The sequence below is a fragment of the Streptomyces sp. NPDC014891 genome (assembly GCF_043081085.1).
GTDB lineage: Bacteria > Actinomycetota > Actinomycetes > Streptomycetales > Streptomycetaceae > Streptomyces.
The window spans coordinates 53,500-111,044 of the sequence record NZ_JBIBWF010000010.1 but is presented as its reverse complement, the minus strand read 5'-3'; the positions used below and the strand labels follow the sequence as shown (position 1 = coordinate 111,044).

General features: G+C 73.9%; 44 protein-coding genes (2 of these 44 only partly in view). 18 read left to right on the top strand and 26 right to left on the bottom strand.

All coding sequences use genetic code 11. From position 1 onward, the window contains the following. The 5 genes from sucC to ACF09E_RS27010 all read right to left on the bottom strand — a co-directional run. Positions 1-767, bottom strand: partial view of an ADP-forming succinate--CoA ligase subunit beta gene (sucC, locus tag ACF09E_RS27030; RefSeq protein ID WP_033210588.1) — the 5' portion only. The gene continues 412 nt to the left of window position 1, outside the view; only the first 767 of its 1,179 coding nucleotides appear in the window; it begins with the start codon at positions 765-767; its stop codon lies off the left edge, out of view. 464 nt (positions 768-1,231) lie between these two features. After that, positions 1,232-2,461 carry a VWA domain-containing protein gene (locus tag ACF09E_RS27025; protein ID WP_392207745.1) on the bottom strand — a complete coding sequence of 410 codons (1,230 nt, stop codon included), beginning with the start codon at positions 2,459-2,461 and terminating at the stop codon, positions 1,232-1,234. Beyond that, complete coding sequence (locus tag ACF09E_RS27020) at positions 2,458-4,869, bottom strand: DUF5682 family protein (protein ID WP_392207743.1); 2,412 nt, start codon at positions 4,867-4,869, stop codon at positions 2,458-2,460. Before ACF09E_RS27020 ends, ACF09E_RS27025 begins: the two co-directional genes overlap by 4 nt. After that, positions 4,866-6,023, bottom strand: coding sequence for an AAA family ATPase (locus ACF09E_RS27015; protein WP_392207741.1), 1,158 nt, complete (start codon positions 6,021-6,023; stop codon positions 4,866-4,868). The genes ACF09E_RS27020 and ACF09E_RS27015 overlap by 4 nt, the downstream gene beginning before the upstream one ends. A 139-nt stretch (positions 6,024-6,162) precedes the next feature. Further along, positions 6,163-6,576, bottom strand: a complete 414-nt coding sequence (locus ACF09E_RS27010) for a hypothetical protein (RefSeq protein ID WP_392207739.1) — start codon at positions 6,574-6,576, stop codon at positions 6,163-6,165. Positions 6,577-6,724: 148 nt separating this feature from the next. Between ACF09E_RS27010 and ACF09E_RS27005 the strand changes: the two genes are divergently transcribed. Both ACF09E_RS27005 and ACF09E_RS27000 read left to right on the top strand, forming a co-directional pair. Beyond that, complete coding sequence (locus ACF09E_RS27005; protein WP_392207737.1) at positions 6,725-8,068, top strand: SWIM zinc finger family protein; 1,344 nt, start codon at positions 6,725-6,727, stop codon at positions 8,066-8,068. Between the two features lie 50 nt (positions 8,069-8,118). After that, positions 8,119-9,843 carry a DUF5691 domain-containing protein gene (locus ACF09E_RS27000; RefSeq protein ID WP_392207735.1) on the top strand — a complete coding sequence of 575 codons (1,725 nt, stop codon included), beginning with the start codon at positions 8,119-8,121 and terminating at the stop codon, positions 9,841-9,843. Positions 9,844-10,012: 169 nt separating this feature from the next. Here ACF09E_RS27000 and ACF09E_RS26995 read toward each other — a convergent pair whose 3' ends face one another. Continuing rightward, complete coding sequence (locus ACF09E_RS26995) at positions 10,013-10,420, bottom strand: cobalamin B12-binding domain-containing protein (protein WP_030318509.1); 408 nt, start codon at positions 10,418-10,420, stop codon at positions 10,013-10,015. Between the two features lie 330 nt (positions 10,421-10,750). Here ACF09E_RS26995 and ACF09E_RS26990 point away from each other — a divergent pair, with 330 nt between their 5' ends. Together ACF09E_RS26990 and ACF09E_RS26985 are read left to right on the top strand one after the other, a co-directional pair. Continuing rightward, positions 10,751-11,512, top strand: coding sequence for a lipase family alpha/beta hydrolase (locus ACF09E_RS26990; protein WP_392208112.1), 762 nt, complete (start codon positions 10,751-10,753; stop codon positions 11,510-11,512). A 220-nt stretch (positions 11,513-11,732) separates the two neighbouring features. After that, positions 11,733-13,469, top strand: a complete 1,737-nt coding sequence (locus tag ACF09E_RS26985; RefSeq protein ID WP_392207733.1) for a M23 family metallopeptidase — start codon at positions 11,733-11,735, stop codon at positions 13,467-13,469. A 70-nt stretch (positions 13,470-13,539) separates the two neighbouring features. Here the strand turns inward: ACF09E_RS26985 and pcrA are convergent, their stop codons facing one another. Both pcrA and ACF09E_RS26975 read right to left on the bottom strand, forming a co-directional pair. After that, positions 13,540-15,990 (bottom strand): DNA helicase PcrA, encoded by a 2,451-nt coding sequence (gene pcrA, locus ACF09E_RS26980; RefSeq protein ID WP_392207731.1) that lies wholly within the window; start codon positions 15,988-15,990, stop codon positions 13,540-13,542. Between the two features lie 135 nt (positions 15,991-16,125). Next, positions 16,126-16,479, bottom strand: coding sequence for a hypothetical protein (locus ACF09E_RS26975; protein WP_361855117.1), 354 nt, complete (start codon positions 16,477-16,479; stop codon positions 16,126-16,128). Between the two features lie 340 nt (positions 16,480-16,819). Between ACF09E_RS26975 and ACF09E_RS26970 the strand changes: the two genes are divergently transcribed. After that, positions 16,820-17,944 (top strand): NlpC/P60 family protein, encoded by a 1,125-nt coding sequence (locus ACF09E_RS26970; protein WP_392207729.1) that lies wholly within the window; start codon positions 16,820-16,822, stop codon positions 17,942-17,944. Positions 17,945-17,972: 28 nt separating this feature from the next. On the opposite strand, the gene ACF09E_RS26965 is transcribed toward ACF09E_RS26970, so the two are convergent. Both ACF09E_RS26965 and ACF09E_RS26960 read right to left on the bottom strand, forming a co-directional pair. Then, complete coding sequence (locus ACF09E_RS26965) at positions 17,973-18,689, bottom strand: response regulator transcription factor (RefSeq protein ID WP_148005820.1); 717 nt, start codon at positions 18,687-18,689, stop codon at positions 17,973-17,975. Beyond that, positions 18,686-19,948: a PspC domain-containing protein gene (locus ACF09E_RS26960; protein WP_392207727.1), complete on the bottom strand. Its 1,263-nt coding sequence runs from the start codon at positions 19,946-19,948 to the stop codon at positions 18,686-18,688. The genes ACF09E_RS26965 and ACF09E_RS26960 overlap by 4 nt, the downstream gene beginning before the upstream one ends. 156 nt (positions 19,949-20,104) lie before the next feature. Between ACF09E_RS26960 and ACF09E_RS26955 the strand changes: the two genes are divergently transcribed. After that, positions 20,105-21,451, top strand: a complete 1,347-nt coding sequence (locus ACF09E_RS26955) for a PspC domain-containing protein (protein ID WP_392207725.1) — start codon at positions 20,105-20,107, stop codon at positions 21,449-21,451. After that, positions 21,438-21,698 carry a hypothetical protein gene (locus ACF09E_RS26950; RefSeq protein WP_073910442.1) on the top strand — a complete coding sequence of 87 codons (261 nt, stop codon included), beginning with the start codon at positions 21,438-21,440 and terminating at the stop codon, positions 21,696-21,698. Before ACF09E_RS26955 ends, ACF09E_RS26950 begins: the two co-directional genes overlap by 14 nt. On the opposite strand, the gene ACF09E_RS26945 is transcribed toward ACF09E_RS26950, so the two are convergent. From ACF09E_RS26945 to guaA, 4 genes are all read right to left on the bottom strand, one after another. After that, positions 21,608-22,168 (bottom strand): DoxX family protein, encoded by a 561-nt coding sequence (locus ACF09E_RS26945; RefSeq protein ID WP_392207723.1) that lies wholly within the window; start codon positions 22,166-22,168, stop codon positions 21,608-21,610. The two genes, ACF09E_RS26950 and ACF09E_RS26945, sit on opposite strands and share 91 nt — an antisense overlap. 93 nt (positions 22,169-22,261) lie before the next feature. Next, complete coding sequence (locus ACF09E_RS26940) at positions 22,262-23,494, bottom strand: hypothetical protein (RefSeq protein ID WP_392207721.1); 1,233 nt, start codon at positions 23,492-23,494, stop codon at positions 22,262-22,264. A 177-nt stretch (positions 23,495-23,671) separates the two neighbouring features. Then, the gene (locus ACF09E_RS26935; protein ID WP_361855100.1) at positions 23,672-24,460 is read right to left on the bottom strand and encodes a class II aldolase/adducin family protein; all 789 of its coding nucleotides are present in this window, start codon (positions 24,458-24,460) and stop codon (positions 23,672-23,674) included. Positions 24,461-24,597: 137 nt separating this feature from the next. Continuing rightward, positions 24,598-26,190, bottom strand: a complete 1,593-nt coding sequence (guaA, locus tag ACF09E_RS26930; protein ID WP_392207719.1) for a glutamine-hydrolyzing GMP synthase — start codon at positions 26,188-26,190, stop codon at positions 24,598-24,600. Positions 26,191-26,512: 322 nt separating this feature from the next. Between guaA and ACF09E_RS26925 the strand changes: the two genes are divergently transcribed. Next, positions 26,513-26,806 carry a chorismate mutase gene (locus tag ACF09E_RS26925; protein WP_392207717.1) on the top strand — a complete coding sequence of 98 codons (294 nt, stop codon included), beginning with the start codon at positions 26,513-26,515 and terminating at the stop codon, positions 26,804-26,806. Positions 26,807-27,485: 679 nt separating this feature from the next. Here ACF09E_RS26925 and ACF09E_RS26920 read toward each other — a convergent pair. The 6 genes from ACF09E_RS26920 to ACF09E_RS26895 form a co-directional block, all read right to left on the bottom strand. Beyond that, on the bottom strand, positions 27,486-29,297 hold the full coding sequence (locus ACF09E_RS26920; protein ID WP_392207715.1) for a GMC oxidoreductase: 1,812 nt from the start codon (positions 29,295-29,297) through the stop codon (positions 27,486-27,488). Positions 29,298-29,349: 52 nt separating this feature from the next. Continuing rightward, positions 29,350-31,014, bottom strand: a complete 1,665-nt coding sequence (locus ACF09E_RS26915) for a succinic semialdehyde dehydrogenase (RefSeq protein ID WP_392207713.1) — start codon at positions 31,012-31,014, stop codon at positions 29,350-29,352. A gap of 153 nt (positions 31,015-31,167) precedes the next feature. Further along, positions 31,168-32,973 carry a protein kinase gene (locus tag ACF09E_RS26910; protein WP_392207711.1) on the bottom strand — a complete coding sequence of 602 codons (1,806 nt, stop codon included), beginning with the start codon at positions 32,971-32,973 and terminating at the stop codon, positions 31,168-31,170. 135 nt (positions 32,974-33,108) lie between these two features. After that, positions 33,109-36,432, bottom strand: a complete 3,324-nt coding sequence (locus tag ACF09E_RS26905; protein ID WP_392207709.1) for a protein kinase — start codon at positions 36,430-36,432, stop codon at positions 33,109-33,111. Between the two features lie 157 nt (positions 36,433-36,589). After that, entirely contained in the window at positions 36,590-39,085 is a 2,496-nt protein-coding gene (locus ACF09E_RS26900; RefSeq protein ID WP_392207707.1) for a protein kinase, read from the bottom strand. Positions 39,086-39,316: 231 nt separating this feature from the next. Beyond that, complete coding sequence (locus tag ACF09E_RS26895; protein WP_361852123.1) at positions 39,317-41,023, bottom strand: glycerol-3-phosphate dehydrogenase/oxidase; 1,707 nt, start codon at positions 41,021-41,023, stop codon at positions 39,317-39,319. Positions 41,024-41,295: 272 nt separating this feature from the next. Between ACF09E_RS26895 and ACF09E_RS26890 the strand changes: the two genes are divergently transcribed. Both ACF09E_RS26890 and ACF09E_RS26885 read left to right on the top strand, forming a co-directional pair. Further along, the gene (locus ACF09E_RS26890; RefSeq protein WP_361852120.1) at positions 41,296-42,537 is read left to right on the top strand and encodes a nucleotide sugar dehydrogenase; all 1,242 of its coding nucleotides are present in this window, start codon (positions 41,296-41,298) and stop codon (positions 42,535-42,537) included. A 106-nt stretch (positions 42,538-42,643) separates the two neighbouring features. Next, on the top strand, positions 42,644-43,177 hold the full coding sequence (locus ACF09E_RS26885) for a hypothetical protein (protein ID WP_392207705.1): 534 nt from the start codon (positions 42,644-42,646) through the stop codon (positions 43,175-43,177). Positions 43,178-43,256: 79 nt separating this feature from the next. Here ACF09E_RS26885 and ACF09E_RS26880 read toward each other — a convergent pair whose 3' ends face one another. The 4 genes from ACF09E_RS26880 to ACF09E_RS26865 form a co-directional block, all read right to left on the bottom strand. Next, a complete protein-coding gene (locus ACF09E_RS26880) occupies positions 43,257-44,381 on the bottom strand; it encodes a GuaB3 family IMP dehydrogenase-related protein (RefSeq protein ID WP_361852114.1) in 1,125 nt (374 codons plus the stop codon). A 106-nt stretch (positions 44,382-44,487) separates the two neighbouring features. Beyond that, positions 44,488-45,990: an IMP dehydrogenase gene (gene guaB, locus ACF09E_RS26875; protein WP_392207703.1), complete on the bottom strand. Its 1,503-nt coding sequence runs from the start codon at positions 45,988-45,990 to the stop codon at positions 44,488-44,490. 171 nt (positions 45,991-46,161) lie between these two features. After that, positions 46,162-46,764: a sigma-70 family RNA polymerase sigma factor gene (locus ACF09E_RS26870; protein ID WP_030318557.1), complete on the bottom strand. Its 603-nt coding sequence runs from the start codon at positions 46,762-46,764 to the stop codon at positions 46,162-46,164. A 243-nt stretch (positions 46,765-47,007) separates the two neighbouring features. After that, the gene (locus ACF09E_RS26865) at positions 47,008-47,619 is read right to left on the bottom strand and encodes a response regulator transcription factor (protein ID WP_003948568.1); all 612 of its coding nucleotides are present in this window, start codon (positions 47,617-47,619) and stop codon (positions 47,008-47,010) included. A gap of 429 nt (positions 47,620-48,048) precedes the next feature. Between ACF09E_RS26865 and ACF09E_RS26860 the strand changes: the two genes are divergently transcribed. Next, positions 48,049-48,438 (top strand): WhiB family transcriptional regulator, encoded by a 390-nt coding sequence (locus ACF09E_RS26860; protein WP_361852108.1) that lies wholly within the window; start codon positions 48,049-48,051, stop codon positions 48,436-48,438. A gap of 71 nt (positions 48,439-48,509) precedes the next feature. Here the strand turns inward: ACF09E_RS26860 and ACF09E_RS26855 are convergent, their stop codons facing one another. Beyond that, complete coding sequence (locus ACF09E_RS26855; protein WP_392207700.1) at positions 48,510-49,427, bottom strand: LysR family transcriptional regulator; 918 nt, start codon at positions 49,425-49,427, stop codon at positions 48,510-48,512. Positions 49,428-49,508: 81 nt separating this feature from the next. Here ACF09E_RS26855 and ACF09E_RS26850 point away from each other — a divergent pair, with 81 nt between their 5' ends. Together ACF09E_RS26850 and ACF09E_RS26845 are read left to right on the top strand one after the other, a co-directional pair. Beyond that, positions 49,509-50,183 (top strand): MOSC domain-containing protein, encoded by a 675-nt coding sequence (locus ACF09E_RS26850; protein ID WP_392207698.1) that lies wholly within the window; start codon positions 49,509-49,511, stop codon positions 50,181-50,183. Between the two features lie 50 nt (positions 50,184-50,233). After that, positions 50,234-51,007 carry an SDR family NAD(P)-dependent oxidoreductase gene (locus tag ACF09E_RS26845; protein WP_388792763.1) on the top strand — a complete coding sequence of 258 codons (774 nt, stop codon included), beginning with the start codon at positions 50,234-50,236 and terminating at the stop codon, positions 51,005-51,007. Between the two features lie 18 nt (positions 51,008-51,025). Here the strand turns inward: ACF09E_RS26845 and ACF09E_RS26840 are convergent, their stop codons facing one another. Next, a complete protein-coding gene (locus ACF09E_RS26840) occupies positions 51,026-52,840 on the bottom strand; it encodes a DUF2264 domain-containing protein (protein WP_392207696.1) in 1,815 nt (604 codons plus the stop codon). Positions 52,841-53,049: 209 nt separating this feature from the next. Here ACF09E_RS26840 and ACF09E_RS26835 point away from each other — a divergent pair, with 209 nt between their 5' ends. From ACF09E_RS26835 to ACF09E_RS26815, 5 genes are all read left to right on the top strand, one after another. Further along, positions 53,050-54,147 carry a substrate-binding domain-containing protein gene (locus tag ACF09E_RS26835; RefSeq protein WP_392207694.1) on the top strand — a complete coding sequence of 366 codons (1,098 nt, stop codon included), beginning with the start codon at positions 53,050-53,052 and terminating at the stop codon, positions 54,145-54,147. Between the two features lie 121 nt (positions 54,148-54,268). Next, positions 54,269-55,597 carry an ABC transporter substrate-binding protein gene (locus ACF09E_RS26830; protein WP_392207692.1) on the top strand — a complete coding sequence of 443 codons (1,329 nt, stop codon included), beginning with the start codon at positions 54,269-54,271 and terminating at the stop codon, positions 55,595-55,597. A 4-nt stretch (positions 55,598-55,601) separates the two neighbouring features. Further along, positions 55,602-56,501, top strand: a complete 900-nt coding sequence (locus ACF09E_RS26825) for a carbohydrate ABC transporter permease (RefSeq protein WP_392207690.1) — start codon at positions 55,602-55,604, stop codon at positions 56,499-56,501. Further along, a complete protein-coding gene (locus ACF09E_RS26820; RefSeq protein ID WP_392207688.1) occupies positions 56,498-57,355 on the top strand; it encodes a carbohydrate ABC transporter permease in 858 nt (285 codons plus the stop codon). Before ACF09E_RS26825 ends, ACF09E_RS26820 begins: the two co-directional genes overlap by 4 nt. 17 nt (positions 57,356-57,372) lie before the next feature. Then, positions 57,373-57,545, top strand: the beginning of a protein-coding gene (locus ACF09E_RS26815) for a hydroxyacid dehydrogenase (protein ID WP_392207686.1). 850 nt of this gene lie beyond the right edge of the window; 173 of the gene's 1,023 nt are visible here — the first part of the coding sequence; its start codon is at positions 57,373-57,375; its stop codon lies beyond the right edge, outside the window.

The window sequence follows — 57,545 nt, the reverse complement described above, 5'->3', positions numbered from 1 at the left end:
CCGATGATGCCGACCTCGCCCTCGAGCTTGACGTAGTTGAGGTTCTTGGCCTTGGCGGCAGCCTCGAGCGGGTTGGCTGCGGCCTTGTCCTCGAGCGCCTCGTGGTCGGGCTGGCGGAAGTCGGCGTTCTCGTCGAGAGACACCTTGCCGTCCAGGGCGAGGATGCGGCCGTCCTTGGTCTTGACCAGCGGGTTGACCTCGACGAGGAGCGCGTCCTCGGCGACGAAGGTCTTCCACAGGGTCACCAGGGCCTCGGCGACGCCCTCGGCCACGTCGGCCGGGAACTTCGCCAGGGCCACGATCTCGCGGGCCTTCTCGATGTCGACGCCGTCCACGGCGTTGACCGGGACCTTCGCGAGGGCCTCGGGGGTCTTCTCCGCGACCTCCTCGATGTCCATGCCGCCCTGCACCGACGCCATCGCGAGGAAGGTGCGGTTGGTGCGGTCGAGGAGGTACGAGACGTAGTACTCGGCCTCGATCTCCGGGGACAGCTCGGCGATCATCACCTTGTGGACCGTGTGGCCCTTGATGTCCATGCCGAGGATGTCCGTCGCGCGGGCGACGGCCTCGTCCGGGTTCGCCGCCAGCTTCACGCCGCCGGCCTTGCCGCGGCCACCGACCTTCACCTGCGCCTTGACGACCGACTTGCCGCCAAGACGCTCGGTGGCCTCGCGCGCCGCCTCAGGCGTGTCGATGACTTCACCGGCCAGCACCGGTACACCGTGCTTGGCGAAGAGGTCCCTCGCCTGGTACTCGAACAGGTCCACGCGCGTCCGTCCCTTTTCTGATGATCGCGGTTCGTTGTCTGCGTGGGCGTGCCGCGGAGGGCAACGTGACTGCACTGTCACAAGGGAGGCGTACACGGTGTCCGTGGACGCGGCATGTCCGTCTCGCAGGTTATCGCCGAGGGCCGTGGGTCCCTAAATCGCAGATCACAACGGAGCGGTGATACGGGTCACAGGGTGTAGGGGCCACGGGGTCGCCGGCGGGGGCCGCGGAGGGCTGCCGCGCGGCCTCCGCGGCAGGCGGGGCCTGGCCTCCCGGCCCCTCACGACGCGCCGGGAGCACGGGTGAGGGCCGCCTGGAGACCTCTGTGATATGGGACTCAATGAGGCGTGGAACACCCGAGCGGGTGGTCCGGCGACGACGGATTCCGCATCCGCCGCCCCGGAGGCCTCCGGACGCCCACGGGACGGACGGGGCGGCGGATGGGGCGGGCGTGCCGGGGCCGTCAGACCGCGGGTATCGGCAGCGGGCGCTTCTCCAGGGCGGCGGCCATGATCTCCGGGAACAGGTCGGGCGTGCAGGCGAAGGCGGGGGCGCCGAGCGCGGCGAGCGCCGCCGCGTGGTCGCGGTCGTAGGCCGGGGCGCCCTCGTCGGAGAGCGCGAGCAGGGCGATGAACTGGACGCCCGAGGCCTTCATCGCCGCGACCCGCTTCAGCATCTCGTCGCGGATGCCCCCTTCGTACAGGTCGCTGATGAGGACGACGACCGTGTCGGCGGGCCGGGTGATCTTCGACTGGCAGTGGGCGAGGGCGCGGTTGATGTCGGTGCCGCCGCCGAGCTGGGTGCCGAAGAGGACGTCGACGGGGTCGTCGAGCCGGTCGGTCAGGTCGACGACGGCGGTGTCGAAGACGACGAGCCGGGTGGCGATCGACCGCATGGAGGCGAGCACGGCGCCGAAGACGGAGGCGTGGACGACGGAGGCGGCCATGGAGCCGGACTGGTCGACGCAGAGCACGACCTCCTTCCGGATCGCCTGCGAGGCACGCCCGTGGCCGATCAACCGCTCGGGGACGACGGTGCGGTGGTCGGGCAGGTAGTGGGCCAGGTTGGCGCGGATCGTCCGGTCCCAGTCGATGTCCCGGTGGCGCGGGCGGCTGATCCGGGCGGAGCGGTCGAGCGCGCCGGTGAGGGTCGCGCGGGTGCGGGCGGCGAGGCGCTTCTCCAGGTCGTCGACGACCTTGCGGACGACGGCCCGCGCGGTCTCCCTGGTCGTCTCGGGCATGGCCTTGTGGAGGGAGAGCAGCGTGCCGACGAGGTGGACGTCCGCCTCGACGGCCTCCAGCATCTCCGGCTCCAGGAGCAGGGTGGCGAGCCCGAGCCGGTCGATCGCGTCGCGCTGCATGACCTGGACGACGGACCGGGGGAAGTACGTGCGGATGTCGCCGAGCCAGCGGGCGACGGAGGGCGCCGAGGCCCCCAGTCCGGCCGAGCGCTCCCGCCCGGCGCGCTCGCCCGGTCCCTTGGCGCCGTAGAGCGCGGTCAGGGCGCCGTCCATGGCGGCGTCGGTGCCGGTCAGCGCGCGGCCGGTGCCGTCGGCCTCCCCGCCGCCGAGGACGAGCCGCCAGCGGCGCAGCCGCTCGTCGTCCGCGGTCCCCGCCCGCGGTCCGGCGAGGGGTCCGGCGAGCGGTCCCGTGGTGCCGCCCGGGGTGGTGCCGGTGGTCGTGCCGGTGCTCATACGAGGACCTCCGTGCCGAGGACGAGATGGAGGACGGGCAGTACGGCGTCCGCCCGGGCCGGGTCGGGGTCGGCCGCGAAGCCGGGGACGCCCGGCAGGGCGTGGCCGGGCCCGCCGGTCCCCGGGCCGCGGGCGACCAGTTCCCCGAGCGTGCGGCGCACCCCGGGCTCGTACCCGGCGAAGGTGCGCCGCAGCAGCGGCAGGACGTCGCCGAAGGCCTCCGCCGGGACGCCCGTGAGCCAGGCGTCGACCAGTCCGAGGAGCCGTTCGTCGTGGACCAGGAGCAGCCCGCCGCCGGAGGCCCCGCCGGCGAATCCGTCGATCCAGGCGGCGGCGTCGGGCGGCGGGGTGCCGGGCGAGAGGGCGCGGCTCATGAGGACGGCGGCCTCGTCGACGGCGATCCGGCCCTCGTCGAGCAGCAGCCGGGCGGCCCGGCCACGGAGGACGCCCGGGATCCGGTCGCGGTCGGCGAGGCGGCGAAGGACGCCGGCCCAGCGGTCGGCGAGCCCGGCCGCCCCGGGCAGCAGGGCGAGGGCCCGGTGCACCTCGTCGATCCGCTCGCGCATGGCGGCGGCCGCGTCGGGGTCGAGCCCCGCGCAGGCTGGCGGCAGGCCGACGCAGATCCGTTCGGCGAGGCCGGCGGCGACCTCGGCGAGGGCCTCCGTCCGGGTGCCCCGGACGTCGCCGTAGCGCAGGGCGCGGGCGAGCGCGGGAAGGGCCTGGGCGAGATGGGAGACGTCGGTGTCGAGCGCCGCCCGGTCGGCGAGCGTCCGCATGACGACGGGCAGGGCGTCGCCGAGTCCGGCGAGGAGGCACTGCTCGGCGAGGGTGGTGATGTCGGCGAGGGTCGCCGCCCCCGTCGCCCGGGACCGCGCCCGGGCGGTGGCGGCGGCCTCGACGGTGGTGCCCCAGACGCCGGCCTCGGCGACCCGGACGTGCAGTTCGGGCTCCCAGCGCAGCCGCCAGCCCTCCCGGAAGGTGCCGGTGCCGGAGCGGCCGGTGGACGGCTCGCCCCAGCCGACACCGAGGAGCCGCAGCCGGTGCAGGAGCCGGCTGCGCTCCCCGTCCGTGTCCTTGCGGAGGTCGAGGTCGAGGTCGCGCTCGGCGGCCTCCGGCTTGAGGCGCAGGGTGCGCTGACGGCGGGCCAGGTCGCGCTGGAGGGGGACGGCAGGGGCGCCGGCCGGGACCTCGCCGAGGACGTCGCCGACGACGAGGCGGTCCCGGACGAGGTCGAGGGGCACGTCGGAGCCCTCGCAGAGCACGGCGCGGACGGCGTCGGTCGTCTCGTCGAGGCCGGGGCGCGGGCGGCCGCGGAGGGCGGCGAGGCCTTCGGCGAGCCGGACGGCCTCGATCACGTGCGCGGGCGAGACCGGGTGGTCCTCGGCCCTGAGGAGTCCGGCGACCCGGGTCATCCACCGCTCGACGGGCCGGTCGGGGGCGGCGAAGAGGTGGGCGTACCAGCCGGGTGAGGCGATCCCCGCGCCGTATCCGGAGCGGCGGGCGAGCCTGCGGTGGGTCCAGGGGACCCAGGTCGTCTCGGTCTTCACCTTGGGCAGGCCCTTGAGCAGGGCCCGGTCGGCGGCGACGGTCGTCCTCCGGGTGAGGGCGGGGACGTGCCAGGCGCCGCACACGACGGCGACGGCGTCGTCGCCGAACTCCTTGCGGGCCGCGCGCAGCCGGATGCGCATGTGGGCCTCGCGGACGAGGTCGCGGGGGTGTCCGCCGTGCCCGTGGGCCTCGCGGAGGGCTCCCATCGCCTCGGCGAGCGCCTCGAAGGGGGCGGTGGGGTCCTCGCCGCCGCGCAGTTCGACGGCGTCCTCCCACCAGCGCTCGGCGTCCTCGTATCCGGCGGCCGCGGCGAGTTCGGCGACGGGGTCGACCGGTGGGCCGCTCCCGGAGGCCCCCTCCTCCCCGTCGTCGCCGTCGTCCCAGGTGGGGTCGGCGGCCAGGGTGTGCGCGGCCGGCAGGTCGACGAACCGCACGGCGGCGCCCCGGTCGAGGGCCCAGCGGAGGGCGACCCACTCGGGTGAGAACGCGGCCATCGGCCAGAAGGCGGCCCGGCCGGGGTCGTCCACGGCGTGGGCGAGGAGGGCGACGGGCGGCCGCATGGCGGGGTCGGCGGCGAGGGCGACGAGGGCGTCGGCCTCGGTGGGGCCCTCGATGAGGACGACGGCGGGCTCCGCCGCGTCGAGCGCGGCCCGCACTCCCCGCGCGGACCCGGGCCCGTGGTGCCGCACCCCGAGCAGGAGCGGGCCGCCGCCGGGGGCGGCCCCGGCGCGCACCGCGGACGCGCGCGCGGGAGCGGCCGGCGAGGGGAGGGCGGGCGTGGGGGTGAGGGTGGAGGTGGTACGGGAGTCGGCCGTGGACGCGGACGCGGGCTCCGGGCGGCCCGTGGGCGCGGACGTCATCCGCTCACCTCGCGGCAGGCGCGGTAGAAGTCCTTCCAGCCGTCCCGCTCTCTGACCACGGTCTCCAGGTACTCCTGCCAGACGACCCGGTCGGCCGCGGGGTCGCGGACCACCGCGCCGAGGATGCCCGCCGCGATGTCCCCGGGGCGCAGGACCCCGTCGCCGAAGTGGGCGGCGAGCGCGAGTCCGCCGGTGACGACCGAGATGGCCTCGGCCGTGGAGAGCGTCCCCGAGGGGGACTTGACCCGCGTCCGGCCGTCGGCGGTGACCCCGTCGCGCAGTTCGCGGAAGACGGTGACGACCCGGCGGATCTCGTCGACGCCGTCCGGTACGGCCGGCAGCGCGAGGGAACGACCGAGCTGCTCGACCCGGCGGGCGACGATGTCGACCTCCGCCTCGGGGGTCGCGGGCAGCGGCAGGACCACCGTGTTGAAGCGGCGGCGCAGCGCGCTGGAGAGCTCGTTGACGCCCCGGTCCCGGTCGTTGGCCGTGGCGATCAGGTTGAATCCGGGGACCGCCTGGACCTCCTCGCCGAGCTCGGGCAGGGGCAGGGTCTTCTCGGACAGGATCGTGATGAGCGTGTCCTGCACGTCGGCGGGGATGCGGGTGAGCTCCTCCACGCGCGCGGTCATGCCCCGGGCCATCGCCCGCATGACGGGGCTCGGCACGAGGGCGTCCCTGCTGGGGCCGTGGGCCAGCAGTCGGGCGTAGTTCCAGCCGTACCGCACGGCCTCCTCGGGGGTGCCGGCGGTGCCCTGGACGAGGAGGGTCGAGTCCCCGCTGACGGCGGCGGCGAGGTGCTCGGAGACCCAGGTCTTGGCGGTGCCGGGGACTCCGAGCAGGAGCAGCGCCCGGTCGGTGGCCAGGGTGGTGACGGCGACCTCGACGATGCGGCGCGGGCCCACGTACTTGGGGGTGATCACCGTCCCGTCGGGGAGGGTGCCGCCGAGGAGGTAGGTGGCGACGGCCCACGGCGAGAGGCGCCAGCGGGCGGGGCGGGGACGGTCGTCGGCCGCGGCGAGCGCGGCGAGTTCGTCGGCGAAGGCGTGCTCCGCGTGCGGCCGCAGGACCTCGGTCGCGGCCTGCGGCCCGCCCGGTCCGGTGTCCGTCTCGGCACCGGACCGGGGCTGCGCGATGGTTTCGGGCACGGTCATGGATCCCCCTCCAGATCGTTCGATCTGCTGTGGGATCCACCGTGCACCATGCCACTGACAATCGGAGTCACCGCTGGTCAGGGGCTGTTGGGGAGGTGAGGGGAAGTCAGTCCGCGAGGGCCGCTCCAGGGCGCTCGGGTCAGCCCACGACCGGGGAGACGGCGACGCAGCCGCCGGCCATGGCCGCCTCGGCCTTGGCCTCCTTGATGACCTTGCCCTGGTAGATGACCTTGCAGGTGAGGTCGGCCGGGGTCAGCGAGACCGGAATGACGGCCGGCGGCATGATGCCCTTCAGCGTCACCGTCTTCTTCCACGGCGTGGTCGGCTTCTTCTCCGACTCGGTCTTCGGCTCCATCGCGGTGCCCCCGCCCGCGTGGTAGTCGATGGACTCGATGCCCTGGCCGCTGACCTCGTAGGTGACCTCGTAGGACTCGGTCACGGACTTGTCGACCTGGTCGACGGCCTTCTCCGCGGCCTCGGAACAGGCGCCGAGACCGAGGGCGAGGCCGGCGACGGCGAGGGCCGAGACGGCGGTGCGGGCGGTGCGCTTCATACGGGTTCCCCCTGGGTGGTTCGCGCGGGTCGGTTGATCCCGCCCGACGATAGTAAAGGAAGGGTAAAGCGATCTTCGCCGGGGTCTCCGGAGGGGCCAGGCCGCCGGGCCGCCGGCGTTGTCAGTGGCGGCCTCTACCGTCGGAGACATGAATGCCATGGGGGTGCGCTGGACGTCCGAACAGGTGCTGGCACTGGCTCCTGACGACGCCTCGCGCAGAGCGGGAGGCAGACTCGGGACGGCCGGACCGTGGTCGGGGCGGGGCAGCGGTGACGGCGCGGTCTGGGGCCTGTGCAAGGGGAGCGGCCGCGTGCCGTACCGGACGGTCGTCGACACGACCGGGCCCGCGTACCTGTGCGAGTGCCCCAGCCGCAAGCTGCCGTGCAAGCACGCACTCGGCCTGCTCCTGCTGCACGCCGCGGACGGCTCGGAGGGCGGCGGCACGACCGCGCCCGACTGGGCCGGCCGATGGCTCGCGGCCCGGCGCGCGCCGGGCGGCGGCGCGGACCGGCGGACCGGGGGCGGCGGCACGGGACCGGCGGACCCCGAGGCGGCGCGCCGCAGGGCGGAGCGCCGGGCCGCCCGGATCACCTCGGGCGCCGAGGAGTTGGAGCAGCGGCTCGCCGACCTGCTGCGCGGCGGTCTCGCGGCGGCCGAGCAGCGGGGATACGGACTGTGGGAGGAGACGGCGGCCCGGATGGTCGACGCGCAGGCGCCGGGGCTCGCGGGCCGGGTCAGGGAGCTGGGGGCGATACCGGGCTCCGGACCCGGCTGGCCGGTGCGGCTCCTGGAGGAGTCCGCGCTGACCCGTCTCCTCGGCCGCGCCTGGCTCGCCGCCGACCGGCTGCCCGGGCCCCTCGCGACGACCGTGCGGACCCGGGTCGGCCTCACCGCCCCGCTCGACGGCGCCCCGGTGCGCGACCACTGGCTGGTGCTCGCGCAGTACGACGCGGCCGACGCCCGGCTGACCACCCGGCGCATCTGGCTGCACGGCACGGCGAGCGGACGCACCGCGCTCCTGCTGTCCTTCGGCGCGGCGGGGCGGGCGCCCCGCCTCGCCCTGCCCGTGGGCGCCGTTCTCGACGGCGAGTTGACCCCGCACGCGGGGGCCGGCCAGCTGCGCGCGGAGCCCGGCGAGGAGTTCGCCCCGGTCGACGTCCCCGTCGTCCCGCCGCCGGGCGGACCGGTGGGCGCGGCCCTCGACTCCTACGGCCGGGCGCTGTGCGAGGACCCGTGGCTGGACTCCTGGCCCGTGACGCTGAGCGGCGTCGTCCCCGCGCGCGCGGAGTACGGCTGGCAACTCGCCGACGCGGACGGCCGGGAGGCGCTGCCGCTGACCGCGTCCGCCCAGTCCCGTCCCGGGCTCTGGCGCCTGGTCGCGCTGTCCGGCGGGGCTCCGGTGACGGTCTTCGGGGAGTGCGGGCACCGGGGGTTCACCCCGCTGGCCGCCTGGTCGCCGGAGGCTCCGGGAGAAACGGTCCCTCTCATATGACGCCCGGTACGCCCCCCGCCCACGGCACACCCCCCGACCGGAGGACCCCGATGGAGCCGGACACGAAACCGACGACACTACCGACACCGACAACACTGCCGACACCGACGACGCCCACGACCGACGCGCTCCTCCCGGAGGCCTCCGCGGCCACCGGCGGCACCGCTCACCGCGCGGAGGCGGGAGCCTGGGAGGAGCTCGTCACCTCGGCCCTCCTCGGCACCGACCGGCGGGTCCCCGCCGGTCTCGCCGGGCTGCCCGGGCCCGCGCTGCCGGGCGCCCTGCTCGACGCCGCCGCGCTGCACACCGTGCGGCGCAGGGCGGGACTGCGGCCCGGTCCCGCCGCCCCACCGCCCGAGCCCGCGCCCGAGGACCACCGGAGACCGCTGCCCGGGGCGGCGCGGCGCCGGCTCGACCAGCTGCTCGCCGGGCGGGCCGCGCCCTCGCCCGCCGGGCGGCGCGGCGCCGCGCCCGACCTGGCCGAGCTGCTCCCGCAGTGGCTCGCCCTCGCCAACGAGCGCGGCTACCGGGCGCCGTCCGCCACGCTGCCCGCCCTCCTCGACGCGGCCCGGGCCCGCACCGATCTGCGGCCCCAGGCCCTCCGGCTGGCCGGCCCGCGCGGCCTGTGGCTGGCCCGGCTCAACCCGGAGTGGCGGTTCGCCCTGCGCGGCGCGGGAGCGGGCAGCTCCCTCCCGGACCCCGGGGACGCGGAGGGTGTGCAAGCCCTGTGGGACGAGGGCCTGTTCGCCGAGCGGGTCGCCCTGCTCGGCGCCGTACGGGCGAAGGATCCGGCGGCCGGTCTCGCCCTCCTCGCGTCCACCTGGTCCGCCGAGCGGGCGGAGGACCGGCTGATGTTCCTCGACTCGCTGCGGACCGGACTGCGCGATGCGGACGAGGAGTTCCTGGAGGAGGCCCTCGGGGACCGCAGCCGTAACGTCCGCGCGACCGCCGCCGAACTGCTCTCCGCCCTCCCCGCCTCGGCGCTCGCAGGCCGGATGGCGGGCCGGGCGGTAGCGTGCGTCGGGCTCGACCGGACGGCGGGGTCGCCGACGATCGCCGTGGAGGCGCCGCACGAGTGCGACCCGGCGATGCAGCGGGACGGCCTCGTGGCGGTGCCGCCCGCCGGGCGGGGCGAGCGGTCCTGGTGGCTGGGCCAGCTCGTCGAGGCGGCGCCGCTGTCCTGCTGGCCCGCGAGGTTCGGGGGTCGCGGCCCGGAGGAGATCGTGGCGCTTCCGGTCGGCGACGACTGGCAGGCCGAACTGCACGCGGCCTGGTGCCGGGCGGCCGTGCGCCAGCGGGACGCGGACTGGTCGCGTGCCCTGCTGGGGTCCCCCGCGACACCGCCCGCGACGGGCCCCGGCACCTCGTCGCTGGCCGAGCGGGCGCAGCTCCTCGCGACGCTGCCGGCCGGCGAACGGGCCCGCTGGGTCGGTTCGTTCATCGCGGCCCACGGCCTGTCGGAGGCGTTCCAGCTGCTCGGCGTCTGTGAGGTGCCGTGGGCGGAGCCGCTCGGCGGGGCGGTGGTCGACGCTCTCGACATCGCGCGGGAGGCGGGCAGTTACCCGTGGAGCTTCAGCGGGGTGATGGGGCTCGCGGAGCGCTGCCTCGCACCGGAGGCGGCCCGGCAGCTGGAGTCCCTGACGGCCCGTCCCGAGGAGGCGGACGACGTCTCGCCCGGAGCGGGCGGCTACTGGTCCGAGGCGTTCCAGCGCCTGGTGTCCACGCTGCGGCTGCGCGAGGCGATGCGCGCCGAACTCACGGACGCGGCGGGGTGAGAGGGGTTCGCCCCTGGCGGTGGACCCTCCCGGAGGGCTCCCGCCCCGGCAGGACGAAGGGCCCTCCCCCGGGGAAGGGCCCACCGAGCCGGGCGGCGCCGCCCGCCGACCGCACGCCACCGCGCCGAGGCGCACGGCGCCGCGTGAACGCGGGAATCACCCGAACGGACTAAGCGGCCACGCGCACGTTCGCGTTCACCCAGTCGACGATGGACGCGGTCGTCGCGCCCGGGGTGAAGATCTCCGCGACGCCCTTCTCCTTCAGCGGCGCGATGTCCCCTTCGGGGATGATGCCGCCGCCGAAGACCTTGATGTCCTCGGCGTCGCGGTCCTTGAGGAGCTCCAGGACCTTCACGAACAGCGTGTTGTGCGCGCCCGAGAGGATGGACAGCCCGATCGCGTCGGCGTCCTCCTGGATCGCGGTGTCGACGATCTGTTCGGGCGTCTGGTGGAGACCGGTGTAGATGACCTCCATACCGGCGTCGCGGAGTGCCCGCGCGATCACCTTGGCCCCGCGATCGTGGCCGTCGAGACCCGGCTTGGCCACCACCACGCGGATCGGACCGGTCACACCCATCACTGCCTCCACATGCGACCCCCGCGCGTCTTTGCCGGGGAGGTGAACGAACGTTATCCCCAGCATCCCGCACCCGGCTGTTTCGCGGTGGCGAGCGAGGGGGAAATCACACGTGGGACATGTTCGCTCTGCGTCGTACCCCGCTTTCGGGCCCTCCTCCTGGGCCCACCAGCCGCAAGCGGGGCACGGTCGCGAAGGGAGCCGCGACGAGGTCGCCGCGCCTCCGTGCCGCCGTCCGTACGGCGCGGGAGCGCGGCGCACCGCCGTACCGTTCGGCCCCGCGTGCGGTACGGGAGGTCGTCCGTGGAGTTCACCAAGGTCACCGCCCTCATGAAGGCCACCGCCCTGGAGCTCGCGATCCTCACCGGGCACCTCGTGCTGTACCCCTCGGGGATCGTGGCCGAGCGCCTCGCGCCCGCCCCCGCGCCGTCGGTCGCCCCCGGCCGCCGTCCCGTCCTCCTGCTGCACGGCTTCGTCGACAACCGCTCGGTCTTCGTCGTCCTGCGACGCTCCCTCACCCGGAACGGCCGTGACTGCGTCGAGTCCCTCAACTACTCTCCGCTCACCTGCGACCTGCGGGCCGCCGCGGAGCTCCTCGGGCGGCGGGTGGACGAGATCCGCGCCCGCACCGGACACGCCGAGGTCGACATCGTGGGCCACAGCCTGGGCGGTCTCATCGCCCGGTACTACGTCCAGCGGCTGGGCGGCGACAGCCGGGTGCGCACCCTGGTCACGCTCGGCACCCCGCACTCCGGCACGACCGTCGCACCGCTCGCGGACGCGCATCCGCTGGTGCGGCAGATGCGGCCGGGTTCGGAGGTGCTGCGGGAGCTCGCCGCGCCGTCGCCGGGCTGCCGGACCAGGTTCGTGAGCTTCTGGAGCGACATGGACCAGATCATGGCGCCGGTGGAGACCGCGCGACTCGACCACCCGGACCTCCTGGTGCACGACGTGCGGGTCAGCGGCATCGGCCATCTCGCGCTGCCGGTGCACCCGACGGTGGCCGCCGGGGTCCGGGAGGCCCTCGACGCGGACGGCCCCGAGGTCCCGGGAGCGTCCGCGGAGGAGCCGGGCGCCACGTCCGTGGCGTGACACTCCGCGACCGTTCTTCGAACGTTCCTCGAACACAAGGCCAAAGCTCTCTCCGTGAGCTGGCGAAACACGGCCGATTGCCCGTTTCCTACGGGCGCGAACCCCGCCGAAGATTGTCGGCTGCGCATACCGCCGGGTACAGTCGCGCCACTGCTTACCCCCGGGACACCCCTCGTCGGGCCCGCCCCGGACTGGTCCTGCTGCCGAGGCGAGAGAGACGTTGGTGAACGACCAGCACCCCCACGCCGGGTACGTCGGAGACGGCGCCCACTCCACCGGCAGTTACGCCACCGACCCTCTCTTCGGCGCCTACGGCGACGGCGGGGCGGACCAGAGCGGACAGTGGAACCTCGGCGGATACGACGTCACCGGCACGTACGGGACGGCGGAGCAGTACGGCACGACGACCGGGCAGTACGACACCACGCAGTACGACGCGACCGGCGCGTACGACATGACCGGCCACTACACCACCGCCACGGCCGCCGCGCCGTACGAGGCCACCGGCGCCTACGACACGACCGGCCAGTGGAACGCCACCGGGCAGTGGGACACCACCGGCGCCTACGACACCACCGGCACGTACGCGACCTCGACGACCGCGTACGAGACGACGACCGGGCCGTACGACACGACGACCGCGCAGCACGGCACCGCCCCCGCGTACGACGCCACGGGCCAGTGGGACGCCTCCGCCTGGACCGAGGCCCAGCACACCGGCCAGTACGAGACCGTCCACGCCGCCTACGCCGCCCAGGGGGCGGGGGGCGCCTCCCCGACGGAGTTCGGGGGAGGGTACGAGTCCTACGACGCGACCGGCCAGTGGGCCGCCCCCGCCTTCGCGACCGACACCGGCGCCTACGACGCCACCGCGTGGAACACGGCCTCCCCCGAGGCCGAGCCGGTCGTCCCCCACCAGTACACGCCGGTCCCCGAGCACACCGCGGAGTTCGCGTTCGCGTACGTCCCCGACGCCGAGGCGGGCACCGCGGCGGAGCCGGACGAGGCCGACCCCGTCCACGACCGGGTCGACGCCGGTGACCACAAGGACCACGAGGACCACGAGGAACCGGCCGACGACCACGAGGGCCGCGCCCACGAGGACGCCGACCCCGGGTACGACGACCAGCCCGCCGTCGAGGTCCGCACGGACGCCCCGCCCGCCGGCCGCCCCGTGCGCCGCTCCCCCTCCGGCGGCGGCCGCGGCCGCCGCCGCACCCCCGCCAAGCGGTCCGCCCTGCTGACCGTCGCCGTGCCCTCCGCCTGCGTGATGGGAGTCGCCGGCATCGCCGCCGCCTCCGTCGGCGGGCTCACCGGAGCCGGCGCGGAGAACGCGAAGAAGGAGGACACGACCGCGCTCGCCGCCGCCGACCCGGCGTCCGTGAAGCAGGTCGCCGCCAACAACGCGCTCGACACCCAGCTCGCCGCGCTCAGCGCCGACGCCCGCTCCTTCGGCGACCGCGCCAGCCGCACCCAGGAGCGCATCGACCTCAAGGCCCGCCAGGCCGCGGACAAGAAGAAGCGCGAGGAGGAGGCGGCCCGCAAGGAGGCGCTGCGTCCCAAGTTCGCGCTTCCGGTGCAACTCCACCGGCTCAGCGCGCGCTTCGGCCAGTCCGGCATCAACTGGATGTCCGTGCACACCGGCATCGACTTCCCCGTGCAGGGCGGCACCCCCGTGATGGCCGCGACCGACGGCACCGTCCGCACCCAGATCAACAGCGCCTACGGCAACATGGTGATCGTCACCGCCCCGGACGGCACCGAGACCTGGTACTGCCACCTCAGCAGCGCCAAGATCCGCTACGGCCAGGTGAAGGCCGGTGACGTCATCGCGTACTCCGGCGACACGGGCAACTCCACCGGCCCGCACCTGCACTTCGAGGTCCGGCCGGGCGGGGGCTACGCCATCGACCCGCTGGCCTGGCTGCGCACCCACGGTCTCGACCCGACGACCTGAACCCCCCGAGGACGCGTACGGAGAAGGGCCCCGGCTTCCCGCCGGGGCCCTTCTCCGTACACCCGTACCCCTACAGCTTCTCGACCGGCGCGTACCGCAGCAGCAGCCGCTTGGGCTTCTCGTCGCCGAAGTCGATCGTCGCCTGGGCGTCCGCACCCGCGCCGGTCACCGTCATGACCGTGCCGAGCCCGAACTGGTCGTGCGTCACCCGGTCGCCGACCTGGAGGGAGATCACCGGCTTCTCCCCCGCACGCCGGGTCGCGAAGCCGGAGGGGCCCGAGCGCGACCGCGAGGAGGACAGCGAGGACGTGATCCCCGAGGTCGGCCCGGCGGGCTTCACCATCGGACCGGTCCGCTTCCACTCCAGGTAGGCGGGCGGGATCTCCTCCAGGAACCGCGAGGCCGGGTTGTACGAGGGCTGGCCCCACGCGCTGCGCATCGACGAACGCGTCAGGTAGAGCCGCTCCCGCGCGCGGGTGATGCCCACGTACGCGAGGCGCCGCTCCTCCTCCAGCTCCTTCGCCTGGCCGAGGGCGCGCATGTGCGGGAAGACGCCGTCCTCCATGCCGGTCAGGAACACCACGGGGAACTCCAGGCCCTTGGCGGTGTGCAGGGTCATCAGGGTGATGACGCCCCGGCCCTCCTCGTCCTCGTCCGGGATCTGGTCGGAGTCGGCGACGAGCGCGACCTTCTCCAGGAACTCGGCCAGGGTGGCGGGCTCCTCGCCGCGCTCCTGCTCGAACTCCAGGGCCACGGCGGCGAGTTCCTGGAGGTTCTCGATCCGCGTCTCGTCCTGCGGGTCGGTGGAGGCCTGGAGCTCCGCCAGATAGCCGGTCCGCTCCAGGACCGCCTCCAGGACGACGGCGGGGCCGGCGCCGGACTCGACGACCGTGCGCAGCTCGTCCATCAGGGCGTTGAACCGCTTGACGGCGTTGGCCGAACGGGCGGCCATGCCGTACGCCTCGTCGACCCGCTTGAGGGCCTGCGGGAAGGTGATCTTCTCGCGCAGCGACAGGGCGTCGATCATCGCCTCGGCGCGCTCGCCGATGCCCCGCTTGGGGACGTTGAGGATGCGGCGCAGCGGCACGTTGTCCTCGGGGTTGGCGAGGACGCGCAGGTAGGCGAGGACGTCCCGGACCTCCTTGCGCTCGTAGAAGCGGACGCCGCCGACGACCTTGTAGGGCAGGCCGACGCGGATGAAGATCTCCTCGAAGACACGGGACTGGGCGTTCGTCCGGTAGAAGACGGCGACGTCCCCCGCCTTGGCCGCGCCCGTGTCGGTGAGCCGGTCGATCTCGTCGGCGACGAACTGGGCCTCGTCGTGCTCGGTGTCGGCGACGTAGCCCGTGATCTGCGAACCCGCGCCGGCGTTCGTCCAGAGGTTCTTGGGGCGGCGGGACTCGTTGCGCTCGATGACGGCGTTCGCCGCGGACAGGATCGTCTGCGTGGAGCGGTAGTTCTGCTCCAGGAGGATCGTCGTCGCGTCCGGGTAGTCCTCCTCGAACTGGAGGATGTTGCGGATGGTGGCGCCGCGGAAGGCGTAGATCGACTGGTCGGCGTCGCCGACGACGCACAGCTCGGCGGGGCCGAGGTCCTCGTAGCCGGTGCCGACGAGCTCCCGCACCAGGGTGTACTGGGCGTGGTTGGTGTCCTGGTACTCGTCGACGAGGACGTGCCGGAAGCGGCGGCGGTAGTGCTCGGCGACGTCCGGGAACGCCTGGAGCAGATGGACCGTCGTCATGATGATGTCGTCGAAGTCCAGCGCGTTGGCCTCGCGCAGCCGCGCCTGGTACATCCGGTACGCCTCGGCGAGCGTCTTCTCGAAGCCGTCGACGGCCTGGTCGGCGAAGGTCTCCTCGTCGATCAGCTCGTTCTTGAGGTTGGAGATCTTGGCGCTGAACGACTTCGGCGGGAACTTCTTCGGGTCGAGGTCCAGGTCGCGGCAGACCAGGGACATCAGGCGCTTGGAGTCCGCCGCGTCGTAGATCGAGAAGGAGGACGTGAAGCCGAGCTTCTTCGACTCGCGGCGCAGGATGCGGACGCAGGCGCTGTGGAAGGTCATCACCCACATGGCGTTGGCGCGCGGGCCGACGAGCTGCTCGACGCGCTCCTTCATCTCGCCGGCGGCCTTGTTGGTGAAGGTGATCGCCAGTATCTGGCCGGGGTGCATGTGCCGGGTGCCCAGCAGGTGGGCGATGCGGTGGGTGAGGACCCTGGTCTTGCCCGATCCGGCGCCGGCGACGATGAGCAGCGGGGTGTCGGTGTGGACGACGGCGGCGCGCTGCTGCTCGTTCAGCCCCTCCAGGAGCGCGGCGGTGTCCACGACGGGGCGGGGGGCGCCGTCGCGGTAGTGGGTGTCCCGGGCGGGCGGGGGCACGTCGAAGTGCTCCCCGAAGAGGTCGTGCGGGACGTCCTCCCCGGCCGGGGAGCCGTGCTCGTGGTCCTCGGGGTGGGGCGGGGGCTCCTCCGAGGAGTGGTTCTGGAGGCCGGCCAGGAAGCTGTCGTCAAAGAGGCTGCTCATCGCCTCACGAGTCTAGGACGCCCCACCGACATCCGGGCCCGCCTTCGGGAGCCGCCTTCCCCGAGGGGCTGCGGTACCGGTCACACCGGGGCGGCCGGGCGCGGCCCGGAGGGGTGCCGGGCCGGGCCCCGGAGGTCAGGTCCAGAGGGTCGCGATGAAGATGTTCGCCGTGGTCAGACCGCCGACGGCGGCGAAGACGCCCTTGTCGACCCGCTCCTCGTCGCGCTTGACGTAGACGAGGGCGAGGATCACGACGAGGATCCCGAGCTTGATGCCGACCTTGAGGTTGTTCACGGTCTGGTCGTCCGCCTGGTTCAGGCCGACGAGCGCGACGCCGGTGACGAGCATGGTGAGCGCGCCGTGCAGCATCGCGGGGCTGAAACGGGCCGTGCCGGCCCCCATCGCCTTCATCTGGGTGAGGAAGCCGCCCAGCAGGGAGGCGATACCGATGATGTGCAGGGCGACGAAGACATTGATGAGGACGTCCATGGGCCGGAGCCTAACGGGGGCTCTAGCACCGCCGTCCGGCCGGGTCCACCCACTCCCGCGCTTCGGTCGCAGGGTCGCCGCGATGCCCTCCGACCCGGTGCCCCGGGAGAACGGCATCGGTCACCGGCGGCCAAGTGTCGCCAATAGCGGTCATCACCCCGCCGGGGAGTGACCCCAGGTTTAGCGTCCTTCACCAGGTGATCGGCTCCCCACCACCGTCGGCGATCCGGCGGTTGCCGGTCATCCCGCCGAGAACCCGGCGGCGGTCCGTCTCCCCTGTGCGGCCCGCCGCCGGCCCGGCGGGCCCGTGTCCCCCAGGCAGAGGATGTGACGCGCCCTCGTGGCAGCACACCGAAAACCCCGGCAGTCCCCCCTCGGTGGCCAGGCGGGCCGCACCGCCGCCACCCTCGCCCTCGCCTCCGCCGCGACCGCGACGCTCTTCGAGGGGTCCGGGCACGCCGAGCCCCGCCCCACCACCGCCCAGGTCAGGGAGAAGGTCGACCGCCTCTACGAGGAGGCCGAGGTCGCGACCGAGCGGTACAACGGCGCGAAGGAGAAGGCCGACCAGGCCCGCGCCGCCTTCGAGCGGCTGCGCGACGAGGCCGCCCGCAGGACCCAGCGGCTCAACACCGCACGGGACGGGCTCGGGTCGATGGCCGCCGCCCAGTACCGGTCCGGAGGCCTCGACCCCGCCGTCCAGCTGGCCCTCACCTCCGACCCCGACCAGTACCTGGACCGGGCCGCGCGCGCCGAACGGGCCGCGGACCGGCAGGCGGTCGCCGTCGACGCCGTACGGCACGAGCTCGCCGCCGTGCAGCGGCTGCGCGCCGAGTCGGCGGGCCGCCTGGAGTCGCTCCGCGGCCACGAGGCGGAGCTGCGGCGGCAGAAGGCGGCCGTCCTCGGCAAGCTCGGGGCCGCCCGGACCCTGCTCGCCCGGCTGACCGCCGAGGAGCGCGCCCGCTACGAGGCCGCGGAGGCGGCCCGGAACACCTCCCCGGGGAACGCCCGCACGGGCGCCGCCGACCCGGCCGCCGCACCGGGCGCCGTGCGGGCCGACCGGTCCTCGGGCGACAGAAGCGGCGAAAGCGGCGACCGGGCCCCGGTGACCGCACCCGCCGGCCGGGCCTCCCAGGCCATCTCCTTCGCCCGCGCCCAGCTCGGCAAGCCGTACGTCTGGGGGGCGACCGGCCCCTCGGGCTACGACTGCTCGGGCCTCACCCAGGCGGCCTGGCGCGCGGCGGGCGTCACACTGCCGCGCACCACCTACACCCAGATCAACGCGGGCCGGCGGGTGTCCCGCTCCCAGCTCGCCCCCGGCGACCTGGTCTTCTTCTACTCCGGGATCAGCCACGTCGGGCTCTACATCGGCGGCGGCCAGATGATCCACGCCCCCCGCCCCGGCGCACCGGTGCGGATCGCCCCCATCGACGAGATGCCCTTCGCGGGAGCGACCCGGGTGGGCTGAGCGGCCCGGACGCGGTGAGCGGCCCGGCTCAGACCAGACGCCGGGCGGTGGCCCAGCGGGTCAGCTCGTGCCGGTTGGAGAGCTGGAGCTTGCGCAGCACCGCAGAGACGTGGGACTCGACCGTCTTCACCGAGATGTAGAGCTGCTTGGCGATCTCCTTGTACGCGTACCCCCGGGCGATCAGCCGCAGCACCTCCCGCTCCCGCTGGGTCAGCCGGTCCATGTCCTCGTCGACCGGGGGCGCGTCCGTCGACGCGAAGGCGTCCAGGACGAAGCCGGCCAGCCGGGGCGAGAAGACGGCGTCGCCCTCCTGGACCCGGAACACCGAGTCGACCAGGTCGGTCCCGGTGATGGTCTTGGTGACATAGCCCCGGGCACCGCCCCGGATCACCCCGATGACGTCCTCGGCGGCGTCCGAGACGGACAGGGCGAGGAAGCGGACCGGGTCCTCGGCCGCGCTCATCAGGCTCGCGCAGCGCCGCAGCACCTCGACCCCGCCGCCGCCCGGGAGGTGCACGTCGAGGAGGACGACCTCGGGGCGGGTCGCCGTGATGACGGTGACCGCCTGGTCGACGTCGGCCGCCTCGCCGACCACCTCGACGCCGGTGACCTCGGTGCGGCCGATCTCGGCCTGCACGCCGGTGCGGAACATCCGGTGGTCGTCGACGAGCACCACCCGCACCCGGCGTCCGGTGCCCGCCGCCCCCGCCTCGGTTCCGGTCGCGTCCACGGTCTCGTCGCTCATCCGTCCGCCCTCTCCATCTCAAGCTCCACTTCGGTGCCCCCGCCCGGCACGGACCGCAGCCGGGCCGTGCCGCCGTTGCGCTGCATCCGGCCGATGATCGATTCTCGTACGCCCATCCTGTCCTCGGGGACCGCGTCCAGGTCGAAACCCGGGCCCCGGTCGCGGACCGAGACGAAGACCGTGCGGCCCTCGACCTCCGCGTACACCTGGACGGCCCCGCCCTCGCCACCGTACTTCGCGGCGTTGACCATCGCCTCGCGCGCGGCCTGCATCTGCGCGACCAGGCCCTCGTCGAGCGGGCAGTCGCCGACGACGACCACCTCGATGGGGACGCCGTGCTTGTCCTCGACCTCGGCCGCGGCCTTCTTCACGGCCTCCGCGAGGGTCTCCGGCTCCTCGTCCCTGCCGGTGCCCTCGGGCTTGTAGAGCCAGTTCCGCAGCTCGCGCTCCTGGGCGCGGGCGAGCCGGCGGACCTCGCCCGCGTCCTCCGCGTTGCGCTGGATCAGGGTGAGGGTGTGCAGCACGGAGTCGTGGACGTGGGCGGCGACCTCGGCGCGCTCCTGGGCGCGGATGCGCATGGTCCGCTCCTCCGTGAGGTCCTGCGACATCCGGACCAGCCAGGGGCCGGAGAGCAGCGCGATGCCGGTGAGGACGGCGACCGCGGCGGTGAGGGCCGTGCCGAGCTGGGCGACCGATCCGCGGACCACCACGAAGACGGCGAGGCCGGCGCCGACCAGGGCGACGCCGACCAGACCGCGGGCGAGCTGGAGGGCGCGCGTGCGGCGGCCGGGCTCGGTCCAGCTGGCCCGGCGGGCGTTGTCCGCCTGGCGCCAGACCAGGGCGACACCGCCGCCGACGAGCAGCAGCGGCCAGACGTACCGGCCGGACTCGCCGTCGACGCTGATGTTCGCGACGAGGAGCGCGGCGCCTATGGCGAGCACGACGAGGGCGAAGAGCTGCCCGCGGTCGGGCTTGCGGAGTCTGCGGCGCCCGTCGGGGGTGGTCTCGAAGACGGGGCGCGGCGCGGTCCGGCCGCCCACGCCGAGCGGGACGACGATCCAGAAGGCCGCGTAGACGAGGATCCCGAGGCCGTCCAGGAAGCACATGACCACGAAGGCCGTGCGGACCCAGACGACCGGCAGTCCGAGGTGGCCCGCGAGGCCGCGCGCGACACCGCCGAGCCACCGCCCGTCGGCGCTCCGGTAGAGCCTGCGCACGGGCGGTTCGTCGGCGTCGGTGACACGAGCGGCGGCGGACATGCACCGATCGTCACACGTTCGGCCCGCCCGGGACATCAGGGTCGGCCCTGAGATCGCCCCTGGTACGGCTTCGGGGACGGCGGGGCGCCGAATATCAGGGTCGGGCCAGGGTCGGCCCCGGTGCCGCTCGGCGTCACGGGCCGTCACCATGGACGCATGACGAGTTCGACGCCTTCGCAGCACGAGGCCCCGCCACCGGTGGAGGCCGGCTCCGCCCCGCCGCTGCGGCGTACGCGCGGCAGCAAGGTCGTGGGCGGTGTCTGCGGCGGTCTCGGCCGGTACTTCGACCTCGACCCGGTGATCTTCCGGGTCGTGATCGGTGTGCTCGCGGTGCCGGGCGGTCTCGGACTGATCTTCTACGGCTTCGCGTGGCTGCTGGTCCCGCTCGACGGCGAGGAGGAGAACGAGGGCCGCAGGCTGCTGACCGGCCGCGTCTCCGGGGGCACGCTGGCCGCCGTGCTGATGGCGCTGGTGGGCTGCGGGGTCTTCCTGTCGATGCTGCACAGCGGGTCGATGCTGGGCTCTGCCCTGCTGGTGGCGCTCGCGCTCGCGTCCGCGGCGATCTGGTCGCGGCACCGGCAGGCCGGCGCGGTGGAGGCGGAGGGACGGGCGGACGCGGCGGCGGCCTCCCGTCCGGTCGCCGAGGCCCCGCCCGAGACGAAGGCCCCGCCGCTCGTCGAGTCGCCCTCGTGGTGGCGCGACCCCATCGTCAAGGACGGCTCGACGGGCCGGGTCGCCGTCGGCTACCTGTGGGGTCCGCAGGGGATCGTCGACCAGGACGGACGGGTGGACGGCGAGGTGCCGAAGCCGGGCGCCCGGTGGAAGGCCGGTCCGGCCGCTCCCGGGCGTCCCACGCCCTCGATCCGGCGGAGCCCGTACTCGATCGGCGGTCTCGTCTATCTCCTCGCGATGGTCGCCGCGGTCATCGGCACCTCCCTGACCTGGGAGAGCGAGCCGCTGGGCACGAGCCTGCAGACCGGTCTGGTCGCGGCGCTGGCGGTGTTCGGGCTCGGCCTGGTCGTCAGCAGCTTCCTGGGCCGGACCGGGTTCGGCACGGTCTTCCTGACCGTGGTCACGGCCGGTCTGCTCGCCCTGACCACGGCGGTGCCCGGGCAGATCACGACGGAGTGGATGCGCGAGACGTGGCGGCCGGCCTCGGTCGCCGCCGTGCAGCCGCGCTACGAACTGGGCACCGGCGTCGGCACGCTCGATCTGTCGGCCCTGCCGGTCCCGGCGGGCGCGACCGTGACGTCCTCGGTCGAGGTGGGCGCGGGCCGGCTCAAGGTGGTCGTCCCGAAGAACGCGGTGGTGAAGCTGCGCGCCCAGGTGGGACTCGGGGACGTGCAGCTGCCGGGCGAGCCGCCGGACGACATCGACGTCGCGCCGGACCGCGACGTGACCCGGACCCTGGAGCCGCCGGCCGGGACCGCCCCGGCGGGCACGCTGGTCCTCTCCCTGGAGATCGCCCTCGGACAGCTGGAGGTCACCCGTGCTGCTGCATGAGTTCAGGCCCGGCCGGATGATCGCCGGCCTCACGGCCCTGGCCCTGGCCGGCCTGTACGCGGGCGACGCCACCGGGGCCTGGACGACCCCGTGGTACGTGGTGTTCCCGGTCCTCTTCGGCGGCCTGGGCACGGCCGGCCTGGTGACCTGGATCGTCTACCGTGTGCGGCGCCGTTCGGCGAGGAGCCGGTCGAGCGACAGCACCGACGCCCCGGCCAGCACCAGCGGCAGCCAGGCCATCAGGTAGGCGAGGTCGTTGCCGAGGTAGTACGGGTCGACCTGCCAGCTCACGGTCAGCCAGAGGCTCAGCGAGATCAGGGCGCCGCCGAGGGCCGCCACCCGGCCGAAGAGGCCCACGAGGGTCCCGATCCCGACGGCGAGCTCGCCGAAGGCGATGGCGTAGCCGAAGCCGGCCGGGCTCTTCAGCGCGAGGTCGACGAGGGCGGGCACCGCCGAGGTGTCGCGGACGCCGGTCATCATCTCGCCGATGGAGCCCGTGCCGGAGGCGGCGAAGAAGGCGGAGTCGGTGAGCTTGTCGAACGCGGCGTAGACGAAGGTGACGCCGAGGAAGATCCGGAGGGGCAGGAGGGCGTAGCGGGAGCCGAGCGCCCTCCACCGGTCGAGCCTGCCGGAGGGGCCGCGGCCCCCGGCGTCCGGGTCGCCGGTCCCGCCCCCGTCACCGGTCCCGCCGGCCGCCCGGTCCGCGTGTCCCGTCATCGTCGGTCACCTCTCCTCGCCCCGTACGACTGTTCGCGGAACGATTCTCCTCGCACCTCCCGCGGAGGGATACGGGAAGGAGGGCCGGAGGGGTCAATCGACGACGTCGATGGCGACCCGGTTGGTCTCGACGCCCGCCGCCGTCACCACCGAGACCTCCACCCGGCCCGGTTCCACGTCGACCGGGAGGGGGACGGTCAGGGTCCCGTCGGTGGGGTTGGCGAAGCCGCCCGGGACCGGGACCAGCGGCACGTGGGCGTGGACCGCGCCGATCCGGACGACGAGCCGGGTCAGCGGGTCGGGGGCGCCGGCCCCGGCGGGGACGAAGCCGCAGCCGCGGATCTCGATGTCGTCGCCCGTGCGGATGGGGGCGTCGAGGTCGCCGGCCTCCCGCGAGCGGACCACGGAGTGGATCGCGGGGCGCACGCCGTCGGTGCACTTCGCGGCGAGGTGCCAGACCGCCGAGAGGCCGACGAGGAGCACGAGTGCCCAGGGCACGCCGGGGAGCCGGGTCGGGTCGTGGGCGAGGGCGGCGCCGGTGAGGACCAGGACGGAGCCGGAGACGAGGACGTACTGGACGTCGGCGAGCGCGGCCCGCCCGGCGTCGTCGCAGAGGAGGTCGGCGGCGCGCGGCCGGTCGGCGGGCACCTTCTGCAGCCGTCGGGCCGCGATGCCGGCCGTGACGACGAGGCGGGCGGTCACGGTGACGGCCGACACCAGCGCGAGGACGGTGAGCAGCCCCGCGCCGCGGGCGAGGTCGAAGGCGGCGGCGCCGGGGGCCAGGAGGGCGAGGAGGACCAGGGTGTAGCCGAGGAGGAGGAGCCAGCCGGCGGCGACGGCACGGGTGGTGGAGAGCCGGTTGTCCTCGCCGATCAGCGGGGCGAGCAGACCGCCCCGGGAGCGGTGGGCGTGGGCGGCGGCGGTGAGCGGGGCGGCGAGGACCAGAGCGGTGCAGAGGCCGGCGGTGCGGGCGCCGGTCCAGCCGGCGCCGACGGCGGTGAGGGCCTGGCCGAGGAGCAGGGCCAGGACGGCGCCCCAGACCGCGGCGATGCCGCCGCGCCGCACCCGGTCGAGCCAGGCCGTGCCGGCCTCCCGGCCCTGGAGGGCCACCGCGCGGGCGGACTGGGCGAGTTCGTCAGAGACCCACTGGCGGGCGGCGACCGGGGAGTGGGCGACGGCCGCGGGGACGCCGTGCCCGGCGGCGAGCTCGTCGCGCCGGGCGAGGAAGGCGGCGACGGCGCGGCGGTGTCCGCTCCGCCCGCAGTGGGCGCAGCCCGCGCAGGCCGTCGCGTGCTCGCCGTACTGTCTCGCCTCTTGAACCGCCACGGTGTTCACTTCCCGAGCTCACTCCACGACACGCACCGGAGCGGCCCGATGGGGTCAACCAGCCTTCGTCTCAACGGAATTGTGTCGCACCGGCGGCTTTCGCGCTGCCGCGTGCGCCCCGCCGGGGAGTGATTGCCGTGTCGTCGCATTGACGTACGGAAGGGTGAGGCGATGGTGCTACGACAGGAGTTCGGGCTCCGTGCGGCTGATCCTGCGCCAGAGCGGCTGGTAGTTGATCCAGGCCACGAGGTCGCTGCCCAGCTGTTCGCGGGTCGCGACGGCCTCGCGGTGGTCGATGAGGACCGGCTTCCCGGCCGCCCGCGCGGTCAGCTGCACCTGCGCGCAGCGTTCCAGGGCGATGAACCACCAGGCGGCCGCGTCGACGGAGCCGCCGACGGTGAGCACCCCGTGGTTGCGGAGCACGACGGCCTTGAACGTGCCGAGCGCGAGGGCGATCCGGCGCCCCTCCTCGGGGTCCACGGTGACGCCGGTGTAGGCGTCGTAGAGGGCGTGGTCCTGGTAGAAGGCGCAGGCCTCCTGGGTGATCGGGTCGAGGAGTTCGCCGAGCGCGGCGAGGGCCCGGCCGTGGGGCGAGTGGGTGTGGGCGACGGCGACGGCGTCGGGGCGGGCCCGGTGGACCTGGGCGTGGACGGTGAACGCGGCCTGGTTGACGTACTGCCCGCCCCGGACGACCTGCCCGTCGCCGTTGACCAGGATGAGGTCGCTCGCGGTGAGGTCCTCGAACGGCGCCCCGAAGGGGTTCACCCAGTAGCAGTCGGGGAGCTCGGGGTCGCGGGCGCTGATGTGGCCCGAGACGCCCTCCTCGTAGCCGAACCGCCCGAAGACCCGGAGCGCGCCGGCGAGCCGCTGCTTGCGGTGGGTGCGTTCCTCCTCGGCCGTCGCGTGGACGGGCGGCATGGCGAAGTGGAGCCGGTCGACGGGAACGGGGTCCGGTATCACGCTCATGCGCCGGAAGGTAACGCCCGGCCGGTCAAGTCACCAGAGTCCGGACGGCACGGATGGGCCCGGACGACGACGGAGCCGCCGCCCCGCGCGACGGACGCGGGGGCGACGGCTCCGGTGGGCTCAGGGAGCGGGGGCGACTACTCCCACTCGATGGTGCCCGGCGGCTTGCTGGTGACGTCGAGGACGACCCGGTTGACGTCGGCGACCTCGTTGGTGATGCGGGTCGAGATCCTGGCGAGCACGTCGTACGGCAGGCGCGACCAGTCGGCCGTCATCGCGTCCTCGGACGAGACGGGACGCAGCACGATCGGGTGGCCGTAGGTGCGGCCGTCGCCCTGGACGCCCACGGAGCGGACGTCGGCGAGCAGGACGACCGGGCACTGCCAGATCTCGCGGTCGAGGCCGGCCGCGGTGAGCTCCTCGCGGGCGATGGCGTCGGCCTCGCGCAGCAGGTCCAGGCGCTCCTTGGTGACCTCGCCGACGATGCGGATGCCGAGGCCGGGGCCGGGGAACGGCTGGCGCTGGACGATCTCCTCGGGCAGGCCGAGCTCCTGTCCGACCATGCGGACCTCGTCCTTGAAGAGCTGGCGCAGCGGCTCGACGAGCTCGAACTCGATGTCGTCGGGCAGGCCGCCGACGTTGTGGTGGGACTTGATGTTGGCGGTGCCGGTGCCGCCGCCGGACTCGACGATGTCCGGGTAGAGGGTGCCCTGGACGAGGAACGCGACCTCGGGGCCCTCCTCCTGGAGGATCTCCAGCTGCGCCTGCTCGAAGACGCGGATGAACTCGCGGCCGATGATCTTCCGCTTGGTCTCCGGGTCGGAGACGCCGGCGAGGGCGGTGAGGAACCGCTCCTGGGCGTCGACGACCTTGAGGTTGACGCCGGTGGAGGCGACGAAGTCCTTCTCGACCTGCTCGGTCTCGCCCTTGCGCATGAGGCCGTGGTCGACGTACACGCAGGTGAGCTGGGAGCCGATGGCCCGCTGCACCAGCGCGGCGGCCACGGCGGAGTCGACGCCGCCGGAGAGGCCGCAGACGGCGCGCTTGTCGCCGACCTGGGCGCGGATGGCCGCGACCTGCTCCTCGATCACGTTGCCCGTGGTCCAGCTGGGCTCGATGCCGGCGCCGCGGTAGAGGAAGTGCTCCAGGATCTGCTGGCCGTGCGTGGAGTGCAGCACCTCGGGGTGGTACTGGACGCCGTACAGCTTCTTCTCGTCGTTCTCGAAGGCGGCGACGGGCACGACGTCCGTGGACGCGGTGACGGCGAAGCCCTCGGGGGCGGCGGAGCAGGCGTCGCCGTGCGACATCCACACCGACTGCTCGACCGGGGTGCCCTCGAAGAGGGTGGAGCCGGCGCGGGAGACGTGCAGCGGGGTCCGGCCGTACTCGCGGGCGCCGTTGTCGTCGACGGTGCCGCCGAGCGTCTGGGCCATCAGCTGGAAGCCGTAGCACATGCCGAAGACGGGGACGCCCGCCTCGAAGATCGCACGGTCGAGGCGCGGGGCGCCCTCGGCGTACACGGAGGACGGGCCGCCGGAGAGGATGATCGCCTTCGGGTTCTTGGCCAGCATCTCGGCCACCGGCATGGTGGACGGGACGATCTCGCTGTAGACCCGGGCCTCACGGACGCGGCGGGCGATGAGCTGGGCGTACTGGGCGCCGAAGTCGACAACGAGGACTACGTCCGGGTTGGTGACGTCGGGCGCGGCAGCGGGGGTCGCTGATGACACTACGGCGGCCTTCCGGCGGTAGGAGGAGGGTCCCCCGAAGGGGGGTGCTATTTGTCGATTCTACCGGCGCGCCGGTGGCGCTTTTCGTCTCACCATCCGAACGCGGATTGGCCCCGGTCCGTGGCGGGGGTCCATACTGTCGCCATGCGCGAGCTCACGACCTTCGTCTTTACCTATGGCATCCGGCCCACCGGCTGCCATGGTCGTGCCGCTTGAGCAACTGACAAGCGACTTCCCAGGCGCCCCGGGCTGACAGCCCGGGGCGTTCTGCGTTCCCGGGCCGGTTCACCCCAGGGCCTCCGACACCCCAGGAGCCCCGCCCATGACGACGAACACCGCCACCCCCGAGAAGACCGGCGCCCGCACCGACGAGGCGGCGACGCTGATCGGCGGCGCCCGCGAGCGCATCGACGCGCTCGACGACCGGATCATCGGTCTGATCCAGGAACGGATGGCCGTCTCGGCCGTCATCCAGGAGGCGCGGATCTCCTCCGGCGGCCGCCGGGTGAACCTGGCCCGCGAGATGGAGGTCCTCGGCCACTACCGGGACGCCCTCGGCAAGCCGGGCACGGCCCTGGCGATGACGATGCTGGAGCTGTGCCGGGGGCGCATCTGAGAACGCGCCCGCGTGTCCGGGTGCGTCCCCGCATCTGAGTTCGGACCCGCTCTCACCCGTACGGCGCGTGACTGGCTCCGCCCCGGCTTCGTTGGTCCGTGTGTCCGTGCCAGCCAGGGGCGGGCCCGCAGGAAACCACGCGTGGCTTCGCTGGGGCGTGTGGCGCACCTCCGGTGCGCCGTGGGACCTCGCACCAGCGCTCGTGACCGGGCAGCAGGGGACAGCAGTCCGGTCACCCAGAAGGAGCGGTCGATCCCGGGGACGCCCGGGGTCGGCCGCAACCGGACCGTCCGGCCGCGACCCCCGCGACCGCCAGCACCGTGCGAAGCTCCCCGGGCCGCCCCGCGGCACCCGGGGACCCGAACCCCCCCCGTCCCCGCAGACCCTTCTCCCACGCGGCGCAACCCCCCGGCGCCGCCCCGCTCGGCACCGCCGCTGCCCTGACACCGGTGCCGACCCCGAGGGCCCCGTGCCGCGACCGGAATCGCGCCACGGGGCCCTCGCATGTGACGGGCGTCACACGAAGATCCTGTGCAACCGCTACAACCTTCCTCGCCCATCGCGGGTCATCTATGCAGCAACACCGAAGCCGGTGGGGGCGCTGCACTCGGAGGGGGGTGCAGCGCCCCTTACCTTTTCCGGCCCCCGGCGCTGCTCAGGCCCACGGCGGCTGCGCCTCTCACGACGTCTTCGGCGGGACCGCCGGCATCCCCAGGAACGGCAGCCGCAGCGCGCCGAAGGCCTCGGCCGGGACCGCGGGCGACTTGGGCTCGACCGCCGAGATCCGCGCGTACGCCTCGCCCTGCCGCGGCCGCGGGTCCTCCTCGCCCTTGTTCGGCCAGAAGGACATCGCCCGCTCCGCCTGCGCCGTGATCGTCAGCGAGGGGTTCACGCCGAGGTTCGCGGAGACCGCCGCCCCGTCGACGACGGAGATCCCCGGGTGGCCGAAGAGCCGGTGGTACGGGTCGATGACCCCGGACCGCGCGTCGGCGCCGATCGGGCAGCCGCCGAGGAAGTGGGCGGTCAGCGGGGTGCCCATCAGCTCGCCGACGTTGGATCCGGCGAAGCCGTTGATCTCCTCGGCGAGGAGGGTGGCGGCCCGGGTGGCCGCCTCGATCTGCGTCGGGTTGGGTGCGCCGTGGCCCTGCCGGGCCGTGAGCAGCCCCTTCCCGATGCCGCCCGGCTTGCGGTAGGTGGTCAGCGAGTTGTCGAGGGACTGCATGACGAGGCCGATGATGGTCCGCTCCGACCAGCGCCGGTTGGACAGCGCGCGGGCCGCGAGCCCGGGGTGCTTGACGAGTTCCAGCAGCCACCTGCGGACCCGGTGCGCGCCGTACGGCACCTGGAGGACCGTGAGGGCGCCCATCGAGTTCGAGCCCTTGCCGTACCGGACGGGCTCGATGTGGGTGTTCGCGTCGGGGTGGACCGAAGAGGTGATGGCGACGCCGCGGGTGAAGTCCGCCCGCTCCTTGCCGTGCTTCTTCCGGTAGCGCCGGTCGGTGGTCTGCGAGCCGACGAGGCCCTCGGAGTTGGTACGGGTCAGCTCGCCGAGCCGGTCAGAGACGTGGGGCAGCAGCCCGGTGTCCTTCATCCGGTGCAGCAGGGTCTGGGTGCCGTAGGTGCCGGCCGCGATCACCACCCGGCGGGCCGTGAAGGTCCGCCCCTTCCCCTTCCGCCGCTGGTCGGTGGGGAGGGTCTTCAGCGCGAAGCCGCCCCGCGAGTCCTCGGTGACGGTGACGACGGTGGTCATGGGGTGGACGGTGGCGCCGGCCTTCTCCGCGAGGTGCAGGTAGTTCTCGTTGAGGGTGTTCTTGGCGCCGTGGCGGCAGCCGGTCATGCACTCGCCGCACTCGGTGCAGGCCTTGCGGGAGGGTCCGGCCCCGCCGAAGAACGGGTCGGGCACCTCGCCGCCCGGCTTCGCCTTCGCCGTGCCGTCGCCGTCCTGCCCGTCCCCGAAGAACACCCCGACGGGCGCCATGTGGAAGGTGTCGCCGATGCCCATGGCCTGCGCGGTCGCCTTGAGGTGGACGTCCGACGGGGTCATGGTCGGGTTGATCCGGACGCCGAGCATGCGCTTGGCCTGGTCGTAGTAGGGGCTCAGCTCCTCACGCCAGTCCGTGATGTCCTTCCACTGCGGGTCGTCGAAGAACGGCGCGAGCGGCTCGTAGAGGGTGTTGGCGTAGTTGAGGGAGCCGCCGCCGACCCCGGCGCCCGCGAGCACCATCACGTTGCCCAGCAGGTGGATGCGCTGGATGCCGTAGAGGCCGAGGGCGGGGGCCCACAGGAAGTTCTTCACGTCCCACGAGTTCTTCGGCAGGGTCGCGCGGGTGAAGCGGCGTCCGGCCTCCAGGACGCCGACCCGGTAGCCCTTCTCGGTGAGGCGGAGCGCGGTGACCGAGCCGCCGAAGCCGGACCCGACGACGAGGACGTCGTAGTCGTACGCCTCGTCCTCCGCCTGCTCCTGATTCTGGGTAGGGGGTACCGCGGTCATGGCTCTCCTCGGGCGAAAAGGGGGCGGTCGGGGTGGGGGCGGCGGGCGCCGGTCAGCGCAGGCGCAGGGCCTTCATCGCCTTCAGGGACGCGCTCATGAACGCGGCGTACTTCTCGTCGTCCATCCCGAAGGACGGCGCGAGCGGGATCAGCCGCTGCTGGGCGACCGTCTGGGCCTCGGTGTACTTGAGGATGCCCTCGGAGCCGTGGCGGCGGCCGAGCCCGGAGTCCTTCATGCCGCCCATCGGGGACTGCACGCTGCCGTAGGCGGGGGCGTACCCCTCGTTGATGTTGACGGTGCCGGTGCGCAGCCGGGCCGCGACCGCGTGGCCCCGCCGGGAGTCCTTCGTCCAGACGGAGGAGTTCAGGCCGTACGGGGTGGCGTTGGCGAGGTCGACGACCTCGTCCTCGTCGCGGAAACGGTAGATCGAGACGACCGGGCCGAAGGTCTCCTCGCCGCAGACCGCCATCGGGGTCTCGACGCCGTCGAGGATGGTCGGCTCGAAGAAGAGGGGGCCGATGTCGGGGCGGGCGACGCCGCCGGCGACGAGCGTGGCGCCCTTGGCGACGGCCTCCTCGACGTGCCGGGTGACGGTCTCCAGCTGGCGCTCGCCGACGAGCGAGCCCATGTCGGCGCCGTAGGCGAGGGAGTTGCCCAGCCGCATCGCCCGGGTGCGGGCGGCGAAGCGGTCGAGGAAGGCGTCGGCGATCGACTCGTGCACGTAGAGGCGCTCGATGGAGATGCAGAGCTGGCCGGCGGAGGAGAAGCAGGCGCGGACGGCTCCGGCGGCGGCCTTCTCGATGTCGGCGTCCCGGAGGACGAGCATGGCGTTCTTGCCGCCGAGTTCGAGGGAGACGCCGACGAGGCGGGCCGCCGCGCCCTGGGCGACCTCGCGGCCGGTGCGGGTGGAGCCGGTGAAGGAGACGTAGTCCGCGTGCTTGACGACCTCGGGGCCGACGACCGGACCGTCGCCGAGGACGACCTGGAACACCTCGGCGGGCAGCCCGGCCTCGACGAGCAGGTCACGCGCCCACAGCGCGGTGAGCGCGGTCTCCGTGTCGGGCTTCATGACGACGGCGTTGCCCGAGACGAAGGCGGGGAGCGCGTCGCCGACGGAGAGTTCGAGCGGGTAGTTCCAGGGGGCGATCTGGCCGACGACGCCGCGCGGCTGGCGCAGCTCGGTGACCTTGGTGAGGGTCGGCACGACACCGGTGTGCCGGCGCGGCTTCAGGTAGGAGGCGGCCTTGCGGCCGTAGTGGCGGGCGGCGACGGCGACCGCCTGCACCTCCTCGTGGGCGTGCAGGCGCGCCTTGCCGGTCTCCAGCTGGATGAGGTCGAGGACCTCGCCCTGGCGCTGGAGGACGAGGTCGTGGAAGCGCAGGAGCACGGCGGCGCGGGCCCTGACCGGGGTGGCGGCCCAGGCGGCCTGGGCGCTCCGCGCGCGCGTGAAGGCCTCGGCCACGTCCTCCGGGGTGGACTCGGGCAGGTCGGCCAGCTTCGCCCCGGTGAACGGGGTGTGGTTGGCGGTCCGCCCGGAGCCGACGACGCCCCGGGTGAGCCGGGCGACGACCTCGGGCGTCACGACGTCGGCGGCCGTGCGGGCGCCGGCGGGCGCGGGCGCGACGGGGTTGGTCGCCCCGGCGGGCGCGGAGGCTCCGGCCTGCGCGGCGGGGACGTCGGGAACCGAGGGGGCGGCGGGGGCCTGCGAGTCCGTCATGAGGGCGAGCGTAAGCGCCCCCCGGCCCTTTGGGTACCCGTCGGTAACGCGTTTTCACCGGGTGCCCACATCGCGCCAGCGATCACTGGCACATAAGGCCTGATCAGGGGCTTATGGCTGCGGAGCGGCCCGCTTTGGAGTTTCCGGCCCGCTTCAGTCGCCCGGGGCCCGCCAGTGCTGGAGGACGACGTCGAACTGCTCGCGGGTGGTCTCCCAGCTCGATTCCGGCGACGACATGTAGATCGCGTACTCCGTGCCGTCCTCGGCGTAGTACATGAGGTCGATCGCGTGCCTCGGCCCGGGGAAGTTCTGCTTCTCCGTCCAGGTGAACTCCCACAGGCTGGAGCGCACCTGGTCGCGGTAGGTGGTCTGGCCGAGCTTGATCCGGGTGTACTCCATGCGCTTCGCGACGATGCGCTCCAGGTCGAGCGCGTGCATGTACGGGTTCTCGAAGTCGGGGCTGGGATCGACGTTGATCCGGATGCGGTGGCGGCCGTTGTCCGGGGTGTAGTCGATGTTGTCGCCCTCCGTCTGCCGCTTCCAGCCCTTGGGCACGGCCAGGCTGAACCCCTCCGGGTCCTCCACCCGCTGCCAGCCCTCCGGGACGTCGCCGGGGACGCCCTGCGTGGCCGTGGCGGAGGCGGAGGCGGGGCCGGTCGCCGTGACCCGGTCGCCGCCGGCCGGGTCGCCGCCCGAGCCGTTCATGGCGGCGAAGACCGCGCCGCCCGCGACCAGCCCGGCGAGCAGGGCGGCCAGCACGGCGGTGCGCCAGCTCCGGCCGCCGCCGGAGGCACCACCGGAGACGGCGGGCGCGCCGTGCGGCGGCACGACCGTGGGCGGGGAGCCCGGTCCCGGCGATCCCTGAGGCGACGGGGACCGCTGAGCACTCTGGAGCGGACGGGACGGGTGCGCGGGGTGAGTCGTGCGGGAGGGCTGGGCCGGCTGGGGCCACGGAGTGGTGACCGGCGGGGCCGCGGCACGGGCCGTGCCCGTCGGGCCCGGGCCCTCGGGGTCCTCCCCCAGCGTGACGAGGTCGTCGCCGGAGACCGAGCCGTCCCCGCCGGTGTCCAGGTCCGCCCGCACCACCCGCTGGGTCGGGACGTACGCCTGCGCCGCCGCCGGCGAACGCCCCTCCATCGCGTCGAGCAGCATCCGCCCGGCCTCGTCCGCCTGCGGCCGCTGCGTGGGGTCCTTCCGCAGCAGGGCCACGATGACGGGGGCGAGCGGCCCCGCCTTCTCCGGGTACGGCGGCTCCTCGGCCACCACGGCCTGCATGGTGCTGATCGGAGAGGTGCGGCGGAACGGCGAGGTGCCCTCGACCGCCGTGTACAGGGTCGCGCCGAGCGACCAGAGGTCGGAGGCGGGACCGGGGTCGCCGCCCCGCACCCGCTCGGGCGCCAGATAGTCGATGGAACCGACGAGTTCGCCCGTCCGGGTGATCGTCGCGTCGCCCTCGATCGCCGCGATCCCGAAGTCGGTGATCAGGACGCTGCCGTCCCGGGCGAGCAGGACGTTGCCCGGCTTGACGTCCCGGTGGAGCACCCCGGCCGCGTGCGCCGCGCGCAGCGCCCCGAGGACGTGCAGGCCGATCCTCGCCGCCTCGTGCGGGTCGAACGGGCCCTTCTCCTTGGCGGCGTCGGCGAGCGAGGGACCGTCGACGTACTGCATCACGATCCACGGCCGGTCGTCGTGCTCCAGGACGTCGTGGACGGTCACCACGCCCGGATGCGTGATCCGCGCGGCGGCCCGCGCCTCCTTCTGCGTCCGGGCGTGCAGCACCAGGCGGTCGGCCTCGGCCACGAACCGGCCGGCCGTCAGCTCCTTGACCGCCACGACGCGGTGCAGCACCTCGTCGTGGGCGCGCCAGACCTTGCCCATGCCGCCGCGTCCGATGGACTCGCCCAGCCGGTAACGCCCGGCGAGCAGCAGCCCCGTGCCTGTGCTCTGAGAATGTTCCACTTGCCCCCGCCCGTTCCTTCGGATGACAGGTTACGGAGGGGGGTGCGGCTCGCGGAACCTCGGGGCGGTCATAGGAACAGCACTGTGACCGGGGGCCGATGGGCGATCCGGGCACCCCGGCCCGCCCCGACCGGCTCAGCGGCCCGGCCGGAACCCCTTCGTGGCCTCGTCGAAGATCTCGGAGACCTTGGAGCGGTCGTTCTTCGGGCCGATGACCTGGACGACGTGGTACCTGCCGTCGTGGACCATGGCGAGGTTGCGGACGAAGACCATGCGGCCCGTGCTGTCCGGCCACAGGTAACTGCCCGTGGCCGTCACGGTCGTACCGATGGTGACCAGCCGCGTCTCCTGCACCTCGCCCCAGCTCGACGCGCGCGCGGGCTCCAGTTCGCGCTCCTTGGAGCTCTGATACTCCAGCGGGTCCGAGCCGTTCGCGGCGACGCTGTCCCGGCCGGGCACCACGATCATCGTGAAGTCGCCGCTGGTGTAGCGGACTTGCCCGGCGTCGTTGAGCGGGCTGCGCCGCCAGCCGTTCGGCACGCCGATCCGGAACCCCTCGGGGTCCTGCCGCAGCGCGTACCCGGCGGCGAGCGCCGGGGCCGACGGATCCGCGGCCGGCGGGGTGGTGCGCGGCGTGGCCGGCGGGCCCGAGCTCGGCTGCTCCGTGGCCGGCGTCGTCGTACCGGACGGCGGGTTCGCGGGCGCGGTCGTCCGCGGGGCCGGACCGGAGGGGGAGGCGGACCCGCCGGGCGTCTCCCCGTCACCGGGCATGAAGAGCACGGCGTACGCGACGGCACCGCCGAGCAGCAGGAAGACGAGGAGCAGGAGCGTGCGGCCGAGCGAGCGCGGGGAGCCCGGCGGGCGGCCGCCGCGCGGCCCCTTTCCGGCGCGGGGCGCCCGCGGTCCCCGGGACGCGCGCTGCGGGATCTCCTCGTGGTACGAGTCCGGGAACTCCTCCCGGTACTCCTCCCGGACGCCGGCTCCCGCCGGCGCCGCCCCGAACTCCCGTGCCGCGAGCTCCTCGTGGCGGCCGTACGGCCGGTCGGGGATGCGCGTGTCCCTGCCGCGCCGCCGGTGGCGGTGCCGGCCCGCGCCCGCTCCCCCGCGCCGGCGGCGGACCAACTCGCCGCGCCGCCGAACGATCGGCAGCCGCGTCTCGTCGAAGGACGGCAGCGGTACGACTCCGACACCGGCCTCGGGCTCCGGGGCCGAGCGGACGAGGGAACGCAGCCAGCCGCGCAGCTCCTCGAAGTCGGGCCGCTCGGTGGGGTCCTGACGCAGCAGGGACTCCACCACGGGGCGCAGCGGGCCGCACTCCTCGGCGAAGGCGGGCGGCTCGGCGCAGACCAGCTGGACGAGCTCGGCGGCGCTGTCCTCGGGGTAGGGGGCGTGGCCCTGGACGGCCCGGTAGAGGAGCGCGCCGAGGGCCCACAGGTCGGTGGCGGGGCCGATCGGCGGGGCGAGGCGCCAGTTCTCGTGGACGGGGCCGGCCTGCTCGGGCGCCCAGCGCTCGGTGACGGCGCCGACGACCGCGATCCGGGTGTGCCGGGCCCGCTCGGCGGCGAGCCGGGTGGTCGGGCCGCGGTCGGCGGCCCGGCTCCGGGCCGGGACCACGGCCGGCTCCAGGGCCGTCTCGCGGTCTCCCGCGGGGACCGGGAGACGTGCGGGGTCCGGTGTCGCGGCCGTGTAGCCCGCCGGCAGGGCCGGGCGGCCCGAGCCGGGCAGCACGGGGCCGCGCCCGGGCCCCGAACCGCCGGCCGGGATCGGCGGCGAGCCGTCCCGCGAGGCGTGCGGGCCGTCGCTCCAGTTGCCGGCCAGCATCACCCGCGGCGGCGGACCCGCCTGCGGGCCCCCGCCGTACGGCTCGTCGCCCTCGTCGTCCTCGTCGTCGTCCGCCACCCGCGCCCACCACTGCGGCTCGGGCGCGCCGGCCGCCTGCGCGGTCGGCGGCGGGGGCGGGTCCGCCGGCGCGGGGCGCTGTGCGGGCAGGGCACCGGCCTCGCCGAGCTTGGCGGCGGCGCGCGCACCGGCCCGGTAGGCGGCGATGGCCCCGGCCCGGGCGGCCCGCACGTCCGCGGTGGGCGGGGCGGCCGCGGGCTGCGTCTCGGCGGCGGGCGCGGCCGGCAGCGCCCGCCCGTAGGGATCGGTGCCGTAGCCGCCGGGGCCGTATCCGTAGGGCGAGGCGGTGGCGGGGGTGTCCTCGTGGTCGGGCGCGGCGTCGCCGGGGCCCGACCCGGCCCGGTACGGCTCGGGTTCGGCCCGGTGGGGGTCGGACTCGACCTGGTCCGGGCCCGACTCGACGTGGTCCTGGTCGGGCGTGCGGAGGCCCTGGTCGGGTGCGCGGAGGTGGGGGGCCGGTCCGGAGGCGTGCGGGGCCGGCCCGGGGAGGTGCACCTCGTCGGCGTACCTCCCGCCGTAGCCGTAGCCGTACGCCGGCGGTGTGCGCTCCGGCGGCTCGGCGCCGGGCACGCCCCGGGTACCCGGCGGCCCGTCGTCCGCCACGCCGTACCCGTCCGCCCCGTACCCGTCCGCCCCGTACTTCTCGACGGGGTACCCGTCCGCGCCGTACCCGTCCGCCGGGTACTCGTCCGCGCCGTACATCTCCGCCCGGTACCCGTCCGCGCCGTAGGGGACGTTCCCGTCGGTCTCCTCGTGGACCTCCGCCTCGTACGGCTCGGAGCCGTACTCCTTTTGGTCGTAGTCCCCGGAGCCGTACGCCTCGCCGTACTCCCCGCCGTGCTCCTCCGCGTACCCCTGGCCGTCCTCCTCCGCGTCCTCCTCCCGCGTGTCGTACGCGTCGGAGCCGGGCCCGGCCGCGTACTCCTCCGCGGGCGCCTGCCACGCGGCCGTCTCCGGGTCGGGCTCGGGCGCGTACCCGCAGAGGGCCTCCTCCGCGGCGCCCACCGCGAGGCCCGTGAGGACCACCCGGCCGTCGTCGCAGACGAGCACCGTGCGCGCGGTGATGTTGCGGTGCACCCACCCGTGGGCGTGCAGCGCGCGCAGGGCGGTGAGCACGTCGGCGCCGATCTCGGCGGCGCGGTAGGGGTTCAGCGGCCGCTCGGCGAGGAGCGCGGCCAGCGGCCGGGCCGCTATGCGTTCGCTCACTATCCAGAGCGAACCGGCCTCCGCGAAGACGTCGAAGACCTGGTCGAGCAGAGGGTGGTCGGGGATCTGCGCGGCGGCCTGGGCCGCCTCGATAGCCCGGCGCACCACGGGCTCCGCAGGACGGCGGGTCGCCCGCCCCGCGGCGCCGTAGGGCCCCGCGGGACCGCCGTCGCCGTCGAGCACCTCCGCGTCGACGAACTCCGGCAGCGGCACCCGGCGGACCAGGACCTCCTGCCCGCTGTAGGTGTCGAAGGCGCGCGTCTCGGCCGGATCGTAGACGTCCGTGTCCGCGTCGGCCGGCGGCAGCGGCAGGCGGTAGCGGTCCGCGAGCACCCTTCCCGCGTAGTCGTCCACGACGCCTCCCCACGCGCACGCTGTCCCCCGTGGACCCGCGGATCCCCCGAGATCGGGCGGGATCACGCGAGTCCGACAATTCCGGTCCGGCAGCGTGCAGTTATCGGCTCTGTTCGGCTGCGTACGGTCCGCGAACTCTCACGATACGTGCAGCCGGTCAATCCTTGGGGCTGAACGTGGCGAACGCCGTCTCGCGCAGCGTCCGGCACTCCTCCCCGTTCCACTCCTCCGCCTTGCAGCTGACCATGATGGAGTAGCCGTGCCGGGCGTCCACCTTGAAGCCGCGGTTGAGCACATGGACCCGCATACCCTGCTGGGTGCGTTCGAACTCCCAGTCGGCGACGGTCGGGTAGCCCTTGTAGGAGACCGTCCTGATGCCGAAGTGCTTGTAGTTCTTGCTGGTGGCGGCCACGCCGATCTTGCCGAGTTCCCAGGCCGCCGCGGCGTTGTCCTTGGGGCTGGCGTTGAAGTCGACCTGGACGCGCGGGAAGCCGCCGCTCTTGCTGAATATCGCGCCGCCGCTGTAGCCCGGTATCGGGCGGAGCGTGAAGTCGCCGGGCATCGCCATCGAGAAGTGGAAGCGGTCGTTGGTGACGAGGGTGTAGCCCGCGGGCAGCTGCGTGCCGGTGCCGCCGCCGGGCTTGCCGCTCGGCGTGGTGCCGGTGCCGTTCGACCCGCCGGACGCGGTGGCGCCGGTCGCGCCGTCGCCACCGGTCGCCCCGTCGGACCCGGTGTCGCCGGGCTGTGCGCCGCCCTGCTGGCCGGCGCCGCCGGTCGACTGGCCCTTGCCGCCGTCCGCGCCGCCCGCCCCGGTGGAGCCGTCCGAGCCGTCGCCGCCCGCGGAGGCGCCCGCCGAGGCCGAGGTGCCGCCGTCCCCCTTGCCCTGGTCGCCCTCGCCGCCGCCCCGGAGGGAGACCGCGAGGATCGTCCCGAGGAGGGCGAGCACGGCGACCGCCGCGATGATGACGAGGGTGCGGCGCGGCACCACGTCGGTCAGGGCCGCGCGGGAGGAGGCCGGTCTGCCGGCGCCGCGCGCGGCGGGACCCGCCGCCGTCCGGCCGGCCGGGGTCGACGCGTTCCACGGCTCCGCCTTCGCGGAGGCCGCGGCGTTCCGCACGGAGTTCAGGGCGCCGCGCATCCGGTCGGTCTCGGGCGCCGTGCCCCGGTCGGCCGCACGCGGCGCCGGGGGCTGATCGGGGCGCGGCGGCAGCGGTACGACCCGGGTGACCTCGGGCGAGACCGGGGGCGCCGGTTCGGGTGCGTCGAGCACGGCGAGCAGCAGGACGCGCGCGCCCGCGTCGTCGAGCCGCTGGGCCGGGTCCTTGGCGAGGAGGCCGTAGATGACCTTCTCCAGCTCGGGGCCCGCGTTCTTGGGCGGGTCGACCGGCTCGGTCATCACCGCCGTGAGGGTGGCGATGGCGGAGCCCTTGTCGTACGGCGGGCTGCCCTCGACCGCCGCGTAGATGAGTCCGCCGAGGGACCACATGTCGGCGGCGGGGCCGGGCTTGTGGCCGCGGGCGCGCTCCGGCGAGATGTACGAGGGGGCGCCGACGAGCATGCCGGTGGAGGTGATCGAGGGGTCGCCCTCGACCTGGGCGATGCCGAAGTCGGTGAGGACGACCCGGCCGTCCTCGGCGATCAGCACGTTGGACGGCTTCACGTCGCGGTGCAGGATGCCCTCGCGGTGCGCCGAGCGGAGCACGTCGAGGATGGCGAGGCCCACCTCGGCGGCGCGCCGGGGCGTGAGCGTGCCGTCCTCGCGGACCGCGTCGGCGAGGGACTTGCCCTCGATGAGCTCCATGACGATCCACGGGCGGTCGTCCTCGTCGACGACGTCGTAGACGGTCACGGCGCCGTTGTTGCGGATCCGGGCGATGGCCTTGGCCTCGCGCAGGGTCCGGGTGATGAGGCGGCGCTTCTCGTCGTCGTCGATGCTGGTGGGGAAGCGGAGTTCCTTGACGGCGACCGTGCGGCCGAGGGTCTCGTCGACCGCGCGCCACACCGTGCCCATGCCGCCGCGGCCGAGGATCCCGCCGAGCCGGTAGCGCCCGGCGAGCAGCCGGCCCTCGTTGACCGGGGTCTTGCGCATCCGGTCGCCACCCGTGCCGCGCGGGGAACGCGGAGCCGGGGTGCGGTCGCTCTCGCCGTCGCCGTCGCCCGCGCCGAACCCGGCCCGCCCGGTCGACGGCTCGGTCCCCCGCAGCCGCCCGGCCGACGCGCCCTGAACGTCCTTCACGTCCGGACCGCCCGGGGCGTCCTGAACGTCCTTCACGTCCCGCGGACGCGCGTCCTCCGGTTCCCCGGCACGGGGGTCCTTCGCGTCCCCGGCACGGGGGTCCTTCGCGTCCCCGGCGCGCGGGTCCGCCCGGGCGGCGTCCACCGGGCCCGCCGGGTCCGCGGACGGCGCCGGCTCGGCGGGCTCCGCGGTCGGCGTGGAGGACCCGGAGGCCCCGGAGGACACAGCCGACTGCCCGGCCTCCTCAGCACCCCGCTCGACCTGCGCGTTCTTCGCGTCCTGTGTGTCCGTCGCGTCGTCCCGCTCCGGCTCACGCGCGGCCGGGACCACCCCTCGGTCGCCGTCGGTCGCGGCCCCCGCGGCGGCGTCCCGCCCGGGGTCCTTCGCCGTGTCCCGCGACTGCTCCGCCTCCGACATGCGTCCCCTCTGCGATCCCTGATCTTCGCCGCGTCTGCCGCTTCCCGCGCGATGCGGTAACCCGCCCTGGAAGAGAGGCCATTGTCCCTCACCTCAGGACGGGTGACGTCCCCGGGTCCGTACTCCGGGATGACGACGCCCCCGCACACCCCCCAGGTTCCCACCCGCGGCGGGCGCCCCGGTACCTCTTCGGCGGAACGGGCGGCCGAGGCGCGTCCCGCCGGCGTCCCGTCAGATCGGCACGATGTCCGGAGCGCCGAGCCGGGCGGCGTCCGCCGTCAGGTCGTCGGGCTGCCGCTGCGACTCCCGCTCCGCCTCGACGCGCTTCTCGTAGTGCTCGATCTCCTTCTCGATCTGGTGCTCGTCCCAGCCGAGCACCGGCGCCATGAGCTCCGCGCACTCGCGGGCGCTGAGCGTCCCCCGGTCGAAGGTCTCGATGGAGATCCTGGTGCGCCGGGTGAGGACGTCGTCGAGATGGCGGGCGCCCTCGTGGGAGGCCGCGTAGACGATCTCGGCCCGCAGGTAGTCGTCGGCGGCCGGCAGCGGTTCGGCGAGGGAGGGATCCGCGGCGATGAGGTCGAGGACCTGCTCAGTCAGGGAGCCGTACCGGTTCAGGAGATGCTCGACGCGGACGACGTGGAGGCCGGTGCGCGCGGCGATCCTGGCCCGCGCGTTCCACAGGGCCCGGTAGCCCTCGGCGCCGAGCAGCGGGATGTCCTCGGTGACGCAGGGGGCGACCCGCTGGTCGAGGCCGTGCACGGCCTCGTCGACGGCGTCCTTGGCCATGACGCGGTACGTCGTGTACTTGCCGCCGGCGACCACGACGAGTCCGGGCACCGGGTGGGCGACGGTGTGCTCGCGGGACAGCTTGCTCGTGGCGTCGGACTCGCCGGCCAGCAGGGGGCGCAGGCCCGCGTAGACGCCCTCGACGTCGTCCCGGGTGAGGGCGGTGGCGAGCACGGTGTTCACGTGCTCCAGGAGGTAGTCGATGTCCGCGCTGGACGCGGCGGGATGGGCCTTGTCGAGGTCCCACTCGGTGTCGGTGGTGCCGACGATCCAGTGCCGGCCCCAGGGGATCACGAAGAGCACGGACTTCTCGGTGCGCAGGATGAGCCCGGTGGAGGAGTGGATGCGGTCCTTGGGGACGACGAGGTGGATGCCCTTGGAGGCGCGGACGTGGAACTGGCCGCGCTCGCCGATCAGGGCCTGGGTGTCGTCGGTCCACACCCCGGTGGCGTTGACGATCTGCTTGGCCCTGATCTCGTACTCCGCGCCGGCCTCGACGTCCTGGACGCGGGCGCCGACGACCCGGGCTCCCTCGCGCAGGAAGCCGGTGACGCGGGCCCGGCTCGCGGCCAGGGCGCCGTACGACGCGGCGGTGCGCACGAGCGTGGTGACGAAGCGGGCGTCGTCCATCTGGGCGTCGTAGTACTGGAGGGCGCCGACGAGCGCGTCCTTCCTGAGACAGGGGGCGACCCGCAGCGCGCCCCGCCGGGACAGGTGCCGGTGGACGGGCAGACCCCGGCCGTGGCCGGAGGAGAGCGACATCGCGTCGTACAGCGCGACGCCCGAGCCGGCGTAGAACCGCTCCCAGCCCTTGTGCTGGAGCGGGTAGAGGAAGGGGACCGGCTTCACCAGGTGGGGCGCCAGCCGCTCCAGGAGCAGTCCGCGCTCCTTGAGCGCCTCCCGGACCAGGGCGAAGTCCAGCATCTCCAGGTAGCGCAGGCCGCCGTGGATGAGCTTGCTGGACCGGCTGGAGGTGCCGGAGGCCCAGTCGCGGGCCTCGACGATGCCGGTGGAGAGGCCTCTCGTGACGGCGTCCAGCGCCGTCCCGGCGCCGACCACCCCGGCGCCGACCACCAGCACGTCCAGCTCGCGCTCGGCCATGGCCGCGAGCGCCTCGGCGCGCTCGGCGGGTCCCAGTGTCGCTGTCCTCACGGTCTGCCTCCCGTCGTCCCCCGTCGTTCCCCGTCGTCCAGGCACGCGAACCGGGCCCCGTGGTCCGGCTCACAGCTCGATTCTGTCCCTCCCCGGCGACTTCAGCCACCGCCTCGCCACCGACCTGTGGATAACACTCGGCGACCTTCGGCCTCCCAATACGGCATATCGGTCATATTTACGCCTAGTCTGACATTGCGCTCGACCCGTTCTGTCCACCGGGCTTGCGCGTCGCGCTCCCTCCGGCTACCGGGAAGGACGGCCCACCCCCCATGCCCGCTGATCTCGCCGTCATCGGCCTCGGCCACCACGGACTCCCCCTGGCCCAGGCCGCCACCTCCGCAGGCATCGGCACCGTCGGCTACGACACCGATCCGCGCTCCGTCGCCGAACTCGCCGCCGGACGCTCCCCCGTCGACGGCTCCCTCACCGTCCCGGAGATCCGCCGGATGCTCTCGGGGGGCTTCCGGCCGACCGCCGACCCCGCCGCACTCGGCCGGGTCCGCACCGCCGTCCTCTGCGCCCCTACCCCGCCCGGACCCGACCACGCCCTCGACCTCACCGGGGTCGCCGACGCGGCCCGCGCCCTCGCCGCCCGGCTGCGCCCCCACACCACCGTCATCCTCGAATCCCCCGTCCCCCCGGGCACCACCGAGGGCCTGCTCCGCGAGCTCCTCGAAGCGGGCTCGGGCCTGCGCGCCGGACGCGACTTCCACCTCGCCTACTCCCCCGGCCGCCTCGACCCCGGCAGCCGCACGCACGGCTTCGCCGGCACCCCCAAGGTCATCGGCGGCCTCACCCCGGCCTGCACGGAGGCGGCGGCCGCCTTCTACGGCCGGCTCACCGACAAGGTGGTACGCGCGCGTGGCCCCCGCGAGGCGGAGACGGTCAAGCTCCTGGAGACCAACTTCCGGCACGTCAACATCGCCCTGGTCAACGAGATGGCGGTGCTCTGCCACGAACTCGGCGTCGACCTGTGGGACGTCATCCGCTGCGCGGAGACCAAGCCCTTCGGCTTCCAGGCCTTCCGGCCCGGCCCCGGGGTCGGCGGCCACGGCGTCCCCGTCGACACGGTCGGCGGCCACCGGCCGCTGCGCCTCGTCGAACTCGCCGGCCAGGTCAACGAACGCATGCCGCAGTACGTCGTCCAGCGCGCCGCCACCCTCCTCAACGAGCACGGCAAGTCGGCCCGCGGCGCCCGGGTCCTGCTGCTCGGCATCACGTACAAGCCCGACCTGCCGGACCGCCAGGGCTCCCCCGCCGACGAGATCGCCCGCCGGCTGATGGACCTCGGCGCCACCGTCAGCTACCACGACCCGCACGTCCCCGACTGGCGCGTCCGCGAACTCCCCGTCCCCCGAGCGGACTCGCTCTACGAGGCCGCCGCCCACGCCGACCTGACGGTGTTGCTCCAGCACCACCGCACGTACGACCTCCAGGGGCTCGCGGTGAAGGCCCAGCTCCTCCTCGACACCCGCGGCGCCACTCCCGGCGGTGCGGCACACCGTCTCTGACCAGGCACGGCACCCGCAAACCCTGAGACACCGTCACGGCCGGCTGCTACTCTCCGGGCTCTCGTTCGCACACCCGTGCGTCCACGTCCCCGGGGGGATCCACCGCATGAGCCAGCCCGTTCCGCCGCCGTCCGGCAACCCGTTCGCCGAGGGCGGCACGCCCGGCCCGTACGCGCCGGCCCCGCCGCCGGCCCCGGCCCGCAGCAACCTCCGCCTCGGCCTGCTCGCCGGCGTCGCGGCCGCCGCCTTCGGCGCGCTCGTCCTCGGCTTCCTCATGCGCGCCATGGCCGAGGAGGACGGCAGCTACACCCAGCTCGGCATCCTCGCGCTCGCCGTCGGCGCCCTGGTCGGCCTCGCCCTCGGCAAGGTGGGCGGCTCCCACCCGGCCCTGCCGTTCGCGGGCGTGCTGCTCGCCCTGCTCGGCGTCTTCGCGGGCCAGCTCCTCGGCTACGCCATGATGATCAGCTGGTGGGCCGAGCTGGCCACGCCGTACCGGGCCCCGACCACGACCGAGATGCTCACCACGCACTTCTCCGACCTCTTCACGGCCTGGAAGGCGGAGCTCGGGGCGATGGACCTGCTCTTCTACGGCATCGCCGGATACGAGGGCTTCGCCCTCACCAGGAAGTTCTCCGGCTGACCCGCGCGACCGCTCGCGTCCGGACGCGGAAGGGGCCCCGCACCACCCGGTGCGGGGCCCCTCCGTGTGCGTAGGGCGGTCAGCGGCGGTGCTGCGAGTCCGCGACCGTGACCTCGACGCGCTGGAACTCCTTGAGCTCGCTGTAGCCCGTGGTGGCCATCGCGCGGCGCAGGGCGCCGAAGAAGTTCATCGAGCCGTCCGGGATGTGCGACGGACCGGCGAGGATCTCCTCGGTGGTGCCCACGATGCCCAGGTCGACCAGCTTGCCGCGCGGCACGTCCTCGTGGACGGCCTCCATGCCCCAGTGGTGGCCCTTGCCGGGCGCGTCCGTGGCGCGGGCCAGCGGGGAGCCCATCATGACCGCGTCGGCGCCGCAGGCGATCGCCTTCGGCAGGTCGCCGGACCAGCCGACCCCGCCGTCGGCGATGACGTGCACGTACCGGCCGCCCGACTCGTCCATGTAGTCGCGGCGGGCCGCGGCCACGTCGGCGACCGCGGTCGCCATCGGGACCTGGATGCCGAGCACGTTGCGCGTGGTGTGCGCCGCGCCGCCGCCGAAGCCGACGAGGACACCCGCGGCACCGGTGCGCATCAGGTGCAGGGCCGCGGTGTACGTGGCGCAGCCGCCGACGATGACCGGGACGTCGAGCTCGTAGATGAACTGCTTCAGGTTCAGCGGCTCGGCCGCGCCCGAGACGTGCTCGGCGGAGACCGTGGTGCCGCGGATCACGAAGATGTCCACGCCGGCGTCGACGACGGCCTTGGAGAACTGGGCGGTCCGCTGCGGGGACAGCGCGGCGGCGGTGACGACACCGGAGTCGCGCACCTCCTTGATGCGCAGGCCGATCAGCTCTTCCTTGATCGGGGCCGCGTAGATCTCCTGCAGACGACGGGTGGCGGTCGCCTCGTCCAGCTCGGCGATCTCGTCGAGCAGCGGCTGCGGGTCCTCGTGCCGGGTCCAGAGACCCTCCAGGTTGAGGACGCCGAGACCGCCCAGCTCTCCGATGCGGATCGCGGTCTGCGGCGACACGACCGAGTCCATGGGCGCGGCCAGGAAGGGGAGCTCGAAGCGGTAGGCGTCGATCTGCCAGGCGATCGAGACCTCCTTCGGGTCCCGGGTGCGCCGGCTCGGGACGACGGCGATGTCGTCGAACGCGTACGCCCTGCGGCCGCGCTTGCCGCGCCCGATCTCGATCTCAGTCACGATGTGTGGCCTTTCCCTCTACGTCTGCGCCTACCAGTATCCCCGACACAAGCGTGGGGGGCGGCTCCGGCCACATGCCGGAACCGCCCCCACGCGTCGCGCTGCGTTACTTCCTGCTGTAGTTCGGCGCCTCGACCGTCATCTGGATGTCGTGCGGGTGGCTCTCCTTGAGCCCCGCGGACGTGATCCGGACGAAGCGGCCGTTCTCCTGGAGCTCGGGAACCGTGCGGCCGCCGACGTAGAACATCGACTGGCGCAGACCGCCGACCAGCTGGTGCACGACCGCGGCGAGCGGGCCGCGGTAGGGCACCTGGCCCTCGATGCCCTCGGGCACGAGCTTCTCGTCGGAGGCGACGCCCTCCTGGAAGTAGCGGTCCTTGGAGAAGGAGCGCTGCTCGCCGCGGGACTGCATGGCGCCGAGCGAGCCCATGCCGCGGTACGACTTGAACTGCTTGCCGTTGATGAAGAGCAGCTCGCCCGGGGACTCCTCGCAGCCCGCGAGCAGCGAGCCGAGCATCACGGTGTCCGCGCCGGCGACGAGCGCCTTGGCGATGTCGCCGGAGTACTGCAGACCGCCGTCGCCGATCACCGGGACGCCGGCCGCCTTGGCGGCGAGGGAGGCCTCGTAGATCGCGGTGACCTGCGGGACGCCGATGCCGGCGACGACGCGGGTGGTGCAGATGGAGCCGGGGCCGACGCCCACCTTGATGCCGTCGACACCCGAGTCGATGAGCGCCTGGGCGCCGTCGCGGGTGGCGATGTTGCCGCCGATGACGTCGACGGAGGAGTTCGACTTGATCTTGGCGACCATGTCGCCGACCAGCCGGGAGTGGCCGTGGGCGGTGTCGACGACGATGAAGTCGACACCGGCCTCGATCAGGGCCTGGGCGCGCTCGTACGCGTCGCCGGCGACACCGACGGCGGCGCCGACGAGCAGCCGGCCCTCCTTGTCCTTCGCGGCGTTCGGGTACTTCTCCGCCTTGACGAAGTCCTTGACCGTGATGAGGCCCTTGAGGATGCCGCCCTCGTCGACCAGGGGCAGCTTCTCGATCTTGTGGCGGCGCAGCAGCTCCATGGCGTCCACGCCGGAGATGCCGACGTGGCCGGTGACCAGCGGCATCGGGGTCATGACCTCGCGCACCTGGCGGCTGCGGTCGGTCTCGAAGGCCATGTCGCGGTTGGTGACGATGCCGAGGAGCCGGCCGGCCGGGTCGGTCACCGGGACGCCGCTGATGCGGAACTTGGCGCAGATCGCGTCGGCCTCGGCGAGCGTGGCGTCGGGGTGCACCGTGATCGGGTCGCTGACCATGCCGGACTCGGAGCGCTTCACGAGGTCGACCTGGTTGGCCTGGTCGGCGATGGAGAGGTTGCGGTGCAGCACGCCGACACCACCCTGCCGCGCCATGGCGATCGCCATGCGGGACTCGGTGACCTTGTCCATCGCGGCCGAGAGGAGCGGGATGTTCACCCGCACGTTCTTCGAGATGTACGAGGCGGTGTCGATCTGGTCGGGCGCCATGTCGGACGCGCCCGGCAGGAGCAGCACGTCGTCGTAGGTCAGCCCGAGTGTCGCGAATTTCTCGGGCACTCCGTCGACGTTTGCAGTCATGACACCTTCCCCAAATGGCCTTGATCGGTGCGGATGTCCATGCTAACGGGCCGGAGCGGTGTCTCATTCCACGATCAAGATCAGCCGCGAGCTTTGGACGTTCCCACGTGTACGAAAGGGCCGAAAGCCCCCGGCAACGCTTACGGACCGGCCAGCGGCGCCCGTCGCGGACTACTGCTCCGCGAGCGCCCTCAGCCGGCTGAGCGCGCGGTGCTGGGCGACCCGGACCGCTCCCGGGGACATGCCGAGCATCTGCCCGGTCTCCTCGGCGGTCAGCCCGACCGCGACGCGGAGCACGAGCAGTTCGCGCTGGTTCTCCGGGAGGTTGGCGAGCAGCTTCTTGGCCCACTCGGCGTCGTCGCTGAGGAGCGCGCGCTCCTCCGGGCCGAGGGAGTCGTCGGGCCGCTCGGGCATCTCGTCGGAGGGGACGGCCGTGGACCCCGGGTGCCGCATGGCGGCCCGCTGGAGGTCGGCGACCTTGTGTCCGGCGATGGCGAAGACGAAGGCCTCGAAGGGCCTGCCCGTGTCCTTGTAGCGCGGGAGCGCCATCAGGACGGCGACGCAGACCTCTTGAGCCAGGTCCTCGACGAAGTGCCGGGCGTCGCCCGGCAGCCGGTTGAGGCGGGTGCGGCAGTAGCGCAGCGCGAGCGGGTGCACGCGCGCGAGGAGGTCGTGGGTCGCCTGCGCGTCGCCCTCGACCGCCCGGTGCACGAGCGCGCCGATCTCCCCCTGCCCGGCAGGCATGGGGGACCCCACGGTCTCGTCGTCGCGCATCGCTCCATGGTGCCCCGACGCCTCGGCGTTCGTGGCACCGCGTCCATAGTTGTGCACCGAAGCGTTATGAGCAGGTGCGCCGGAACTCATCTCCCGCGCCCTCCCCTCCCGCTCGATCGACTCGTCCCCGAGGAACTCCACATCTCAAGGATGCGTCATCGCGCCGGGAAGTGACACAAGCCCGCCCCGTCCACCCCGCGACGCACGCGGACGGGGACGGGGAGGTGGCCGGCGACCTGCGATTCAGCGGACCAGACCCCAGCGGAATCCGAGGGCGACCGCGTGCGCCCGGTCCGAGGCGCCCAGCTTCTTGAAGAGCCGCCGGGCGTGGGTCTTGACGGTGTCCTCGGAGAGGAAGAGCTCGCGGCCGATCTCGGCGTTGGAGCGGCCGTGGCTCATGCCCTCCAGCACCTGGATCTCGCGCGCGGTGAGGGTGGGCGCGGCGCCCATCTCGGCCGAACGGAGGCGTCGGGGGGCGAGCCGCCAGGTCGGGTCGGCGAGGGCCTGGGTGACGGTGGCCCGCAGTTCGGCGCGCGAGGCGTCCTTGTGCAGGTACCCGCGGGCGCCGGCGGCGACCGCGAGGGCGACGCCGTCGAGGTCCTCGGCGACCGTCAGCATGATGATGCGGGCGCCGGGGTCCGCGGAGAGCAGCCGGCGGACCGTCTCCACGCCGCCCAGGCCGGGCATGCGTACGTCCATCAGAATCAGGTCCGAGCGGTCCGCGCCCCAGCGGCGGAGGACTTCCTCGCCGTTGGCCGCGGTCGTCACGCGCTCGACGCCGGGCACGGTCGCGACCGCGCGGCGGAGCGCCTCTCGGGCGAGCGGGGAGTCGTCGCAGACGAGAACGGATGTCATGCCTGACCTCCGCGGCTCTCGCAGCTGTAGCGCGTCACCTTGAGCCTCCAGGGCTGTACGTAATCGTCACCTGTGCGATTGACGCTCTCGGACACCTGCCCGATCGCTTGTTCCTTCAACCGCCTCCGCACTCTCAACGACGGTCACTCGAAAGAGTTACGGGTCGGACGGCACCCTTCGGCACTCTACGTGAGGGGTCGTGCGCGGAGGAGAGCGACGCGGCCCTTCTGTCCACCATCGAAAGCTATGCCCCATTTAGCGGGATTTCTTCCCTTTTCGCGGTGTCTGTGGCTAGATTCGCAATGAGTCATATTTACATCTACTTAGACAGTAGGTGTACCGACCCGGACCCACGGGGCCGAGGACCCCGCCATCAGCCATCCACCCGCCCACCAATCCGTTCGACACGGTTTCAAGGGGACAAGCGCAATGGCAGATTTCTCCCGCCTTCCCGGACCCAACGCCGATCTGTGGGACTGGCAACTGCTCGCGGCCTGCCGCGGCGTCGACAGCTCCCTGTTCTTCCACCCCGAGGGAGAGCGCGGCGCGGCACGGAGTGCGCGTGAGAACTCGGCGAAAGAGGTCTGCATGCGGTGCCCGGTACGCGCGGAGTGCGCGGCACACGCACTCGCCGTACGGGAGCCCTACGGCGTATGGGGCGGCCTCACCGAGGACGAACGCGAAGAGCTCATGGGACGCGCGCGCAACCGCCTGATCACAGCGGCGCCGGCGACGGCGCCGGTCGCGTCCGCGGCGTCCGTGACATCCATGACGACATCGGCGACGGCGACCGGCCGGCCGATGGGGGAGCGCACGTGAAGGAACGTTTCCTCAGCTAAGCGACGAACCCGAGCACCCGACAGGACCGGAGCCGTGCCCACGCGCGTGCCCTACGCGCGCGTGGCGGCCCGGCTCAGCTCGTCCAGGGTGGCCGCGACGGCCGGGACCTGCGCCAGGTCGGGCAGCGTCAGGGCCACGATCTCCCGCTCCACGGCGGGCTCCACGACCACGGTCCGCGCCCCCCGGGGGCGTACCGACTCGATGGCCAGCTCGGGCAGGACGGCCACGCCGAGCCCGGCGCCGACCAGGCCCACCACCGCCGGGTAGTCGTCGGTGGCGAAGTCGATGCGGGGGGTGAAGCCCGCCTCCTCGCACACGTCCACGAGCTGTCGGCGGCAGCGCGGGCAGCCCGCGATCCAGGACTCGTCGGCCAGCTCGGCCATGCCCACGGAGCCCGCCCCGGCGAGCCGGTGGCCCTCGGGGACCAGGCCCACCAGGCGGTCGGCCAGGATCGGGCGGACGACCAGGTCGTCCCACTCCCCCTGACCGTCGGCCGGCCGGCCGGCCGAGCCCGCGCCGTAGCGGAAGGCGAGGGCCACGTCGCAGTCGCCCTCGCGCAGCATCTCGATCGACCGCGGCGGCTCGGCCTCGACCAGCGAGACGCGGGTGCCGGGGTGCGCGGCCCGCAGCGCGGCGAGCGCGGTGGGGACGAGCGTGGAGCTGCCGCTCGGGAAGGAGACCAGCCGGACCCGGCCCGCGCGGAGCCCGGCGATCGCGGCGACCTCCTCCTCGGCCGCGGTGAGCCCGGCGAGGATGCCGGAGGCGTGGCGGACCAGGACCTCACCCGCCTCGGTGAGGCGCATCTCGCGGCCGGTGCGGATGAGCAGCGGCGTTCCGGCCGAGCCTTCGAGGGCCTTCATCTGCTGGCTGACGGCGGGCTGGGTGCAGCCCAGTTCGCGCGCGGCGGCCGAGAACGAGCCGGTGGCGGCGACGGCACGCAGAACGCGGAGATGACGAGCCTCGATCATGAGATCCAGCATAAGCGACTCTTGGACAAGAGCCCACTTTTCGGCGTGCCGCTTTGAGACGGCTGCCCGTAAAGTGCCCTCATGACCTTGCTGAGTGTGAATGTGGGCCGCGCCCGAGCCGTGGACTACACCGAGTCGGCCACCGGCCTGACCGCCATCGACAAGCGCCCCGTCGAGGGACCGGTCCGGATCGAGGCGCCCGGGGCGCCGGGCGTCGGCCGGAGCGGACTCGCCGGGGACACCGTCTGCGACCTCCGCTTCCACGGCGGCGACGACCGGGCCGCGTACGCCTTCGCGCGCGAGGACCTGGACCGCTGGGAGCAGGAGCTCGGCCGTCCGCTCGCCAACGGCTGCTTCGGCGAGAACCTCACGACCCGCGGCGTCGACGTGAACGGCGCCCTGGTCGGCGAGCGCTGGCGGATCGGCGAGGAGGTCGTCCTGGAGGTCACCGGCGGTCGCATCCCCTGCCGCACGTTCGCCGGCTTCCTGGAGGAGAAGGGCTGGGTCAAGCGGTTCACGCAGTCCGACGCCGGTCCCGGCGCGCTGCTGCGGGTGATCGTGCCGGGCGAGATCCGCGCCGGAGACCCGGTCACGGTCGTCCACCGGCCCGGCCACGACATCACCGTCGCACTGCTCCACCGCGCCGCGACCACCGAACGCGCCCTGCTGCCGCGGACGTTGGCCGCCGCCGAGTGGATGGAGTCCGGCCTCCTGGAGCTCGCACGCCAGTACACGGAGAAGTACGCGCGCGCGTAGTCGGCGGTACGCGGACAAGAGGGCCCTCGGACGGGCACTACCGTGCCCGTATGACGACTGCACTGATTACGGGGGCCACCGCGGGCATCGGGGCCGCTTTCGCACGGAGGCTCGCGGCCGACGGCCACGACGTCGTGCTCGTGGCCCGGGACGTGAAGCGGCTCCGGGAGCAGGCGACGGAGCTGCACGACCGCCACGGCATCGAGGCCGAGGTGCTCGCCGCGGACCTCGCCGAGGAGAAGGGCATCGCCGCCGTCGAGGCCCGGCTCTCGGACCCGAAACAGCCGGTGGACATGCTCGTGAACAACGCCGGCTTCGGCAACAAGGGGCGCTTCCTGGAGGTGTCCATGGCCGACGAGCTGAAGATGCTCACGGTGCACTGCGAGGCGGTGCTGCGGCTGACCTCGGCGGCCGCCGCCCCGATGCGGGAGCGCCGGCGGGGCTCCGTGGTCAACGTCGCCTCGGTGGCGGCCTTCGTGCCGCGCGGCACGTACGGGGCGTCGAAGGCCTGGGTCGTGCAGTTCACCCAGGGTGCCGCGCGGGACCTGGCGGGCAGCGGCGTGCGGCTGATGGCGCTCTGCCCGGGCTTCGTGCGGACCGAGTTCCACGAGCGGGCCGGGATGGGGACGGACAACATCCCGGGCTGGATGTGGCTCGACGCGGACAAGCTGGTGACGGCGGCGCTCGCGGACCTGGACCGGGGCCGGACCCTGTCGATCCCCGACCCCCGCTACAAGGCCCTCATGGGCGTGGTGAAGCTGGCCCCGCGCGGGCTCCTCGGCGGCGTCTCCTCCAGGGCGGGCCGCAAATACGGCCCGAAGTAGCGGGCGCGTTCGGCCGGTTCACCCGGCGAGTTCGTCGAGGTCCAGCCGTGCGGTGCCGCCGCCCCGCCAGGTGACGTGCAGGACGTGGCGGGCGATCCGGACGGCCGCGAGGTCCGCGACGGGCGCCGGGGCGGGCTCGGCGGTGAGCGAGGCGAGCGCGACGAAGAGCGCGGCCGGACCGCTCGTGGTGCCGTGCAGGGCGAGGATCCGGCTGCCGGGGCCCTGGAGGGTCTCCCCCGCGGGGAGTTCGGCGGGCCCGCCGTCCCGGCGGTAGCCGTGCACCGGGTGCAGCTGGGCGTGCGGTCCCCCGGGGGTGACGGCCCAGCCGGTCTGCCGCACGGGCGTCCCCTCCGGGGCGCCGAGGACCAGGTGGGCGCGGACCTCGGCCCGCCCGTGCGCGAGGGTCGCGGAGACGACCCGGACGCCGGGGCACGGGGTGTGCCGGGAGGCGGCCCAGCCGGGGCCGGTGCCGGCGGGGTCGGCGGGTCCCCGGGTGGTGGGCGCCCCTTCGACGAGCAGCGCGAAGTGGTTGTCGGCGGGGGCCGGTGCGGCGGTCGGCCCCGTCCGGGTCGCGTAGGCGAGGCGGGCGTAGCCGGGGTCGTCCCCGGCGCCTGCGGCGCTGTGCACGTGGTTGCTGCCGTGGTTGTGGAGGCGGACGAGTCCGTCGGCGGCGGTGGTCTGGACGAGCAGCCCGGCCGGGGCGACGGGGCGTACGGTGTCGGCCCGTTCGGCGGGCAGGGCCTCCTCGGGATCGGTCCAGGCGGGGTGGTCCGCGGGCAGGAGGAGGCCGAGGAACCCCTTGGACGCCCAGTACGGCGAGCCGGGGCCCGAGTACTCCTGGACCAGGGGCGCGTACGGGCCGTGCCAGCCGAGGGTGAGCAGCCCGTCGGGGCCGGTGGCGCCGCGGTCGAGGAAGTGGCGCAGGGTGCCGGAGGCGAGGCGGCGGGTGGCGCCCGGGGTGAGCGGGGTGTGGCCGGTGAGGGCGCCCAGCCAGGGGGCGGCGGCCGCCGCGAAGCGGTAGACGAGGGAGCGGCCGTACGGCAGGGGCGCGCCGTCGGCGTCGAAGAGGTGGACGTAGTCGTCGAGGTGGGCGCGGAGGCGGGGGCCGTACCGGTCGAGGAGCTCCCGGTCCCCGGCGAGGTGGGCGTGCAGGACCGGATAGAAGTGCAGGGCCCAGGCGTTGTAGTGGTCGAAGGCGCGGTTGTCCCCGTCGCTGTACCAGCCGTCGCCGAGGTACCAGTCCTCGATGCGGGCGAGGGAGCGGTCGACGGTGGCGGCGGCCCGGTCGGTGTCGACGCCGGCGTCCTGGAGGAAGCCGGCGACGGTGAGGCCGAACAGCCACCAGTTGTTGTCGACGGGGGACGGCCCGAGGGCGGGGCGGAGCCAGTCGGCGACCCGGTCCCGGGTGCGGTCGTCGAGCCGGTCCCAGAGCCAGGGGCGGGTGAGCCGGAGGCCGAGGGCGACCGAGGCGGCCTCCACGACCGCCTGGCGGGTGTCGGTGGTGCGGGGCCAGGAGTCCTCGTCCGCGCGTCCGGGCTCCTCGGTCCCGGCGGCGAGCCCTTCCACGTACCGGGCGAGGTGTCCGTGCGGGTCCTCGCCGCCCGCGCCCGCGACCCGGAGCGCGGCGAGGAGGAAGGTGCGGGCCCAGCCCTCCAGGCCGTCGGAGCGGGCCCCGGACCAGCTGGGTCGGGGGCCGGGCAGGTCGATCAGTCCGTGCCGGGGGGAGGCGAACGGGCGTACCGCCAGGAGGAGTCGGTCGGCCGCGGCCTCCCAGTGGGCACGGGTCCAGCCGGTGTACGGGCTGAGCTCACGGTTCTCGGACGGCGTGGGCATGATGCTCCCTGTGGCTCCCCGGAGGCTCGCCCGGGTACGTTCTCGGGCTTCCCGCGGTGACGACGGCGTCGCCGGGAATCCTGGACAGACTCCGATCGAACGTCAAGAGATCCGGAGCGAATGATCGAATTTCCTTCCGTTCGATCATTCAGGGGCCGCCTGTGATCTAAGGTCGGGGAACCACCACCACCGCGAGGGGGAACTGCGCCGTGCGCGAGAGTGCTGCCGAACGACACGACCGACTGCTGGCCCTGGTGCGCGAGCGCGGCACCGCCCGCGTCGCCGAACTGGCCGAGCGGCTGGGGGTCTCCCCCGTCACCGCCCGCCGGGACGTCGAACTCCTGGCCGGCCGCGGCCTGCTCGACCGGGTCCACGGCCAGGTGTCCTGGCCCGAGCGGCGGGGCGCCCCGGGCGGCGGACGGACCGGCGAGGGCCTGGTCCTCGGCCTCCTGGCCCCCTCCGCCACGTACTACTTCGCCGAGGTCATCCGGGGCGCGCACGAGGCGGCCGCCCGCGCCGGCGCCCGGCTCGTGCTGCGCGTCTCGGACTACCGGCCGGAGGAGGACCGGGCGCGCACCGAGGGCCTGCTGGCGGCCGGCGCCGAGGGCGTCCTCGTCGCCCCCGGCTGGCGGGGCCCCGAGGACCAGCGCGCGTACGGGGACTGGCTCGCCGAACTCCCCGTGCCGACCGTGCTCCTGGAGCGCCGGGCCGAGCCCGGCAGCCCCCTCGACGGCCTGGACCGGGTCGCGTCCGACCACGCCCACGGCGTCCTGCTCGCCCTGCGCCACCTGCTCTCCCTCGGGCACGCGACCCCGCTCCTGGTGGCCCGCCGGGACTCGCCGACCGCGCTCGCGGTGCGCGTCGGCTACGCCGAGGCGCTGGGCGCCCTGGGCCTCGCCGAGCCGCGCCCGGTCATCGACTCCGTACCGGCGGAGGCGGACCCCGAGGGCTTCGAGCGGGCGGTGCGGGCGCTGCACGAGGCGGTCGACTCGGGGCTGGCGGGCGCGGCCCTGGTGCACAACGACGTGGACGCGATCGAGATCGTGCAGCGGCTCGCCGAGCTGGGCGTCCGGGTGCCACAGGACCTGGCCCTGATCGCGTACGACGACGAGGTCGCCGCGCTCGCCGACACCCCGCTGACCGCGGTCGCGCCGCCGAAGCGGCAGGTGGGACGGCACGCGGCGGAACTCCTGGTGGAGCGGCTGACGGAGGGTCCCGGCGAGGACGCGGCACGGCGTCACCTGGGGCTGCTGCCGAGGCTGCGGGTCCGGGACTCGTGCGGGGCGGGCGCGGCGCCGACCGACTGAGCCCCGACCCCGTTCGATCTGATCTTTTTTCGATCAATCAATCTTTCGCTCTTGACTTCGGTCATGAACGGTCACAGGATCACGGCCACAACCTCCCCGCCGCCCCTTCAGGAGTCGTGCCGTGACCCGTAGTTGGAGCAGAACGTCCCGCGTCATAGCAGGCACCGCCACCGCCCTCGCCGTCCTCACGGCCTGCGGCGGCGGCGGTGACGACACAGCGAGCAGCACGGCCGGCAAGCCGGGCGAGCCCGTGACCATCACCTTCTGGGGCTGGGCCAAGGGCTCCAAGGACGTCGTCGACGCCTTCAACGCCTCCCACACCGACATCCGCGTGAAGTTCGAGGAGATCCCCTCCGGCACCGCCGGCGGCTACGCCAAGATCTCCAACGCGGTGAAGGCCGGCAACGCCCCCGACCTCGTCTCCATCGAGTACTCCTCGCTCCCCGAGTTCGTGAGCTCCGGCGCCCTCCAGGACATCGGCGGCGAGTTCACCGAGGCCGACCGCGCCAAGCTCCTCCCGCAGACCGTCGAACTCACCACCCTCGGCGGGAAGTCCTGGGCCGTCCCCTTCGACGCCGCCCCGCAGGCCTTCTTCTACCGCAAGGACCTCTTCGCGAAGTACAAGGTCCAGGTACCCACCACCTGGGACGAGTTCAGGACGGCCGCCGAACAGGTCAGGAAGGCCGACGCCAAGGCCCGTATCGCCACCTTCTTCCCCGACGACCCGACCACCTTCGAGGCCATGGCCTGGCAGGCCGGCGCCCAGTGGTTCAAGGCCGAGAACGACACCTGGAAGATCGACACCACCGACCCGGCCACCACCAGGGTCGCCGGCTACTGGCAGGGCCTCCTCGACGCCGGACTCGTCCACAAGAACGCCTCCTTCAGCCCCGAGTGGACCGGCTCCCTCAAGAACGGCACCACCATCGGCTACCTCGGCGCCTCCTGGGGCGCGGGCGTCCTCAAGGGCACCCTGCCCGAGCAGGACGGCAAATGGGCCGTCGCCCCCATGCCCAGCTGGGACGGCAAGCCCGCCAGCGGCATGCTCGGCGGCACCTCCTTCGCCGTGACCAAGGACAGCAGGCAGAAGGCCGCCGCCGTCACCTTCGCCGAGTGGATGTCCACCACCGAGGAGGGCGTCAAGGCCCGCATCGCCTCCGGCACCTCCTCCGCCTTCCCCGCCGCCGGCGCGCTCCGCCCCGTCGCCAAGAAGGCCTTCGACGCGAGCTACTACGGCGGCCAGGACATCTACGCCCTCTTCGAGGCCGCGGGCTCCTCCATCAGCCCGAACTGGGCCTGGGGCCCCACCACCGGCACCACCAACACCACCATCAAGGACCACTTCGGCAAGATCGCCCGGGGCGGCCCCGGCATCACCGACGCCGTCAAGGCCGGCCACGACGCCACCGTCGCCGAACTCACCAAGCGCGGCCTGAAGGTCGAGGGCTGACCGGATGAAGGCCCGCACCCGCGCCGCCACGATCCTGCTGACGCCCTTCTTCCTGCTGTTCCTCGCGGTGATGGTGGTGCCGATCGGATACGCGGTCTGGCTCAGCCTCTTCACCGAGAAGCAGTCCGGACTGGGCTTCGGCGGCACCGAGACCGTCTTCACCGGCCTCGACAACTACACCGCGGCGCTGGGTGACCGGGCCTTCCGCGAGGGCTTCGGCGTCCTGCTCGGCTACTGCCTGCTCTACATCCCATTGCTGCTCGCCGGAGCCCTCGGCCTCGCCCTCCTGCTCGACTCGGCCCTCGCCCGTGCCCGCCGCTTCTTCCAGCTCGCGCTCTTCCTGCCGCACGCCGTCCCCGGCATCATCGCCGCGCTGATCTGGGTCTACCTGTACACGCCCCAGCTCAGCCCCGTCGTCCAGGCCATGGAGGCCGGCGGCATCGGCTTCGACTTCTTCTCCCCCGAGGGCGCCCTGCCCTCCGTGGTCAACATCGCGCTGTGGGAGTGGCTCGGCTACAACATGGTCATCTTCTACGCGGCCCTCCAGGCCATCGACCGGTCCGTCCTCGAAGCGGCCACCGTCGACGGGGCCGGAGCCTGGCGCATCGCCTTCTCCGTCAAGATCCCGCTCGTCAGGGCCTCGCTCGCCATGGTCGCCCTCTTCACGATCATCGGCTCCCTCCAGCTCTTCACCGAGCCGCTCATCCTCAACAAGGGCACGGGCTCCGCCGTCACCTCCACCTGGACGCCGAACATGTACGCCTACACCGCGGCCTTCGACCGCAACGACTACGGACTCGCCGCCGCGGCGTCCGTCCTCCTCGCCCTGACGGCGGCCCTGCTGTCGTTCGCGGTGACGCGGATGACCGGCCGCCGCAAGCCGGGGAAGGAGCGCACGGCATGACCGGCCGACCCCGCTCCGGCTCCGTCTGGCTCTCCCGGGCGGCCGTCAACGGCGCTCTCGTCCTCGCCGTCGTCTACATGCTCTTCCCGCTGGTCTGGCTGCTGACCGCCGCCACCAAGGACGCCGGCGGCCTGCTCGCCGGAAACGCCTTCTCCTTCGAGGGCTTCGACCTCGGCGGCAACCTCGACCGGCTCGCCGAGTACAACGACGGCATCTACTTTCACTGGTACGCCAACAGCCTCCTCTACGCCGGAATCGGCGCCCTCGCCTGCTCCTTCGTCAGCGTCGCCGCCGGATACGCCTTCCACGTCTACGACTTCCGCGGCAAGGAGAAGCTCTTCGGGCTCGTCCTCCTGGGCGTCCTCGTCCCCACCACCGCGCTCGCCCTCCCCATGTACCTCCTCGCCAGCGAGATCGGCGTCGTCAACACCTACTGGGCCGTCCTGATCCCCGTCCTCGTCAACCCCTTCGGCGTCTACCTCTCCCGGGTCTTCTGCGCCGGCTACATCCCCGACGAGGCCCTGGAGGCGGCCCGCATCGACGGGGCGGGCGAGCTGCGCGTCTTCTGGTCCATCGGCCTGCGCATGGTGATGCCCGGCTTCGTGACCGTCTTCCTCTTCCAGTTCACCGCCGTCTGGAACAACTTCTTCCTCCCCCTCGTGATGCTCTCGGACCAGCGGCTCTACCCGCTGAGCCTGGGCCTGTACGCGTGGAACAGCAACGCCCACGCCGAACCCGACTTCTATCCCCTCGTCGTCACCGGCTCGCTGCTCGCCGTCGTCCCCCTCGTCGTCGCGTTCGTCTCCCTCCAGCGCCACTGGAAGGCCGGTCTGACGGCCGGCAGCGTCAAGTGAGGAGCCCCGGTACCCCGATGCACCCGACCACCGACCGCCGTCCCGCGCTGCTGCTCGCGATGGGCGAGGGGGTAGCCGAACGCCTCCTCACCGAGGCCCACCGCACCCGCCTCGCCGCCCTCACCCGCACCGACCCGCACCTGGTCGCCCACGACCTGACGTCCTGTGACCCCCGGACCTCCGCCGCCCT

What these genes read in the sequence shown, in the direction of transcription:
- ACF09E_RS27025 (WP_392207745.1), bottom strand. Translation starts at nt 2,461, where the DNA reads ATGAGCACCGGCACGACCACCGGCACCACCCCGGGCGGCACCACGGGA.
- ACF09E_RS27020 (WP_392207743.1), bottom strand. Translation starts at nt 4,869, where the DNA reads ATGACGTCCGCGCCCACGGGCCGCCCGGAGCCCGCGTCCGCGTCCACG.
- ACF09E_RS27015 (WP_392207741.1), bottom strand. Translation starts at nt 6,023, where the DNA reads ATGACCGTGCCCGAAACCATCGCGCAGCCCCGGTCCGGTGCCGAGACG.
- ACF09E_RS27010 (WP_392207739.1), bottom strand. Translation starts at nt 6,576, where the DNA reads ATGAAGCGCACCGCCCGCACCGCCGTCTCGGCCCTCGCCGTCGCCGGC.
- ACF09E_RS27005 (WP_392207737.1), top strand. Translation starts at nt 6,725, where the DNA reads ATGAATGCCATGGGGGTGCGCTGGACGTCCGAACAGGTGCTGGCACTG.
- ACF09E_RS27000 (WP_392207735.1), top strand. Translation starts at nt 8,119, where the DNA reads ATGGAGCCGGACACGAAACCGACGACACTACCGACACCGACAACACTG.
- ACF09E_RS26995 (WP_030318509.1), bottom strand. Translation starts at nt 10,420, where the DNA reads ATGGGTGTGACCGGTCCGATCCGCGTGGTGGTGGCCAAGCCGGGTCTC.
- ACF09E_RS26990 (WP_392208112.1), top strand. Translation starts at nt 10,751, where the DNA reads ATGAAGGCCACCGCCCTGGAGCTCGCGATCCTCACCGGGCACCTCGTG.
- pcrA (WP_392207731.1), bottom strand. Translation starts at nt 15,990, where the DNA reads ATGAGCAGCCTCTTTGACGACAGCTTCCTGGCCGGCCTCCAGAACCAC.
- ACF09E_RS26975 (WP_361855117.1), bottom strand. Translation starts at nt 16,479, where the DNA reads ATGGACGTCCTCATCAATGTCTTCGTCGCCCTGCACATCATCGGTATC.
- ACF09E_RS26965 (WP_148005820.1), bottom strand. Translation starts at nt 18,689, where the DNA reads ATGAGCGACGAGACCGTGGACGCGACCGGAACCGAGGCGGGGGCGGCG.
- ACF09E_RS26960 (WP_392207727.1), bottom strand. Translation starts at nt 19,948, where the DNA reads ATGTCCGCCGCCGCTCGTGTCACCGACGCCGACGAACCGCCCGTGCGC.
- ACF09E_RS26955 (WP_392207725.1), top strand. Translation starts at nt 20,105, where the DNA reads ATGACGAGTTCGACGCCTTCGCAGCACGAGGCCCCGCCACCGGTGGAG.
- ACF09E_RS26945 (WP_392207723.1), bottom strand. Translation starts at nt 22,168, where the DNA reads ATGACGGGACACGCGGACCGGGCGGCCGGCGGGACCGGTGACGGGGGC.
- ACF09E_RS26935 (WP_361855100.1), bottom strand. Translation starts at nt 24,460, where the DNA reads ATGAGCGTGATACCGGACCCCGTTCCCGTCGACCGGCTCCACTTCGCC.
- ACF09E_RS26925 (WP_392207717.1), top strand. Translation starts at nt 26,513, where the DNA reads ATGACGACGAACACCGCCACCCCCGAGAAGACCGGCGCCCGCACCGAC.
- ACF09E_RS26920 (WP_392207715.1), bottom strand. Translation starts at nt 29,297, where the DNA reads ATGACCGCGGTACCCCCTACCCAGAATCAGGAGCAGGCGGAGGACGAG.
- ACF09E_RS26915 (WP_392207713.1), bottom strand. Translation starts at nt 31,014, where the DNA reads ATGACGGACTCGCAGGCCCCCGCCGCCCCCTCGGTTCCCGACGTCCCC.
- ACF09E_RS26900 (WP_392207707.1), bottom strand. Translation starts at nt 39,085, where the DNA reads ATGTCGGAGGCGGAGCAGTCGCGGGACACGGCGAAGGACCCCGGGCGG.
- ACF09E_RS26890 (WP_361852120.1), top strand. Translation starts at nt 41,296, where the DNA reads ATGCCCGCTGATCTCGCCGTCATCGGCCTCGGCCACCACGGACTCCCC.
- ACF09E_RS26885 (WP_392207705.1), top strand. Translation starts at nt 42,644, where the DNA reads ATGAGCCAGCCCGTTCCGCCGCCGTCCGGCAACCCGTTCGCCGAGGGC.
- guaB (WP_392207703.1), bottom strand. Translation starts at nt 45,990, where the DNA reads ATGACTGCAAACGTCGACGGAGTGCCCGAGAAATTCGCGACACTCGGG.
- ACF09E_RS26870 (WP_030318557.1), bottom strand. Translation starts at nt 46,764, where the DNA reads ATGCGCGACGACGAGACCGTGGGGTCCCCCATGCCTGCCGGGCAGGGG.
- ACF09E_RS26865 (WP_003948568.1), bottom strand. Translation starts at nt 47,619, where the DNA reads ATGACATCCGTTCTCGTCTGCGACGACTCCCCGCTCGCCCGAGAGGCG.
- ACF09E_RS26860 (WP_361852108.1), top strand. Translation starts at nt 48,049, where the DNA reads ATGGCAGATTTCTCCCGCCTTCCCGGACCCAACGCCGATCTGTGGGAC.
- ACF09E_RS26855 (WP_392207700.1), bottom strand. Translation starts at nt 49,427, where the DNA reads ATGATCGAGGCTCGTCATCTCCGCGTTCTGCGTGCCGTCGCCGCCACC.
- ACF09E_RS26850 (WP_392207698.1), top strand. Translation starts at nt 49,509, where the DNA reads ATGACCTTGCTGAGTGTGAATGTGGGCCGCGCCCGAGCCGTGGACTAC.
- ACF09E_RS26845 (WP_388792763.1), top strand. Translation starts at nt 50,234, where the DNA reads ATGACGACTGCACTGATTACGGGGGCCACCGCGGGCATCGGGGCCGCT.
- ACF09E_RS26840 (WP_392207696.1), bottom strand. Translation starts at nt 52,840, where the DNA reads ATGCCCACGCCGTCCGAGAACCGTGAGCTCAGCCCGTACACCGGCTGG.
- ACF09E_RS26825 (WP_392207690.1), top strand. Translation starts at nt 55,602, where the DNA reads ATGAAGGCCCGCACCCGCGCCGCCACGATCCTGCTGACGCCCTTCTTC.
- ACF09E_RS26820 (WP_392207688.1), top strand. Translation starts at nt 56,498, where the DNA reads ATGACCGGCCGACCCCGCTCCGGCTCCGTCTGGCTCTCCCGGGCGGCC.